This window comes from Bradyrhizobium sp. NBAIM08 (assembly GCF_020193935.1).
GTDB classification, from domain to species: domain Bacteria; phylum Pseudomonadota; class Alphaproteobacteria; order Rhizobiales; family Xanthobacteraceae; genus Bradyrhizobium; species Bradyrhizobium yuanmingense.
This window is the reverse complement of the sequence record NZ_JADYVR010000004.1, coordinates 1-55703: the sequence shown is the minus strand read 5'-3', so window position 1 is coordinate 55703 and position 55703 is coordinate 1. Positions and strand designations below refer to the sequence as shown.

The window sequence follows — 55703 nt, the reverse complement described above, 5'->3', positions numbered from 1 at the left end:
AGCCGTGAGCGAACCAATGCCCGAGCAGGCTGCCCAGGATTCCGCTGCCATCGACGCGGCAGCGCCGCAGGCCATCGAGGCTGCCGCGGGTATCGAGGCCCCCTCGATCGCCCCCGACCACGAAGCGCCGCCCAAGCCCGATCCGGTCAAGGCGGACGCCCCGAAGATTGAGCCGCCGCGGATCGAAGTGCCGAAGTTTGAAGCCAAGACTGACGCCAAAGCTGAGGCCAAGCCTGAGCCGAAGCACGGCAAGCTCATCGTCATGCCGCCCGCCGACCGCGCCTGGGAGCGCGAGGAGTTCGCCCCGCATGGGAAGGCCGACGAGCCGCGCGAGTCCGGCAGCAAGCGCCGGCTGTCGGCGATGGCCGCGGTGGTGGCGATTGCCGCCAGCGTCGGCGCGATCAGCGGCGCGCTTGCGACCGCCGGCATGATGCGTTTCGCCGCACCCGCCCCGGCTCCGGTCCAGGTCGCCGATACCAGCGCGCTGGATGCGTCCGTGGCGCGGATCGACGCCGACCTCGTCGCCCTGAAGGCCAATGTCGAGCAGAGCTCGAAGACCGGCCTCACCCAGTTCAACCGGGCCAACGACCGCCTGGACAAGCTCGAAAAGGCGCAGGCCGAGCCGTTGGCCAGGATCGCAAAGCTGTCCGAGGCCGTCGACAAGCTCCGCGCCACGCCGCCCGCCGCGCCTGCGCAGGCCGCTGCAGCGGTGCCCAAGGAGACCACCGGCTCGATCGCGCCGACGCAGGTCGCGACCGCGGCGGCCGCACCGGTCCCGGCGCCCGCAGCTCCCAAGACCGAAGTTGGGCGTCTGCCGACGATCGAAGGCTGGCGGCTGCGCAGCGCCGGCAATGGCGGCGCGCTGATCGAGGGCCGCGACGGCCTCTACGAGGTCTATCCCGGCGACCCCATCCCCGGCGTCGGCCGTGTCGATGCGATCCGCCGCCAGGATGGCCGCTGGGTGGTCGTCACCTCGAGGGGGCTGATCACCGGACGCTGAGCGTCCGATATCCGACTTTCGAAGAGGCGCTTCACTGCGATGTGAGGCGCCTTTTTGCTTGAATAGGTGTCCCTGCGCGGTGTTACCTCAGGCATGGGCCGCGCCTTGCGAATTCTCGTTGCTGCCGCCGCATTGCTGGGCGGTGTGGTTTCGCTGTTCGCAGCGGAGAATGCCGCGCTGACGCGCGGCACCGCGATTACCGATCCCGATCTCCTGCGCAAGCTCGACCAGAACAACACGCTGACGATCTCGCGTCTTTTGTCGCCGGAGCGGAATTCGGACGTCCCGCTCACGACCGAGCCGATGTTCGCCTCGCGGCCGCAGCTGAAAGACATTCTGCCCGCGATCGATGCGGAATTCGACCGCTATATCGCATGGTTCAGGGCGACCTATCCGGGCGAGACCATCGGCGTCGGCGAGGGTTTTGACGCGCAATTGTTCGATCGGGCCAATCTGAAATCGCGCGAGGCGCGGTTCGTTCTGGCCGGCATCGTCAATCGCATGGACCGTGCCTATGTCTCGGAAGAATCCTGTGGCGAGATCCGGCTGATCTATCGTCTGGCGCGCTTCGACAGCGGGCCGGATGGCGGCAAGACCGTAACGCGCCTGCCGATGACATTCAACCTCGTGATGAAGGCGCGCGATGGGCGCCAGACGGATGCGAACGGCAAGCCGATCAGCTGCGCCGAGATCGCGCGGCGCTGGCTCGACAATGGCGACTGGCAGGGCTTGATCGGCGGTCGCGCTCCGCCTGACGACGCCATGCTCGACAGCATCGAGACCAACATCCAGGTCTCGGTCGCGCCGAAATCGGCGCTGCACGATTTCCGCTCCGACTATCTTCTCAAGGTGTTCAAGTACAATGCCGCCACCAGGACATTCGTGGAATCGACGCTGGAGAACCAGATCGACCGCGATCGCATTCTTGCTGACGATGCGCTGCGGCGCGACTTCAAGGCCTGGCTGCTCGCGCCCGAGAACTTGCGTGAATTCGATCGCGGCACGGTGTTGATCCCCGAGAAATTCCTGGCCAGGGCCGCAATTGTGCCGACCCCCGCCGGCCTCGACGCCTCGGCGTTGCAGCCGGAGTTCGGCATGATGCAGGGGGAGGGCAAAGGCGATCCCGTCTTCACCGACAATGACGTGGTCGGCGCGCTGAAGCGGGCGGCGGCACGCGGCCTCGACATGCAGAACGTCCGTTCGGTCGCAGGCTTCCAGCGCCGGCTCAACGACGTCACCTGCACCGGCTGTCACCAGACCCGTGGCATCGGCGGCTTCCATTTCCCGGGCGTCGATTGGCTTGCGGACAGACCGTCGAATGCCGCCATCGTGGCGGCCTCGCCGCACTTCTTCGGCGACCAGCTCCGCCGCCGCGACATCCTGACCGCGTTCGCGGCCGGAAAAACCCCTGATTTCTCACGCGGATTTGCCAGCCGGCCGCAGACCCGCGGCAGCAGCGAGCTGGACGGCAGCGAATATCAGGACGGCTGGGGCGCGCATTGTTCCCTGCAAGATCCGGGATCGGGAACGCCGGACAGGAGTTTTACGTCATGGAGCTGTGCTAGCGGTCTGACCTGCCAGGCCGCCGCGGCCTCGCGCCGCATCGGCATGTGCTTCATCAAGACGCGTTAGCGCGTGATCCAGGAAAAGTGTGGAGCGGTTTTCCGAAGGATCACGCGCAAGATAAAGTCTCAAGCGATTTGGATGACCCATGACGGATACCGGCAACGCCAACAAGGCGCGCAATCGCGAGATCGCGCGGAACGAGGAAGTCAAGCAGGTCACCGGCAGCGCCCGCGTCAGCATCTGGGCCGTCGCGGTGGCCGTCATCATCGGCGGAATTCTGTTCACGCTGGGCTGGCTGTCGCTGAGGTGAGCTTGCTTACCTCTCCCCGCTTGCGGGGAGAGGTCGAATTCGATCGCAGATCGAATTCGGGTGAGGGGGTACAGGTCCCTCGACGAACTCACATGTGGAGAGAAGCCCCTCACCCAACCCTCTCCCCGTAAGAACGGGGAGAGGGAGAAGAGAGAGTCCTCACGTCGCGTAGTTCGTCATCCGTTTTCCCGGCAGCAGCTCGTAGGCCTGCTTCCAGCCCGGCAGCGCGGCCATGCGGCCGAGCCAGGCGTGGATGGCGGGATGGCTCGATGCGAAATCGAAGCCATGCTCGTCGCTGGGATAATGCAGATAGGCCATCATCGAGATGTCCGCGACCGTCGGCCTTGCGCCGATCGCGAATGCATTGTGCTGGAGATGGCCGTCGAGGATACCGAGAAAGTCTTCGAGCCGCCGGCGAAAATGCTTCAGCACCTGCGGATCGTTCTTCTCGGTGAAGGCGCGCATGAAGCGGTAGGTCGCCATGTAGCCGGTGAGCTTGTGGTTGTCCCAGAACAGCCAGCGCAGCAGCTCGAACTTCTCGTCCTCCGTCTCGGCGCCGAAACGGCCGTATTGCTCGGCCAGTTTCAGCAGCAGCGGCGCGGTCTGCGTCATCTTCACGCCGTCGATCTCGAGCACGGGAATCTCGCCCATCTCGTTGACGGCCTTGCGCCATTCCGCCGTGCGCGTGACGCCGCCGGCAAAATCGGTCCAGACCGGCTCAAACGTCTCGCCGCAGAGCGTCAGCATCAGCGCCAGCTTGTAGCTGTTGCCGGATTCGGGGAAGTAGTGCAGGCGGTAGCTGGGCATGGGACCTCGCGGCACTGTGTGTTGCCGATTGTTATAGCGAGATAGTCCGGCATCGTCATTGCGAGCGCAGCGAAGCAATCCAGAATCTTTCCGCGGAGACAGTCTGGATTGCTTCGTCGCAAGGGCTCCTCGCAATGACGGTGTTCGGAGCAACCGACTCGGCCTTACCCCACAGCCCCCGACCCCCGCAGCGCCTTGATCGCCGCCTCGTCAAATCCCGCCCCGCGCAAAATCTCGTCACTGTGCTCGCCGACGGCTGGCGGCTTGCGCGGCTGCACCTTCTTGGCGCCGTCGATCCAGATCGGGCTGTTGATGGTCAGCATGGTGTCGTTCTCGAACGGCACCAGCACCTCGTTGTCGAGCATCTGCTTGTCGTTGGGGATGTCGTCCAGGATGGCGACGACGCCGAACACGAGGCCGTTACCGTCGAGGATTCTCCGCCATTCGGCGAGATCCCTGGTGGCGAAGGTCTCGTCCAGGATCCTGATCAGCTCGACCGAGCGGGCGTGACGGTCGGCCTTGGTGGCGAAGCGGGGATCGTTGATCAGATCCTCGCGGCCCAGGCACTTGGCCAGCGTCGGAAACTGCTTCTCTTCGTTCAGCAGCGACAGGATCAGCCAGCGGCCGTCCTTGCACTGGTAATGATTGGCCACCGCGTTAAGCGCGCGCTCGCGCGGGCGCCGCTCGCCGAACTTGGCGCCGCAGAGCTTGGCCTGCGCCAGCACGCTCGCCGCCCACACCCCGTTCGCCATCAGGTTGGACGCGACATGCGAGCCCTTGCCGGTCTTCTCGCGCTGATACAGCGCGGTGACGATCGCGCCGTAGAATGCCATGGCGCAAGGGTGGTCGCCCATGCCCGCGACCGAGCGCGCCGGCGTGGTGTCGGTGTCGGCGCGGACGAGATCCATCAGGCCGGACCGCGCCCAATAGGCGTTGCTGTCGAAGCCGGGCTTGTTGGCTTCCTCGCCCTTCTCGCCATAGCCGGTGAAGGAGGCGTAGATCAGCCGGTCGTTGAGATGGGCGAGGTGGTCATAGGTGATGCCAAGCTTGGTGCGCACCGGCGGCGGCATGTTGGTGATGAAGACGTCGGCCTCCTCCACCAGTCTGTAGAGCACGGCCTGCGCTTCCGGCTTCGACAGGTCGAGCGCGATGCTCTTCTTGTTGCGCGCCTCCAAGAGCCAGGCGAAATTGTGCTCGCCTGAGGGATAGCCCGGCAGGTTCGGCAGGTTGCGATAGGGGTCGCCAGTGCCGGGCGGCTCGATCTTGATGACGTCGGCGCCGAAATCCGACAGCACGGTCGCGGCCGCGGGCGCTGCGATGAAGCTCGCGCAGTCCAGCACCTTCAGGCCTGCAAAAATGCCCTTCTCCATCGCGGCGTCGCTCCCTCGCTTCAGTCGTTTCCCGCGCGCTGGAATTGGCGCGGGCGCGTGATGAGAGCATTAGACCGATGTTTTGCCGGGATGCAACGGCACCTGGCGCAGGGCCTCACTCCTCCCCCGCAAGCAATGCGGCATTGCCGCCGGCCGCAGCCGTGTTGATCGTCACGGTCTGCTCGGTGGCAAAGCGCGCGAGGTAGTGCGGGCCGCCGGCCTTGGGGCCGGTTCCGGACAGGCCGCTGCCGCCGAACGGCTGCACGCCGACCACGGCGCCGATCATGTTGCGGTTCACGTAGATGTTGCCGACCTGGACGCGGTCGACGATGGCCTCGATGGTGTCGTCGATGCGCGAATGGATGCCGAGGGTGAGCCCGTAGCCGGTGCGCGCGATGGATTCCAGCACACGCGCCAGGTTCTCCGCGCGATAGCGCACGACATGCAGGATCGGGCCGAACACCTCTTCGGTGAGCTGACCGGCCTCCTTGAGCTCGAAGATATGCGGCGCGACGAAGCAGCCGTCCGGCGCGGTGCCCGCAAAATGCAGCCGCGCCTCGCGCTTCATCCGCGCGATATGCGCATCGAGGCGCTGCTTGGCCTCCTCATCGATCACCGGACCGACATGGGTCGCGACATCCGCGGGATCGCCGATCTTCAGTTCGCGCGCGGCGCCCGCGATCATCTCGACCATGCGGTCGGCGACATCCTCCTGCGCGAACAGGAGCCGCAAGGCCGAGCAGCGCTGGCCTGCGGAGCGGAACGCAGAGGTCACGACGTCGTCGGCGACCTGCTCGGGCAGTGCGGTCGCATCCGCGATCATGGCATTGATGCCGCCGGTCTCCGCGATCAGCGGCACGATCGGCCCGTCCTTGGCGGCCAGCGTCCGGTTGATCTGGCGCGCGACGTCGGTCGAGCCGGTGAAGACTACTCCGGCGACATCAGGATGCGCGGTGAGGACGCCGCCGATGCGGCCGTCGCCGGTGACGAGATGCAGCGCGCTTCTGGGGATGCCGGCCTCGTGCAGCAGGGCTACGGCCTCGCGCGCGATGCGCGGCGTCTGCTCGGCGGGTTTCGCCACCACGCTATTGCCGGCCATCAGCGCCGCGGTCACCTGGCCAAGGAAGATTGCGAGCGGAAAATTCCACGGCGAGATCGCGACGAACACGCCGCGGCCGCGCAGGCTAAGCACATTGCTCTCGCCGGTCGGGCCGGGCATGGCGGCATCGTTTCCGAACAGCTTGCGGCCCTGCGCGGCATAGTAGCGGCAGAAGTCGGCGGCTTCGCGCAGCTCGGACAGAGCGTCGTCGAGCGTCTTGCCGCCCTCGGCTTGCAGCAGCGCGATGAAACGGGCGCCGCGGGTTTCCAGAAGATGCGCGGCCTGCTCCAGCGCCGCCGCGCGTGTGCCTGCAGGTGTCCGGCTCCAGGCAGTAAAGCCGGCGCGCGCAGTCGTCACCGCCGCGTTGGCCTGATCCCGTGTTGCGTCAGCGACAGGCTTGAGGTCGGCCGCCGCGGCCTTCACGTCCGTCAGCAGCTGGTCGAGGGCGGCACGCTCACCGAATTCGACGCCGCGCGAATTGCGCCGCTCCGGCGCGAACAGATCTGCCGGCAACGGAATCTTGGCATGAGGTGCCTGCAATGCCTGGCCGATGGCATTCGCCGGGCGCTGCAGCAGCGCCGTGACAGGCACGCGATAATCGGCCGCCTGCGCCACGAAGGACGAGTTGGCGCCGTTCTCCAACAGGCGCCGCACCAGATAGGCGAGCAGGTCGCGATGGCTGCCGACCGGCGCATAGGTGCGATAGGCGATGTCAGGATGATCCTTTGCGAGTTGCTCGTAGAGCGCTTCGCCCATGCCATGCAGGCGCTGGAACTCGAAGCCGCCGCCATCTGCTGCGAGCTCCAGCACGGTCGCGACCGTCAGCGCGTTGTGGGTGGCGAATTGCGGGAAGATGCGCGGCCGCAAGGCGAGAAGCTTCGTCGCGCAGGCGACGAAGTTCAGATCGGTCATCGCCTTGCGCGTGAACACGGGATAGCCGTCGAGCCCGCGCTCCTGCGCGCGCTTGATCTCGGTGTCCCAATAGGCGCCCTTGACGAGGCGCACCATCAGCTTGCGGTCATGCGCGCGGGCGAGTTCATCGACATAGTCGATCACCGCGCTGGCGCGCTTCTGATAGGCCTGGATCGCGAGGCCAAATCCGTCCCAGCCGGAAAGCGAGGGATCGGCGAGCGTCGCCGCGATCACGTCGAGCGACAGCTCCAGCCGGTCGGCTTCCTCGGCATCGACGGTGAAGTTGAGGTCATGCGTCTTGGCGCGCTGCGCAAGGTCCAGCAATAGCGGCACCAGCTCGGCCATCACGCGGCCGCGGCTGATCGCCTCGAAACGCGGATGCAGCGCCGAAAGCTTGACCGAGATGCCGGGCCGGTCGGGCAGGGGATGGTTGCCCGAAGCCTTGCCGATCGTGTCAATCGCGCTGGCATAGGCGTCGAAATAGCGCTTGGCATCGGCGGCCGTGCGCGCGCCTTCGCCGAGCATGTCGAAGGAATAGCGCGGCTTCTGGCCCGAGCGCGGCCGAGCCCGCTCCAGCGCCTGCTCGATGGTCTCCCCTAACACGAAATGGTTGCCCATCAACCGCATCGCCTGGCGCGTCGCGGTGCGCACCGCCGGTGCGCCGAGCCGCTTCACCAGCCGGCCGATGGTGCCGTCGGGCGTCTCGCCGGGCTGGATCACCCGCGCCGACAGGCCGAGCGCCCAGGCCGAGGCGTTGACCAGGAACGCGGTGGACTTGGTCTCGTGATGGATGAAATCGCCCTCGCCGAGCTTGTCCTCGATGAACTGGTCGGCCGTGCGCGCATCGGGCACGCGCAGCAGCGCCTCGGCCAGCACCATCAGCGCCAGCCCCTCCTTGGTCGAGAGCGCGAACTCCCGCAGCATGTCCTCGACCCCGCCGAGCCGGTCGTCGCGCTTGCGGATCGCCTCGATCAGCCGCGTCGCGAGGCGGTCGATCCGGGCCTCCCGTGCCGGGATGAGATGCGAGGCCGGCAGAACCTTTGCGGCGATCTCGGAATCATCGGGGGCGTAAGGCGCGGAGAAGGGGGGCGGGATGTTCGGCATGGCGTGTCCTGTGGCTGAAATCCAGGATAAGGCCCGCGTGACCGTAGTTCGATAGACAATTTAGCCAGTTTGCCTTAGAAAATGAAGAGGATTAGCCATTTGGCCGGATAAGATATGGAACTCGATCGAACAGACCGGAAAATCCTCTCGATCCTGCAGGAGGATGGGCGCATCGCCAATGTCGAGCTCGCCGAGCGCATCGGGCTGTCGCCGACCTCGATCGGCGAGCGGTTGAAGCGCCTGCAGCGCGAGGGCTTTGTCGAAGGCTATGGCGCGCGGCTCAACCCGCACCGGCTCGGCCTTGGGCTCCTGGTGTTCGTCGAGGTGCTGCTCGACAAGACCACGCCCGACAATTTCGAGCGGTTCGCCCGAGCCGTGAGGCTCGCCCCTGAAGTGCTGGAGTGTCACATGGTTGCCGGCGGCTTCGACTATCTTGTGAAGGCGCGGCTTGCAGACATGACCGCCTATCGACGCTTTCTCGGCGAGACCCTGCTGTCGATGCCGGGCGTGCGCGAGACGCGAACTTATGCGGTGATGGAGGAGATCAAGCGCGACGCACCGCTGCCGGTGGGTTAGCGAAGTGCAGTCGCGATTGTCATTGCTGTGGTTCGATGAGCGGTCTTCGCAAGGAAAAAATAGCTATCCTTGTGCAATCGCAACGCCTGTCGTCGAATGCACCGGCCGTCTTCTTAAATTTTCTTGGCCCGCTCCCGGACAAATCCGGGAGGCAGCAAAGGCTGGCGCGGGCTTATACTTTGAGGTTTTCCGCGGAGGTCTTGCCCCGGTTTGCGATCTCTTCGTATTCCACCGTCTGTCCCTCGTTGAGGGTCGACAGACCGGCCTTCTGCACTGCCGAGATATGCACGAACACATCCTTGCCACCCGACGCAGGCTGGATAAATCCATAACCCTTCGTCGGGTTGAACCACTTGACCGTACCTTTAGCCATCACGACTTCTCCGCGGGTCTTCCTCCGAGATCTCGAACCGCCAGTCCCCGCCAACCGGCCGGTTCGGTCCTAACAGGATACGCGGAATGTGGCAGGCTTGGTAGCTCAAACCACATCGCCATTTCGCCGAATTCCGCTCAACTTCGCGGCGTTTTTGCCGGTTTTGCCCGTTTCGCGGTCAAATGGCAGGAGCGCGTGATGCCATCCCTCAGTAGGTCGCGGTCAGATAATCGACGATCTTGCCGACATCGGCATCGTCGATCGGTGCGCCATAGACCTTGATCATCTTGGTCACCTCGGCCTGCCAGAACGCCCTCTTGTCCTTCATCGGCGGCTGCGTGGCGACGTAGTCGGACGAATGGCAGGCGCTGCAATTGCCCTGCACGACCTCGAGATTGGGACCGGGCTTGAAGGCGGCGACTTCGTCCGGGGTCTTGTAATCGACGGGCGCTGCAAGTGACGAGCCCATCAATGCGGTGACGGCGAGCGTGATGGCGAGGAGAACGATGCGCTGCATGATCAGTCTCCTTCAGGCCACGCTGACGCGAACGGTTTCGACGACGTTGCGCAAGTAACCCGCCGGGTTCCAGCGCGGCATGTCCGGCTGGGTCTCGCCGCCATTGCCGGTGGCGCGGACCTTGAGCTCGTGGCTGCCGGCCGCGAGCTTCACCGGCAGCTTCCATTCGCGGAAGGCGTACCTGCCGAGGTCCTTGCCGAGCTTGGCGCCGACCCAGGTCTTGCCGCCGTCGGTGGAGACCTCGACCTGCTTGATGCCCTTGCCGCCATCGAACGCGATGCCGCGCAGGGTCACGGCTCCCGCCTTCAGCTTGGCGCCATCGGGGACGCTGGTGATGAAGGAGCGGATGGTGAAGCGGTTGATCGGGATCGTCGCCTTTGGCGCGGTGCCCGGCTCGACCGCATTGTTCGGCGTGTCGGGGATGCGGTAGGCCGACTTCATCCAGAAGCCGTCATAAACGTCGTCGATGACGGTGATCTCGTTGAGGTGCTTGACCCAGTAGGTGCCGAAATAGCCGGGCACGATCAGGCGCAGCGGAAAGCCGTTGAGGAACGGCAGGTCCTCGCCGTTCATGCCATAGGCCAGCATCACCTCGCCGTCGGTGGCGTGATCGATGTCGAGTGCCTTGATGAAATCCGGCGTCTTGTCGTTGACCGGTCCGTCCATGCCGTTGAAGGTGACCTGCCTGGCGCCGCTGTGCACGCCGGCCATCTCCAGCACGTTCTTCAGCGGCACGCCGCGCCAGCGCGCGCAACCCATCGCGCCGTTGGCGAGCTGACCGCCGGCGACGCGCGGCTCGAAGAAGCCGCGGCTGTTGCCGGAGCACTGGTTGACGGCGACGATCTCCGTCGCCTTCATCTTGCGGATGTCCTTCAGCGACAATTTCAGCGGCTTGTCGACCTTGCCCTTGACCTCCAGCGTGAACTTGTCGGGGTTGAGATCGTAGGGCAGGTCGGAGAGGTGGTAGCGCACGAAGAACGCGTTGTTCGGCGTGATCGGGCCGTCGTTGAACACCGCAAACGGGGTCTCGAGCTGCGGCGGCCGGCTGGTCAGGCCGATCATCGGCCGCTTCTGCGGATATTTCACCAGCGGCCGTTCGCCATTGGCGAAGGGCAGGGTCACCGTGTCGAGGGCCAGCGCCTTGGTGGAATTCAGTGTGGCCGCCATGGCGGCAAGGCCTGCTCCCTTGAGCAGGTCGCGTCGATCGAACATTCTTTCTCCTCCCGGAGCTTCTCGTTGGATCGGCGGTCATCAGCACGATCCTGCGCTCATCTGTCGCAACCATTTGCGTGAAGTCAATTCGCGCTTTCGCAGCAAGCCCATGCCGCTGCGTTGCAGCAGGCCGGTGTTGTGCTCGTAACGAGATTGACGAGCAGTAGGCCGCGACGACGGTGCGCTCCCTCGCCCCGTTCTTACGGGGAGAGGTAAAGAATCACGCCGCCACCCGCTCGCTGCGATCGACCAGCGCCGCCAGCTCCCTCGCATTCGCCACTACGCGTACCGCGAGCGGCTGGTCGCGGCCGCGGATGGCGACCTCCTGCTGCGGCAGCGCATCGTCGGAAATATCAGCTGTACGGCGGACTTCGTCCGAGACGATCGCCTCGCAGGCCAGCGTCTTGGTCATGTCCTGCAGGCGGGCGGCGACGTTGACGGCATCGCCGAGCGCGGTGAAGACGATGTGATCGCGATAGCCGATGTCGCCGATGATGACCTCGCCGCCGTGGATGCCGATGCCGAAGCGGATCGGCTGGCGCAGATCGTGGCTCAGGAGATCGTTGAGCTCGTCGATATGCGCAGCGATTCCCGCGGCGGCCTTCAGCGCCTGCCGACAGGCGGTTTGCGGGTCGGCCGCGAGTCCGAACAGCGCCAGCATGCCGTCGCCGACGAACTGGTTCGGCTGGCCGCCGTTCTCGATCACCGCTTGCGACACCGCGCCGAGGAAGCGGTTGACGATGAAGACCGTGTCGAACGGCAGGCGCTTCTCGGCCAGCTGCGTCGAGCCGCGCATGTCCACGAACAGGCTGACGAGATAGCGCTCCTGGCCGATACTGGTCGATGTCGAGGCTCCGTCCGTTGTATGCGTGTGAGCTGCGAAGAGTTGGAAGAACGAGAGATCGGAGGTCGGACGCAGCTGACAGGCCAATCTGATCGAGGGATCGGCGGTGCCGACGCGGGTGAGAACGAAAGCCTCGCGCTGCGATGGAGTGGGCAGGGCATCATGATCGCCGATGATACGGATGCGGCAGGTCGAGCAGCGGGCGCGGCCGCCGCAGACGCTGGCGTGCGGCACGTTGTGGCGCAGGCTCGCCTCCAGCACGGACAGGCCCTTGGGGACCCGCACCGTCTTGCCGTTGCCGTAGGACAGCGCGATCATGCCGCCGCGCCGTTCGCGCAGGGCGCGCACGCCGCGCGCCGCCAGCACCAGTCCCAACAGACCGAAATAGCCCATGGTGAGACCGCCCGCGATGCGCTCGAGCGTGTCGCCTTCCGCAACCGTGCCGACCTTGCTGCGGGTGAGATGCTGCTTACGCCATTCGACATCGTCACTGTCGGCGGCGACGCTGCGGCCGCCCTGGTAGACGCCGAGCAGCGATAGCGTCGGGATCAGCACGGCGGCCGCGAGCAGATAGGGCGCCGCGCGTGTGAAGAACGGCTTCAGCCGAAGCCAGAAATAGACGCCGATGCAGCCGTGCACCCAGGCGATGAGAAGCAGGATCGTCATCTGCCAGATTAGGCCCGGCGCCGCGACGAAGAACAAATAGAGCTCCTGCGGATACAGCTTCTCGTGTCCGTACAGCGTCTGCGCGAGCCGTACGCCGATGACGTGGCCCATGACGAGGACGGGGATGCTCAAGCCGAGCACGAGCTGGAGCGGCTCGATCGTTCGCCAGCGGAACTGGCGGCGCTGATACAGCGCGTAGACGCCGAGGCCCATATGGGTGAGGGCGGCCGTGTAGAACACGATCGCGACCGGGAGGAACTGCCAGAACAGCGTGTGGTAGTAGACCCCGGTCTCCATGGCATCGACCGAGATGTTGCCGAGCGCGTGGTTGAGGAAATGACTGACCACAAAGGCGAACAGGATGATGCCGCAAACGAGTCGCACCTGCCGCACCCCGGCGGCGCGGACGACTGACATCTGTGTGGGAGCGGTGGCCATGATTCGGTTGTGTCAGGTCCTGGAGGAGACCAGCCAGCGTAGCCTTTAATTCCCGATATGGACAGCCAGCAGGATCGCCGGGACGACAGCCCCACATTGACTCCCCCTTCCAAGTCGGGGAAAAGCGCCGCCGTGACGATCGCTCCCGACATCTCTGCAAAGCCTGACGGCGCCGAACGGCGTCTGATCCTCATGGCCGCAGCGATCATCGCCGCGATGACGCTGCTCCGCATCGTCTATGCCTCGGCCATCGAGCTGCGCACCGACGAAGCCTATTACTGGACCTGGTCGAAGGAGGCTGCGCTCAGCTTCCTCGATCATCCGCCCGGCATCGCCTGGCTGATCCGCTTCGGAACCGCGATCTTCGGCGATACCAATCTCGGCGTCCGCTTCGGCGGCATCGTCGCCATGCTGGTGACGCAGCTATTGCTCGCCGACATCGTCCGCCGCCTCACCCATGATGCGCGCGCGATCGTGTTCGCGGTGCTGATGCCGGAGGCCGCGCTTTATTACGGCCTGTTGATGGCAAAGGTCGCGCCCGACGTCGCCATGATCCCGTTCGCGGTCGCGATGATGTGGTCGCTGGTGCGGCTGGCGCAAAGCGGCGATGGCCGCTGGTGGTTGGCGGCCGGTCTGTTCGCGGGCCTCGCGATGCTGTCGAAATTCACCGTGGTCATGTTCGCGCCGGCGGTCGCCGCCTTTCTGCTGGTGCCGGATTGGCGCTGGCGCTGGCTGCGCAGTCCTTACCCCTATCTCGCCGTGCTGGTCGCGCTAGCGGTGTTCTCGCCGGTGCTGATCTGGAACGCGCAGCACGACTGGGCCTCGTTCCGTTTCCAGGGCGTGCGCGCCACCGCCAATTACGGCGTCTCGCTGCGTACGATCGGCGATTACATCGGCCTACAATTCGGCCTGGTCGGTTTCGTCTTGCTGCCGGTGGTGCTGACGGGCCTGGTGCTGACGGCGTGGCGCGGCTATCGCACGCGCGAGCCGGTCGCGATCCTTTTGTCGACGGCGGTGCTGGTGCCGTTCGCCTATTTCTTCTTCAAGTCGCTGACGCTGCGCGTCGGCGACACCTGGCCGATGTTCATGTGGCCAGCCGGTTTTGCCGCCACCGCGGCCAACCTCGTCACGATGAGGAAAGAGGGATGGTCCGCCAGGATGCTGAGGTCCTCGCTGTTCTGGGCCAGGACAGCGATCGTCTTAGGCATTCCCTTCGTCATCATCGTGTTCCTCTACTACGTTGCCGCGCCCTGGAATCTGCTCGGCAAGATCGACCCGATCGGCGCCGAGGCCGGCTACGAGCAGGTCGCCGCGCAGGCGCAAGCCGCCCTCGACGCAACAGGCGCGACCTGGATCGCAACCACGGACTACCGCACCTACGCCATGATGCGCTGGCTGTTCCGGGGCCGCGTGCCCGTGATCGAGCTCAACGAGCGCGGCCGCTTCCAGGACTTCCGCGATCCCGGCATGGACAGGATCAAGGGTCATGCCGGCATCTATGTCGGGCGCGAGCCGGACAACCGCGCATCGCTGTGGGAGCACATTCCGGCGCAGCGCGAGCAACTCGCCACGGTCGAACGCCGCTGGCGCGGCGTCGTGGCGGACACCTATGTGATCGAAAAGCTCACCGGCTGGACCCCGCAGCTCTCGCCGCCAAAGGACTCGCCGCTGTTCCAGTGGAAGGTGCTGGCGGACGCCGGCGGGCGCTCGCGTTCTCTCTCCAAGCCTCTCCAGGAGCCTGGAGCGGGAGGGTAAGCGCGAGCCTACTGCACGAGATCGGCGACGGTGGTTGCGGCCTTGAGGCCGGTGCCGGTGAGAACGGCCACCGTGGTCTCGTTCGCATTGATGGCGCCGGTTGCGGCGAGCTTATCGAGCGCCGCAGCCGCGCTGGCGCTGGTCGGCTCGGCAAACAGGCCCTGGCGCGCGAGGCGGCGCAGGGCGGCGACGATCTCGTCCTCGGTGAGCGCGATGGTGGCGCCGCCGCTCTCGCGCAGGGCGGCGATGATCTCACGCAGGCGGAGGGGAGTCTTGATCGCGGTGCCCTCGGCAACGGTCTTGCTCACCCCGCGCGCGACGGGCGTATCGACACCGGCCTTGAAGCTTGCATCGATCGGCGAGCAATTGAGCGGCTGCGCCGCGAACAGGCGCGGCAGCTTCGAGATCTGCCCGGCCTTCATCAGTTCGCGGAAGCCGAAGGCGCAACCCAGCAGACTGCTGCCGGCGCCGACGGGAACGATGATGTTGTCGGGCGCGCGGAATCCCAGATCTTCCCAGATCTCGTAGGCCAGCGACTTGGTGCCTTCGAGGAAGAACGGCTGCCAATTGTGGCTGGCGTAGAAGGTCTGGCTCGACTGGCGGATGGCCTCGGCTTCGGATTCCTCGCGCGGGCCCTCGACGAGCTGCACGCTCGCGCCGTAGGCGCGCACCTGCGCGATCTTGGCCGGCGACGTCGAGGCCGGCGCCAGAATCTTGACGCGCATGCCGCCGGCCGCCCCCAGCCCCGCCATCGACGAGCCGCCGTTGCCGGAGGAATCCTCCAGAATGGCGTCGACACCGATCTGTCGCAGGAACGACAGCATCACCGCCGAGCCGCGGTCCTTGAAGCTGCCGGTCGGGTTGAACCATTCGAGCTTGAACAGCGGGCGCAGCGCGCCCCAGTCCTGCTGGGCCAGCGGCGTGCAGCCCTCGCCGAGCGTGATCGGGTTCTCGATCTCGACCGGCAGCGCCGCCCGATAGCGCCACAGCGAGCGCGTTCGGCCATCGATGTCCTCGCGTGAGATGCCCGCCCCCGGCGTCACCAGCAGCGGCGTGCGCTCGTCCGAGCACCAGCGCGGCTGGTCCAAGGGATAGAGCTTTCCGTTGCGGGGATCGATGTAGCTGGCGGCAGGCATAGCAGTCTCCAAGGCAGGGCAGCGCGGTGCGCCGAACTTGAAGCCCACCGCACGAAACGAAGCAACACCTTGAAAACACGAAAAATGGAACTATTTCAATTCCTTAAACTGGCCTCGCAGGCCGAGTGGCAAGCGCGATGGGCGCGCTGGCATCGGATGCGACGGCCTGACGGCCCTCTCGATGACGGGAATTTGGCCCCGAACGGCCCCTGCGCCCTGCCACGATTAACTTGTCTGTCGTCGCCGGCCGCTACAATATGTTGGATTGAGCTTGCGCCGCCGGTTCGGCGTCGCAAGTGAGCCAGGCCCGTCCGAGCGGCGGGCCGTTGGCTTTTTGGGAGCCTGGACATGAGCCGTGCCAACCGTACCGACCACATCCGCCTGACCTCCCATCCGGAGCCGGGCCGGAAGGTCGCCTTTCCCATCCATTGGGGCGCCGCTGATGCGCGCGCGCGCGGGCCGATCATCGGTACGGTGTCGCGCGCCGGGGATCGCAACGTGATCGGCAGCCATGGCGGGTCCTACGCGATGTACCGCGCGCTCGCGGTCTCCGCCGGGGCGCTGGACCCGATCAGGCGTCCTGACCTCACCAATACCTTTCCGGCCGCCACCATCGGTCCGTTCGAGCAATGGACCGATCCCACAAAAATCGTCGCGCTCGATCCCTGGGGGCATCTGGTCGCCGAGAATTTTCGCCAGGAGATCGCCGAGGGCGCGGACATCCGCCCGAGCATCGCGGTGACGCGCGCGCGGCTCGACCTGCCGGAGATTCGCGATGCGCTCGCCGCAAAGCGGCTGCGCGCCGATGGCGAGGTCGTGCACGCCAATGGCAGCGTATCGGTGGTGAAGATCGCGATCGATCCGGTGTGGTACCTGCCGGGCCTTGCGGCGCGCTTCGGCACCGGGGAGACCGAGCTGCGGCGCACGCTGTTCGAGCAGACCGCCGGCATGTTCCCGGAGCTGGTGACGCGCCCGGACATGAAGGTGTTCCTGCCGCCGATCGGCGGCACCACGGTCTACCTGTTCGGCGACGTGACGAAACTGCCGGACCATCGCACCAGGATCACCTGCCGCGTGCATGACGAGTGCAACGGGTCCGATGTGTTCGGCTCCGACATCTGCACCTGCCGGCCCTATCTGATCCACGGCATCGAGGAATCCGCGCGCGGCGCGCAGGAGGGCGGGCTCGGGCTCGTCGTCTACAACCGCAAAGAAGGCCGCGCGCTCGGTGAGGTCACCAAATTCCTGGTCTACAATGCGCGCAAGCGGCAGGAGGACGGGGATGCGGCCGCCGCTTATTTCGAGCGCACCGAGTGCGTGGCTGGCGTCCAGGACGCGCGCTTCCAGCAATTGATGCCGGATACGATCCACTGGCTCGGCCTCAAGCGCATTGACCGCTTCCTGTCGATGAGCGACATGAAATACGACGCGTTGACCTCGCAAGGCATCGACATCGTCGAGCGTGTGCCGATCCCGCTGGAGCTGATTCCCGCCGACGCCCATGTCGAGATCGCCGCCAAGAAGGCCGCGGGCTACTACTCGACCGACATCGCACCGGAAAAGGACATGAACGGCGTGGTCGGGCGTTCGCTGGAAAAATACTGATCGCGATGGCGGACGCTTTGGAATCGCAGGCACGCGCGCTGCTCACCGCAAAGGCGGTGCGCGCGCGCGCCGGGCAGATGCTCGAGCTCGGCCTTGCCGGCGGGCTCACCCATTTCACGGTCGATCTCGACCGCATCGATGGCGTTGCCGATGCCGTGCTCGCGGTGACCCGTAAAGCCTATCCGACGCTTGACATTCCCTTCCATGCGCGCTGGCGGCACTTCGTGCTCGGCGGCGTCGACCGCTGGGCCCGGCTTGCCGATGCTGCGTCCTGGCCGGATCGCGCGGCGCAAGCGCGCGCCGAGTTCGACCTCGCCATCGTCAGCGTGCTGCTCGATGCCGGCGCCGGCGCAGCTTGGCGCTATCGCGACAGCGTGACGGGAGCAGACGTAGGGCGATCGGAAGGGCTCGCGATCGCGAGCCTCGACATGTTCGCGAGCGGGCTGTTTTCGCGCGATGCGCGTGCGCCGTTCAGGGCCGATGCGGAGGTGCTTGAAAGACTGCCTCTTGGCTCACTCACCTCCGCCTTTCAGGTGACCGAGGCCAATCCGCTGCTCGGCCTGGAGGGACGCACCGACCTGCTGCGGCGTCTGGGCAGGCAGGTCTCGGAGCGTGCGGACGTGTTCGGCTTGCACGATACGCCGCGGCCGGGCGGGCTGTTCGATCATATCGCAGCGCATGCGATCGGCGGCGCCGTCGCTGCGCCCGCGATCCTGTCCGCGGTGCTGAACCGGCTCGGGCCGATCTGGCCGTCGCGACTTGAGCTTGCGGGCGTGCCGCTCGGCGATTGCTGGCGACATCCGGCGATCAAGGCGGACGACGGCACGGCAGGCCTCGTGCCGCTGCACAAGCTGTCGCAATGGCTGAGCTATTCGCTGATCGAGCCGCTGCAGCGCGCCGGCTTTGAGGTGACCGACATCGATGGCCTGACCGGGCTCGCCGAATACCGCAACGGCGGTCTGTTCGTCGATCATGACGTGCTGCGCCTGCGCGATGCCGCCGATGCCGCGCGTGCGCATGAAGTGGATTCGCTGCTCGTCGTGGAGTGGCGCGCGCTGACAATTGCATTGCTCGACAGGTTGGCGGAGCGCATTCGCGCCAAGCTCGGCCGCACCCCTCGGACCTTGCCGCTTGCGAGCATCCTCGAAGGCGGCACGTGGGCGGCGGGCCGCGCCATCGCATTTGCACGCCGTCCCGATGGATCGCCGCCGCTCAAGGTGATCAGCGACGGCACGGTGTTTTAAACCCTCTCCCCTTGTGGGAGAGGGTGGCTTCGCGAAGCGAAGCCGGGTGAGGGGTTGTCGCCGCGGGCACATCTCTCAGTTGGAGTTCGCGGAGAGATACCCCTCATCCGGCGCTTCGCGCCACCTTCTCCCACAAGGGGAGAAGGGAAAAGCAAGAGCATCTCATCATGGAAGGCGTCACGATCGTCGATCATCCGCTGGTGCAGCACAAGCTGACGCTGGTGCGGGACAAGTCCATCTCGACCAAGTCGTTCCGCGAGCTGATCAAGGAGATCGGCATGTTGCTGTGCTATGAGGTGACGCGCGACCTGCCGCTCACCGACACCGTGATCGAGACGCCGCTGGCGACGATGCACTCGGCCAAGATCGCCGGCAAGAAGCTGGTATTCGTGCCGATGCTGCGCGCCGGCACCACCTTCGTCGACGGCATGATGGATCTGGTGCCGACCGCGCGCGTCGCCCATATCGGGCTCTACCGCGAGCCGCACAGCTTTGCCGCGGTGGAGTATTTCTTCAAATCGCCGTCTGACCTCAGCGAGCGCCTCGCCATCGTGGTGACGCCGGTGGTCGCCACCGCCAACACCGCCGTCGCCGCCATCGACCGGCTGAAGGAGCGCGGCGCCAGGGACATCCGCCTCGCCTGCCTGATCGCCGCCCCGGAGGGGCTCGAACGGCTGCGCGGATTCCACCCGGACGTGCCGATCTGGACGGCGGCGGTGGACGAAGGGCTCGACGACAACGGGTTCATCCTGCCGGGCCTCGGCGATGCCGGCGACCGCGCCTACGGAACGCGGTAAGTGCTGGGCGCGTTTTAGGAACAGCTTCCACCGCGCGAGGTTCTCCTGCACCAACAGGGAGAGCACGATGACCTATCAGAATGATGACCCCAGGACTGACCGTGCGCGCCGCAACAGCCCGGTGGGCTGGGCGGTCGGCGCGATCTTCGTGATCGCCGTGGTCGCGGCCGTCTTCTTCTACAATGGTCGCGAGTTCGGTCCCCAGACCACGACCTCGAACCCGAACACGGCGCCGAACGTCACTACCGGATCGAATCCACCTGCTGCGCCGGGGAAGTGATGCGCTAGGAGCGGGCCGTCACACCTTCCCGCTGCCGCAAATGCCCTTCAGTGCCTGCCACTCCTTGTCGGTCAGCAGCGCCGGGCCGCTGGCGGGCCGGTCCTCCTTCGTCATGCGCGCGAGGCGGTCCTCGGTCAGCGGATGGCTGGCGAGGATATTCGTCAGGCCGGAGCCGCCCTCTTTGCCGGTGATGCGGAACATCAGCTGGGCCGCGGGCTTCGGCGACCGGCCGAGCGCATGCATGATCTCGATCGCGAAAGTGTCGGCGCCGGTCTCGGCTTCGCGCGAATAGGACGCTTCGACCAGGCTGCGCGAGGCGAAGATCACGGCCGAGGAGCCGGTGATGTCGCCGAACAAGAGGCCGATCAGGAACGAGGTGCCGCCGTTGTAGATCAGGCCGCGCATGTTGTCGTAATGCTTGAGATGGCCGAGCTCGTGGGCGAGGATGCCGGCGAGCTCGTCGGGACTTTCGGCCTTGTCGAGCAGGCCCTTCAGCACGAACACCTTGCCGCCGGGCAGCGCGAAGGCATTCGGTATCGAGCTCGGCAGCACGCCGGCCGTCATTGTGTCGTCGAGGCCGGCCGCATCGCGCAGGCGGTTGACGAGCTTAGTGAACGCGGCCTTGCCCGCGGGGTCTTCGCACACGCCGCGGCCGAAGATGGTCTTCATCTGCACTTCGGCGGCATCGCCGATGCGCCGTTCCACGGATTTCGGCACCAGCGGCGCGAGTCGGTCGGCGGCGAGCGGCACGCCGAACAGGACGACGCAGACGATGGAGACGGCGGCGGCAACCGACCAGCCCACGATTTTCGCGACGCCGCTGCGCGTCGTCCGGTGCTCGTCGAGGCGCGTGCAGCGCGCGGCTACGTCCGCGGCGAGCACGGCATCGCGGATCTCCAGCCGCGCCAGAGGCGGTGCGGACGTCGCAGCCAGGCGCAGGATTCCGGGGGGACTGTCGGCGCGGCGAACGTCGGCATAGGCCCAGCGAACAGGCGTTGCGCCGTCCTCGGCGATCTCGAGCGCATCACTGAGCGTCAGCGTCACCTGCCGTCTGCGGCTCGACACGCCGTCGAAGAAGATGGTCGGCCTCTCCGACTGCGCCGGGGTCTCGGCAAACACGTCACTCACAGCTCAGAATCCCGCGACATCGAGTCCGTCGGCAAAGCCTTCGCCGAGCGCGCCGGCAAGCTGACCGCTGCCGCGCACGTCCGCCGCGGCCCAGATGTTGTGCACCTCGACGGTCTCCAGCACCTTGGCCCAAAGATCGCGTTGAAGATAGACCCGCATGACGATGTTGATGGCAAGAGCGAGCGCGAAATAGCCGATCACCATCATCGCCACCATCGGGATGCTCTTCGTCGCATTGTCGCCGGCGAAGATCTCCTCGGCGGAAACGCCGGTGAGCGAGACGACCAGGAAGGCGCTGCCGCCCATATAGGCTGCGAACGCGACCGTGAGCAGCATCCACCAGCCGATCACTTTCCAATACAGGCCGTAGAAGGCATCATGAGGCAATTCCGAGGACAGGCTGACGCCACCGATGCGGATGCCGTCGAGCCACCAGCGCCATTCGCGCGCCTTGAACTCGGCGTAGAAGAACGGTGCGAGCGGGAAGATGAGGAGCGCGATCGGGCTGAGCAGCCAGAGCCACCAGCCGCGCTTGAAGAAGGTCCAGCCGTCGGCGTCGAAATCGCCGCGGAGATCGCCGTAATGGGTGTGCCGCATCTTATAGCGTTCGAGCGCCGCCGCGCGCCAGGGCAGCGCGAGACCGAGCGTCAGGAGCACCAGCAAGCCCCATAGCATGGCGCGAAACGCGTAAGCCCAGCCGGAGCCGTCCATCCAGAAGCGGACGCCGCGCCAGACCGTGCGGGTCAGGCGGTAGCGCCGCGCGCGAAAAATCGCGAACTGGCCGAAGGCGTAGAAGGCGATGAATAGCGGCGTCGAGGCAAAGGCCTGCCAGCGCTCGAACTCGATGCCAATGAGAAAATAGGCGAGATAGATCGGCACCAGGATCGCGAGCGCGAACAGGAAGCCGACCAGGAGCTCCTTGGCCCGTCCGGTGTATTCGGCCGCATCGCCATCGATCGCGGTGTGCGTCCACAGATGACGGCGGATGTCGGTGACGAGCCAAAACCGGTAGAAGCCGAAGGTCACGAGCTCGAGCATGGCACCCTTGGTGACCATTTTGCGGAACTCGGAGCGGCTGCCGGAGAAATCGACCCGCGTCGCCGGCAGCGGCGGGGGCAAGGGTTCGGACCCGATCGGGGTCCATTGCATGTCGTTCACGGCGGCAACCTCGGGATGCGGATCTGTTCCGGCCAAACTATAGATCAGAGGTTAGTCGATCCCCAAGATGAGCGGGTTCGATTTAGCTCGATTCCAGCGGGTTTCTCGCACGATTCTCTGTCGTTCGGCGTGCGGGAGGTCACGTTCTCGTGGCGTCGTGACGATCGTGCAACGCGCTCGTGAAGGCTGGATGTGGCAAAACTCTCCCTTGCCCCGGCGCAGACAACCGGCTGTAATTGCAAATCAAATACCGCAGCGCAGAATTCAACGACGCGCGGTTCATATTCAGGGAGAACGGTCATGCATGGGACCATCGAAAGCGCGGCCAAGCTCGACGACTTGCGCGAGCGCGCGATGTCGCTGACGCTGGAGCAGTTCGATCCCGGCGACCCCGAATTGTTCAGGACCGATACGTTCTGGCCCTATTTCGATCGGCTGCGCCGCGAGGATCCCGTGCATTACTGCAAGGACTCGATGTTCGGGCCGTACTGGTCGGTGACGCGCTACAACGACATCATGGAGATCGAGACCAACCATGCGGTGTTCTCCTCGGCCTCCGCGCTCGGCGGCATCACCATCCGCGACATCGATCCGGATCTACGCCGTGAGAGCTTCATTTCGATGGACCCGCCGCGCCATGCCGCCCAGCGCAAGACCGTGGCGCCGATGTTCACGCCGACGCATCTGGACAATCTCGCCATCAACATCCGCAAGCGCTCGGCCGAGTGCCTGGACAACCTTCCCCGCGGCGAGGTGTTCGACTGGGTCGATCGCGTCTCGATCGAGCTCACCACGCAGATGCTGGCGGTGCTGTTCGACTTCCCCTGGGAGGATCGCCGCAAGCTGACGCGCTGGTCCGACGTCGCCACCACGATTCCCGGCCCGGACGGTCTCGTCGCCACCGAGGACGAGCGGATGGCCGAACTCGCCGAATGCGCGGCCTATTTCTCGAGGCTGTGGAAGGAGCGCATCGAACAGCCGCCGAAGAGCGACCTATTGTCGATGATGGCGCATGGCACTGCTACGCGCGACATGGATGCGAAGAACTTCCTCGGCAATCTTATCCTCCTGATCGTCGGCGGCAACGACACCACGCGCAACACCATGTCGGGCTCGCTTCTCGCGCTGAGCCAGCATCCGGAGCAATATCGCAAGCTGCGCGAGAACCCTGACCTGCTCGACAGTTTCGTGCCGGAGGTGATCCGCTGGCAGACGCCGCTCGCACATATGCGCCGCACGGCGCTGTCCGATTTCGAGTTCCGCGGCAAGCAGATCAAGAAGGGTGACAAGGTCGTGATGTGGTACGTCTCGGGTAACCGCGACGAGGACGTGATCGACAGGCCCTACGAGTTCATCATCGACCGCGCCCGCCCGCGTACGCACCTCTCCTTCGGCTTCGGCATCCATCGCTGCGTCGGCCTGCGGCTCGCCGAGCTCCAGCTCAAGATTATTTGGGAGGAAATTCTCAAGCGGTTCGACCATATTGATGTGCTCGGCGAACCCACCCGGGTCTATTCGAGTTTTGTAAAGGGTATCGAAACGCTGCCGGTGAAGATTGCTGCGTGAGTCGAACGCAACGGAGCCACGATCATGAACATCCAAGCGCCGGTTAAAGTGGACAAGGCCGAACGCATGCGGAAGGCGCGCGAGGAGGCCTATGCGACGCCGTTGTCGCAATTCCACCCCGGCGCGCCCCGGCTGTTCCAGGACAACACGCTGTGGCCCTGGTTCGAGCGGCTGCGCAACGAAGAGCCGGTGCATTACTGCACCAACGCGCCGATCGAGCCGTACTGGTCGGTGGTGAAGTACAACGACATCATGCATGTCGACACCAATCACGGCATCTTCTCCTCGGACTCCAAGCTCGGCGGCATCTCGATCCGCGACGTGCCGGAAGGCTACGACTATCCGAGCTTCATCGCGATGGATCAGCCCCGGCATTCGGCGCAGCGCAAGACGGTGTCGCCGATGTTCACCCCTCAGCATCTGGACGAGCTGGCAAAGCTGATCCGCCAGCGCTCGCAGACCGTGCTGGACAATCTGCCGCGCAACGAGACGTTCAACTTCGTCGAGCGCGTCTCCATCGAGCTGACCACGCAGATGCTGGCGACCCTGTTCGACTTCCCCTGGGAGGAGCGGCGCAAGTTGACGCGCTGGTCCGACGTTTCCACCGCGCTGCCCAAGAGCGGCATCGTCGCCAGCGCCGAAGAGCGCCGCCGCGAGATGGACGAGTGCTACGCCTACATGTCCAAGCTCTGGAACGAGCGTGTCAACTCCGCGCCGCGCAACGACCTGTTGTCGCTGATGGCCCACAACGAGGCCACGCGCCACATGGACCCCGACAACCTCATGGGCAACATCATCCTGCTCATCGTCGGCGGCAACGACACCACGCGCAACACCATGACCGGCTCGGTGCTGGCGCTGAACGAGAACCCGGAGCAATACGACAAGCTGCGCGCCAATCCGGAGCTGATCGATTCCATGGTGCCGGAGGTGATCCGCTGGCAGACGCCGCTGGCGCATATGCGTCGCACCGCGCTTGCCGATACCGAGATCGGCGGCAAGCACATCAGGAAGGGCGACCGGGTCGTGATGTGGTACGTCTCCGGCAATCGCGACGAGGAGATGTTCGACAAGCCGAACGAGTTCATCATCGACCGCCCCCGCCCGCGCACGCACCTCTCCTTCGGCTTCGGCATCCACCGCTGCGTCGGCATGCGCCTCGCCGAGCTGCAGCTCAAGATCGTCTGGGAGGAGATGCTGAAGCGCTTCGACCGCATCGAGGTGGTCGGCGAGCCCAAGCGGATCTATTCGAGCTTCATCAAGGGATATGAGACGCTGCCGGTGCGGATTCCGGGCTGAGCTCTCTCCTACCGTCATTGCGAGGAGCGAAGCGACGAAGCAATCCAGACTGTCACCGCGGAGGGATTTCTGGATTGCTTCGCTGCGCTCGCATGACGGGGTCCTGGACACACCTGCTCGTCACGCCCGCACCGGCAGGCACGGCACTCCCCAGCTATAAAATTCCGGCATGACAGCTCGCGCCAGATGCGAAGGCACGACCGCGCGCGGCTGTTCTACGACACGCCATCTAACTCAGCCGGATGTCCCACACGCTTTCCTTGCGGCAGGCGGCGACTTCCTCGCGCAGCAGCGCGGTGATGGCGAGCGAGGCCGTCGAGGCCGGGCGGTCGATTGGAGAGGCAAAGATGAGCTCGCGCGTCATCGGCTTGGATACGGGGGCGGTTTCCAGCCGCCCGTCCGCGACCTCGCCGTGGACCGAGGACGGCGGCAGCAGCGCGAAGCCGAGGCCCTCCTCGACCAGGCTCGTCAGCACGCGAAACGAATCCGCCTCCAGTTGGACGTCGAGCTTGATCTTGCGCTGGGCCGCGGCGTGCTCGATCAGCGCGCGGAGGCCGTGGGAATGAGAGGGCAGCACCAGGCGTTGCCGCAGCAGCCAGCCGATGTCGACGCTCTTCTTGCGCGCCAAGCCGCAGCCGCGCGGACCTACCGCGACGATGTTGTCGCGCCCCAGGCTCTGCACGTTGAGATGCAGGTCGGCCGAGCGGCCGTAGAGGATGGCGAGATCCATCTCGCCGCGATGCAGCCATTCGACCAGATGCCCGCTGTAGCTCTCGACGATGCGCAGCGAGATGCCGGGAAATTTTTCGACACAGCGCCGTGCAAAGCGCGCCGACAGCACGCAGCTCACGGTCGGAACCAGGCCGAGCACGACCTGGCCGGACGGCGGCCCCTTGGCCGACTGGATGTCGTCGCGGATCTGGTCGATCTGCCGCACGATGCCGGAGGTGCGTGCGAGCAGCAGGCGGCCGGCCTCGGTCAGCACCATGCCGCGGCCGTTGCGCGTGAAGAGTTCGGTGCGCAGCTCGTGTTCCAGGAGCTTGATCTGCCTGGAGAGCGCCGGCTGCGCCACGCGCAAGGTGTCGGAGGCCTTGGACAGGCTGCCGAGCTCCGCCACGCAACTGAAGGTCCTGAGTTGCCGGAAATCCATGCTTGCCAATCCTGGAAGGCTACTTCATACGCTATAACAAATGAGCATAGGGGGCGGGCATTGTTTTCACAACGCCCGTGGGTTGGCCGGCGTTATCTTTAACTGCCGCTGAGAATTGGAAACGCCATGAGTCAAGAACACCACGCCGAAGATTACGCCGACATCCGCGAGGCCGTAGCCAAGCTCTGCGCGCAGTTCCCCGGCGAATATTGGCGCAAGCTCGACCGCGAGATGGCCTACCCCAAGGCGTTCGTCGATGCGCTGACCGAGGCCGGCTATCTCTCGGTGCTGATCCCCGAGGAATATGGCGGCGCGGGCCTGAAGCTGTCGGCGGCCGCGGCGATCCTGGAAGAGATCCAGCGCGCGGGCTGCAACGGCGGCGGCTGCCATGCCCAGATGTACACGATGGGCACGGTGCTCAGGCACGGCAATGCCGAGCAGAAGGCAAAATACCTGCCGAAAATCGCGAGCGGCGAGTTGCGCCTGCAGGCGTTCGGCGTCACCGAGCCGACCAGCGGCACCGACACCTCCTCGCTGAAGACGTTCGCGCGCAAGGACGGCAACGACAGCTACATCGTCAACGGCCAGAAGATCTGGACCAGCCGCGCCGAGCATTCCGATCTGATGGTGCTGCTGGCGCGCACCACCCCGAAGGACCAGGTCAAGAAGCGCACCGACGGCCTGTCGGTGTTCATCGTCGACATGCGCGAGGCCAAGAACAACGGCCTCGAGATCCGCCCGATCCGCACCATGATGAACCACGCCACCACCGAAGTGTTCTTCACCGACATGAGGGTGCCGGCGGAGAACCTGATCGGCGAGGAAGGCAAGGGCTTTCGCTACATCCTCTCCGGCATGAATGCCGAGCGCATCCTGATCGCGGCCGAATGCGTCGGCGACGCCAAGTGGTTCATCGCGAAGGCGACGAACTACGCCAAGGAGCGCGCCGTGTTCGGCCGGCCGATCGGCCAGAATCAAGGCATCCAGTTTCCGATCGCAAAAGCCTACGCCTCGATGCGCGCGGCCGAGCTGATGGTGAAGGAAGCCACGCGCAAATACGAGGCCGGGCTCGATTGCGGCGCGGAGGCCAACATGGCCAAGATGCTGGCGGCGGATGCGTCCTGGGAAGCGGCGAACGCCTGCATCCAGACCCATGGCGGGTTCGGCTTTGCCGAGGAATACGACGTCGAGCGCAAGTTCCGCGAGACGCGGCTCTACCAGGTGGCGCCGATCTCGACCAACCTCGTGCTGTCCTTCGTCGCCGAGCACGTGCTCGGCATGCCGCGCTCGTACTGAGGCCGCAGCCATGGGAGCACTTGACGGGATCAGGGTGATTGCGGTCGAGCAGGCGGTGGCGGCGCCGTTCTGCTCCTCGCGCCTGGCGGATGCCGGCGCGGAGGTAATCAAGATCGAGCGGCCCGAAGGCGATTTCGCCCGCGGCTATGACGCTGCGGCCAAGGGCCAGAGCAGCTATTTCGTCTGGCTCAATCGCGGCAAGCAATCGGCGGTGGTCGATCTCACCACGAAGGAAGGCCGCGCCGAGCTGGAGAAGCTGATCGCGAGTGCCGACGTGCTGATCCAGAACCTGAAACCCGGCTCGATGGACAAGCTCGGCTTCTCGCGCGAGCGGCTCTTGAAGGACTATCCCAAGCTGATCTCGTGCACCATCACCGGCTATGGTGACGAAGGTCCCTATGCTCATCGCAAGGCCTATGATCTGCTGATCCAGGCCGAGAGCGGCCTCGCCTCGATCACCGGCAATCCCGACGGCGCCTCGCGCGTCGGCATGTCGATCGTGGACGTCGCGACCGGCGCCACCGCGCATGCCGCAATCCTGGAGGCACTGATCGCGCGCGGGCGCACCGGCAAGGGCGCCGACATCCGCATCTCCATGTTCGACGTGATGGCGGACTGGTGCACCGTGCCGCTGCTCAACGCCGAAGCCGGCAATCCGCCCAAGCGCATGGGCCTGCGCCATCCCTCGATCGCGCCTTACGGCGTGTTCACCTCCAAGGACGGCAAGGACATCCTGATCTCGATCCAGAGCGAACGCGAGTGGAAGACGCTGTGCGCGAAGGTGCTGGATCAGCCGGACCTGCCGGCCGATCCCCGCGTCGCCAACATGGTCGAGCGCGTGCGCAACCGCGACTTCACCGACGCGACGGTGGCCGACATCTTCGGCAGGATGACGCGCGACGAGCTGTTGAAGCGGCTGTCGGACGCGGACATCGCATTCGCCGAGGTCAACACCATGGCCGACCTCGCCAACCATCCGCATCTGCGTCGTATCGAGGTCGACACGCCGAACGGCCGCGTCAGCTATCCCGCGCCGGCGCCGATCATCGTCGGCGAGACGCGCAGCTACGGCGCCGTGCCCGCGATCGGCGAGCGTCCCCAGTCCAAATAAAGAGAGCGAGGCGTCATGACCGAGAAGCTCGATATCGATCATCTCAGGCAATGGATCGGCCGCAGCCAGGAGGCCACCGACATCGTCACCGCGCAGCTTGTGAAGGGCCTGCGCGCGACATTGTTCCAGGAGGTCGGCGAGCCCAAGACGGGCGATGCTGCGCCGTTCACGGTGCATTGGTGCCTGGCGCAGCCGGTGTTCCCGATGTCGATGCTCGGGCCCGACGGCCACCCGACCCGCGGCGGCTTCCTGCCGCCGGTGCCGCTGCCGCGCCGGATGTGGGCCGGCGGCGAGATCGAGTTCTTGCAGCCCTTGCGCGTCGGCGATGAATCGACGCGGACTTCGCGCATTGCCGACGTGCAGGTGAAATCAGGATCGACCGGCACGCTGTGCTTCGTCTCGGTCGAGCATAGCATCTCCTCGCCGAGGGGCACGGCGATCCGCGAGCGGCAGGACATCGTCTATCGCGAGATGACCGGCGGCGCGCCGGCTGGCGGCAAGGCGTCGCCTCCGCCGCCGCAGGCGCAGCATCGCGAAACGCATGTGTCCGATCCCGTGCTGCTGTTCCGCTACTCCGCGCTGACCTTCAACGGCCACCGCATCCATTACGACCGCGACTACGTCACTGAGGTCGAGGGCTATCCGGGCCTGATCTTCCACGGTCCACTACAGGCAGCGCTGATCGTCGAGATGGCGGCCAAGCTTCGTGGCGGCAAGGCGCCGAAGAAGTTTTCGTATCGCGGCGTGCAGCCGCTATTCGAAGGCACGGAGTTCTCGGTCAACGCCAACGAGACTGAGGCGGGCATGGAGCTGTGGACCGCGAACGCGGAGGGGCAGCCGACGATGAAGGGCACGGCGGTGTGGTGAGCCACCACTGTTTCTTCCCGTCATTGCGAGCGTAGCGAAGCAATCCAGAATCCCTCCGCGGAGATAATCTGGATTGCTTCGTCGCTTCGCTCCTCGCAATGACGGGGTGAGGCTGCTACCCTCAATCAACAACACGGGGACGGAAACCATGGCCAGGAACGGCAAGACCGGCAGCAAGCCCGTCACCGTGAAGCAGGCGACGCTCAACCTTCTGCGCGCCTTCGGCATCGACAGGGTGTTCGGCAACCCTGGTTCGACCGAACTGCCGTTCCTGAGCGACTGGCCCGACGATATCGACTACGTGCTGGCGCTGCAGGAGGCTTCCGCCGTCGGCATGGCCGATGGTTATGCGCAGGCGACGCGCAATGCCGGCTTCGTCAACCTGCATTCGGCGGCCGGCGTCGGCAACGCGCTCGGCAACATCTACACCGCGCATCGCAACCAGACCCCGCTAGTGATCACCGCAGGCCAACAGGCGCGCTCGATCCTGCCCTTGCAGGCGTTTCTCTATGCCGAGCGCGCCTCCGAGTTTCCGCGACCTTATGTGAAATACAGCGTCGAGCCGGCAAGGCCGGAGGACGTGCCCGCCGCGATCGCTCGGGCCTATTACACCGCGATGCAGCCGCCGTGCGGGCCGACCTTCGTGTCGATCCCGATTGACGACTGGGCCCATGCCTGCGCGCCGGTCGAGGCGCGGAAAGTGAGCCGCGAGATCGGCCCTGAGCTGGAGCCGATGAAGGCGCTGGTTGCGGCGCTCGCCTCAAGCAAACACCCTGCGCTCGTCGTTGGCCCCGGAATCGATCGCGCCGGTGCGGTGGAGCTGATGGTGCGCGTTGCCGAGAAGGCCAAGGCGAGCGTCTGGGTTAGCCCGTTCTCGGCACGCTGCTCGTTCCCCGAGCGGCATCCGCAATTCGCGGGCTTTCTGCATGCCTCGCCGGCGCAACTGTCCGACGCGCTGCGCGAGCACGATGTCGTCATCGTCATCGGCGCGCCGGTGTTCACCTTCCATGTCGAGGGCCATGCCGCGATCTTCGACCGCGGCGCGACCATCTTCCAGATCACGGATGACGCGGATGCCGCCGCGGTGACGCCATCAGGCACCAGCATCATCGCGACGATGGAGCCGGCGCTGAGCCTGCTGCTCGACCTGCTGCCGGAGAGCAAGCGCGCGGCGCCAAAAGGCCGCACGCTGCCGCCGGCGCCGCAGCCCGCCGATCCGCTGCCGGTCGAATTCCTGCTGCATTCGCTGTCGCGGGCGATGCCGGATGACGCATCACTTGTCGAGGAAGTGCCCTCGCACCGGCCGGCAATGCAAAAATTCCTGCCGATGCGCGGCCAGGACAGTTTCTACACCATGGCGAGCGGCGGCCTCGGCTATTCTCTGCCCGCCGCCGTCGGTATGGCGCTCGGCAAGCCGAAGCAGCGCACGGTGTGCCTGATCGGCGACGGCTCGGCGATGTATTCGATCCAGGCGCTCTGGACCGCCGTGCAGCGCAAGCTGCCGCTCACCGTCGTGGTCATCAACAATTCCGGCTACGGCGCGATGCGCTCGTTCAGCCAGGTCATGCAGGTGCGCAACGTGCCGGGGCTGGAGCTGCCGGGGATCGATTTCGTCCGGCTTGCCGAGGGCATGGGCTGCCGTGCGGTGCGGGTGACGAAGGCTGCGGAGCTGGGCGAAGCGCTGAAGCGCGGCATGGCGTATGCGGGCACGAGCCTCGTTGAGGTCGTCGTGGATTCCGCAGTGCCTGTGCTGTACGGGCAGAAGCATTGACCGTGTCGTAGCCCGGATGGAGCGCAGCGTAATCCGGGAATCCTGCCACAGGCGAGTCGGCCCTGGATTGCGCTGCGCTCCATCCAGGCTACGACATCACGACGCCAAAAATCCCCCGTCCGCCGCCAGCACATGCCCGACGACATAGGACGAGGCGTCCGATGACAGCCACACCACGGCCTCGGCGACCTCCTCCGGGCTGCCCATCCGCCGCAGCGGCAGGCCTGCGCTGACCGTCGCCACATCGCCGACGCCGGCGCGCAGCATCATGTCTGTGACGACGCGGCCGGGCGCGATGGCATTGATGCGAATGCCGCGCGGCGCGTTCTCCATCGCCGCCGAGCGCGTCAGCGAGATCGCGGCGGCCTTTGAGGCCGAGTAGAGCGAAAAGCCTGGATTGGGATTGCGCACCCCGCTGACGGAGGTGTTGACGACGATGCTGCCGCGCCCCTGCGCCAGCATCGCCGGCAATTGATGGCGCAGGCAGAGGAACAGCGCGCGGACATTGGTGTCGAACACGCTGTCGTAGATCTCCGTGCCCTGCTCCCCCAGGAGCGCGCGGCGCTCCTGGAAGCCGGCATTGTTGAAGGCAACGTCGAGCCGGCCGCAGCGCCCGACGGCTGTGCCGACGAGGCGCGCGACCTCGTCTTTCTTCGTGATGTCGGTCTGAAGCGCGATCGCCTCCGTGCCGAGCTCGCGGCACGCGGCGGCGGTGGCCTCGATCTCGGCCTCGCGCCGGCCGGCGACGACGATCGCTTCCGCCCCTTCGGCCGCCATCCTCAGCGCCGTTGCGCGCCCGATGCCGCTGCCGCCGCCCGTGATCAGGCAGACCTTGCCGCTCATCCGCTGACCGGTCGGCAAGGCTTCGCTCATGGTCCACTCCAAACACTTGCGCGCGCCGTTGCGCCCATATAGTTGTATGATACAACTATATGGGCGAGTCAAGCCATGGCCGAGCTTTCGCTGATCGACGACATCCGCGCCGCCTCGCGCCTGATGGTGCGCGAACTCGGCTTCATGGACGCCACGCTGGCGGCCTCGGGCTATCCGCCCTCGGCGGTCCACACCATCCTGGAGATCGGCATTCGTGGCCCCATGACGTCGGGCGAGCTCGGCGATTTCCTGCGGCTGGAGAAATCCAGCGTCAGCCGTCTGGTGCGCAAGCTGATCGATTGCGGCGAGCTCAAGGAGACGCCGGACGAGGCGGATGCGCGCAGCAAGCTGCTGTCGCTGACGGCAAAGGGCCGGCGCACGCTGGAGGCCCTCCACGCGTTCGGCCGGCAGCAGGTCCGCGGCGCGCTGGCGGCGCTGACGCCGGCCGAGCAGCGCACGGTGTGCGAGGGCATGATGCTCTATGCGCAGGCGCTGCGCGCGAGCCGGGTGGGGGAGACGGTGGCGGTGGTGTGATGCGCGAGGTTGCTGAAGCTGCTTCTACACGCTCGGTGTCATCGCCCGCGAAGGCGGGCGATCCAGTACTCTGAGACGGTTGTGGTTGAGCCGACAGGGCCGGCATACTGGATGCCCCGCCTCCGCGGGGCATGACAGTGTCTAGCGTGGGAGCACCTAACGGTCACTTCCCGAACTCCTCCCGCATCTTCGCCTGGATCTTGGCCATGCCGCCGATCCAGCGGTCGTAATTCTCGGTCTTCTTGCGCATGTAGCCGAGCACTTGCGGGTGCGGCAGGATCAGGAACGTCTCCTGCTCGAGGCCGGCGAGCACATCTTTCGCCACTTGCTCGGGCGTCAGGTCGCCGTCGCCGGATTGCGGGCCCTTGGGAATCGAGCGCAGCATGTTGGTGTCGACACCCTGCGGACACAGGATCGAGACCTTGATGTTGTGGGCCTTGTGCGAGATCGCGAGATTCTCGGCAAAACCGACCGCAGCGTGCTTCGTCGTCGAATAGGCCGGGCTGCCGACCTGCGACAACAGGCCGGCGGCCGAGATGGTGTTGAGGAAATAGCCGCCGCCGCGCGCCTTCATGCGGGGGACGAGATGCCGCGCCGCATAGACATGCGCCATGACGTGGATCGCCCAGCTGCGCTGCCACGGCTCGTCGGAAGCGCCGCCGGCATTCTCCGACATCGGGTCGAAGCCGCCGCCGATGCCGGCGTTGGAACAGAACATCGCGATCGGGCCGAACTGCCGCTCGGTCTCCTCGATGACGTGGACGATGTCCTTTTCCTGCGCGACGTCGCATTTGAACGCGGCGCCATCGACCATGGCCGCGACCGCTCGCGCATTGGCGGCGTCCATGTCCGCGACCACGACCTTGGCCGCACCCGCACTGTGAAAGGCCTCGCACAGCGCCTTGCCGATGCCGTTTGCGCCGCCCGTGACGACCACGACCTTGCCGGTCACCTGCATGCGACGTCTCCTCTCGTCTTCTTATACCGCTTCGCGGAAACTTCTCAGCTCAACACGAGGTCGAGCACCGCGGTATAATGACATGCCGCGCCGGCCAAGACAAAGCCGTGCCAGATCGCATTCTGAAAGCGCAGCCGCCGCCAGGCGTGGAAGATCACGCCGAAGCTGTAGAGCAGGCCGCCGGCAAGAATGAAGCCCAGCACCAGCGTGGGCAACGCCCTGACCACGGCATCGTAGAGCATCATGCCGCTCCAGCCCATCGCGAGATAGATGCCGACCGAGACGCGGTCGAACCGGCCGGGATAGAGCAGCTTCAGCACGATGCCGAGGATTGCGACGCACCAGACGCCGGCCAGCAGCACCAACGCGAACACGCTGTCCTTCAGCTCCAGGATGAACGGCGTGTAGGTCGCGGCGATCAAGAGATAGATCGCGGAATGGTCGAAGCGGCGCAGCAGCCATTTGGCCGGCGAGACCGGCCAGAGATTATAGGTCGCCGACAGCACCAGCATCGAGAGCAGGCCGGCGACATAGACGGAGACGCCGACGATGTCGGTGGGGTCGGCATAGACCGCGGTCAGCACCACCAGCACCGTCGCGGCAATGATGCCCGCGAGCACGCCGATCCCGTGGACGATGCCGTCGGCGATCAGCTCGGCGCGATCGTAGTCCCAGCCGATCGCGTCGGCTGCGGCGTGGACGGAAGAGGATGCAAGCTGCTTCAACTGGAAGACGGTCATGGCAATCCGCAAAGGCTCGAGGCAATGCCCTCTAGATGGGTGTTTCAGGACCGGCGGGTCGTTCAAACGGCTGATTTGCCGAGAAAGGCGGTGGAAGTATGAAAGCTTGAATTTCTTCAGGCAATTGCCACTTTTGTGACTAATCCGTTTTGCGTATCCCTCGCCCGAGATCCCCTCACGTTCATATGGCATTCAGTTTCCAGGATATGGTCGAGGAAGCGCGGCTGTCGGCGCGGGCGCTGATCGACTATGGCGAGCACTTCTTCAACCCGACGGTGCGGCTTGGTGTCACCGGTCTGTCGCGCGCCGGTAAGACCGTATTCATCACCGCGCTGATCCATGGACTGACGCGTGGCGGCAGGTTTCCGGTGTTCGAGGCCTACGCCTCGGGCCGGATCGCGCGGGCGCACCTGGCGCCGCAGCCGGACGATGCCGTGCCGCGCTTTGCATATGAGAGCCATCTGCGCGCGCTGATCGAGGAACGGCGCTGGCCGAGCTCGACCATGGACATCAGCGAGCTCAGGCTCGTGATCGACTACCAGCGCCCGAACGGCGCCGACCGCACGCTGACGCTCGACATCGTCGACTATCCCGGCGAATGGCTGCTGGACCTGCCGCTGCTCCACAAGAGCTACGAGCAATGGTCGGCGGAGAGCCTGGCGCTGTCGCGCGAGGCGCCGCGTGCGCATCTCGCGGCCGAGTGGCACAGTCATCTCGCGACGCTCAAGCCCGAAGCGCGCGAGGACGAGCAGGCGACGCTGACGGCCGCAAAGCTCTTCACCGATTATCTGCGCGCCTGCCGCGACGAGCGGTTTGCGATGAGCCTGTTGCCGCCCGGTCGCTTCCTGATGCCCGGCAATCTCGCCGATACGCCGGCGCTGACCTTTGCGCCGCTGGACGTGCCTGCGGGCGGGCAGGCGGGTGAGGGATCGCTGTGGGCGATGATGGTGCGGCGCTTCGAAGCTTACAAGGACGTCGTGGTGCGGCCGTTCTTCCGCGATCATTTCGCGCGGCTCGACCGTCAGATTGTGCTGGCTGATGCGCTCGCCGCGTTCAACTCCGGCCCCGAGGCGCTGCGCGATCTCGAAGCCGCGCTCGCCGGCATTCTCGACTGCTTCAACACCGGCCGCAGCACGATCCTCTCCAGCCTGTTCCGGCCGCGCATCGACCGCATCCTGTTCGCCGCGACCAAGGCGGATCATCTGCATCATTCCAGTCACGACCGGCTCGAGGCGGTGCTGCGCCGCGCCGTCTCGCGCGCGGTCGCGCGCGCGGAAAACACCGGCGCGGCGATCGACGTCGTCGCGCTCGCCGCCGTGCGCGCCACGCGCGAAGCGCAGGTGGCGCATGGCCGTGACAAGCTGCCGTCGATCCTGGGAACACCCGCCGCAGGCGAAAGCGCCGGCGGCGAGTTCTTCGACGGCAACACCGAGGTTGCGACCTTTCCGGGCGATCTTCCGCTCGATCCCGAACCGCTGTTCAATGGGACGGATGCGTTCCGCGGGCTCGCGTCGGAGGCGGCCGGGAACAGCGATTTCCGCTTCCTGCGCTTCCGCCCGCCGAAGCTCGAGCGCGAGGGTGCCGACGAGCCGACGCTGCCACACATCCGCCTCGACCGTGCCTTGCAGTTCCTGATCGGAGACAAGCTGTCATGACCGAGCGATCCAAGCCACGGCGGCCGGCGACGTTCCGGCTCGACGATCCCGGCGTCGTCGTCGCCGAGGCCGACGAGACCGGCCGTCTCGGTCGCGCCACCATCCAGATCACGCCGGAGCCCGACCCGGCGATGCTGCCGGTGCCGGTGCAAGCCGCAGTCCCGGCGCGGCGCGGCTTTCCCTGGGGCACTCTGTTCTGGTCGGGGCTCGCCGGATTGACGCTGCTCGGCACCGGGCTCGGCGTGGTCCATCTGATCGAGGATCTGTTCGCGCGCAACGAGACGCTCGGTTTCGTCGGGCTTGCCTTCGCCGCCGTCACCGCGCTGGCGCTCGCGGTGGTGATCGGACGCGAGGCGTTCGGCCTCGCGCGTCTTGCGACCATCGAGAAGCTGCACCAGCGCGCAGCTTCCGTGCTGGCCAGCGACGATCGCAAGGAGAGCCGGGTCATCGTCCAGGACCTGCTCAAGATCGCGCACCAGAACCCGCAGCTGGCGCGCGCCCGCGCGACGCTGGAGAGCCATGCCGGCGAGATCATCGACGGCGCCGACATGATCCGCCTCGCCGAGCGCGAGCTGATGTCGCCGCTGGACGCCGAGGCGCGGCGGCTGGTGTCGTCAGCGGCGCAAAAGGTCTCAATCGTGACGGCGGTGAGCCCGCGCGCCGCCATCGACGTGCTGTTCGTGTTCGTGGCGGCACTGCGCCTGATCCGCCAGCTCGCTTATCTCTATGGCGGCCGCCCCGGCGCGCTCGGCATGATCCGCCTGCTTCGCCACGTCATCGCCCATCTCGCCATCACCGGCGGCATGGCCGCGAGCGACAGCCTGGTGCAGCAGATGCTCGGCCACGGCATTGCGGCGAAGCTGTCGCAGCGCTTGGGTGAAGGCGTGCTGAACGGGCTGCTGACGGCGCGGCTGGGATTGGCCGCGATCGACGTGACGCGGCCGCTGCCGTTCGCGGCTCTGCCGCCGCCGAAGCTGTCGGATCTGGCGACGGATCTGCTGCGGAAGAAGGACGCCGACGAGTAGATCGCTCCCTTGGACCGCCTCACTCCTTCAGATTATTCGCCCGCTTCACCCAGGCGCGCACGTCCTTGAGGACGGCGGGAAGCACGGTCTTGACCTCCGCCACGGTCATGCCCGCCTTGATGCGGGGATCGTACAGCAGGTTGAGGATGTACTGGTCGTAGACGTCGAAATAGCCCATCGAGACGTTGTCGTTGAACATGGTCCAGGGCACGCTCGTGGTGTCGTTGATCGGCCCGAGCGATTGCAGCAGCTCCTCATAGGCGCAATCGAGGAAGGTGAAATCGCCGTTGTCGACGGTGAGGATGACGTCGGAATGCTCGATCTCGAAATTGTCGTTCTTGCGGAAGCCGGACAGGCATTGCGGATCGAGCGAGGAGCGGATCTCGCGCGCCTTCTCGGCGCCGTAGAAGCTCGAGATGGTGCGGAAGAGATCGCGGTCGCGCACCAGCTTCACGCGCACATTCGCCGCCTCGTTGGTGTCGATCATGGCGATGTCGAGATGCTGCACGCGCTTGCCGATGTCAGCCACGACCTTGGCGAGCTGCGTCTTGCGATCCTCGCGGTCGCTCTCGGCGTAGACGCGTACCGGCCCGTCGAACTTGCGGATGCGGTCGACGCGGCCGGCAAGATGGTATTCGGCGCCGAATGCCGTCTTCAGGAAGCCTTCAATGATCTCGCCGTCGGTGAAGCTCTTCTTCTCGGCGCGCTGGCGCGAGGACACCGCGGGCAGCTCGGCGGCGGCAGCCATGGGTGCGATGTCAGGCGCGCAGGCGAGCGTCGCGAGGGCCAGCAGGGCGAAGCGAAAGCCGGGCGAGGGCGGGACGAATGCGCTCATCGTGCTGTGACGCTGCCGCATTCGCCCCGCGTGCACAAGAGCGCAAATTCACGCGCCGCGCGGGTTCCTGGTCAGTTGTTCAGCACCACCACCGGGGTGCCGATCGAGACGCGGCTATAGAGGTCGGTGACGTCGTCGTTGGTCATGCGGAAGCAGCCCGAGGAAACGGCCTGACCGATCGTCTCAGGCTCGTTGGAGCCGTGGATGCGGTACAGCGTCGAGCCCAGATACATGGCGCGGGCGCCGAGCGGGTTGTCGATGCCGCCCTTCATGTGGCGCGGCAGGTCCGGCCGGCGCGCCAGCATCTGCGCCGGCGGCGTCCAGTCCGGCCATTCCCTCTTGGCGGTGATCCTGTGCACCCCGGCCCAGCGGAAGCCGTCGCGGCCGACGCCGATGCCGTAGCGCAGTGCCTGCCCGTTCCCGAGCACCAAATAGAGCCGCCGCTCGGCGGTGTTCACCACGACGGTGCCGGGGGCGTAGGTGCCGTTATACATGACAGTGGTCCGGGGGATCGGGCTCGCACCGCTGCCGAGAAAGCCCGTGGAACTGGTGCCCGTGAAATCGAACATCCCTTGCGCGGATGCGTCAGCTGCGCCAGCCAGCAGCAGCGCCATTGCGGCCATCGGTGCGGCAAAAAACCGGATCATCATCTCCCCCAGAAAAAATCGATTCAACCGGACCCAGAGGCCATATTTGCGCACGTTTCGCAAGCCACGGGCCTGTGAGGGCCGCATCGTTAACGACTGACGTTACCAAATCGCAACTGCGCCAATTTGCTGGAAAACGTTAGCCAAATCCGTGCGTCGTCACGCGGGGCAGGGCCGCAATGCCCGCTATTGCTTTGACGCGCCGCGCGAACAATGATTGACCGAACGGATCACTGGCCGGTTGCGGGAGCAGACAGAATGAACGGTGCGGAAAGCCTGGTGCGGACGATGGTCAAGGGCGGGGTGGACGTCTGCTTCACCAACCCCGGCACCTCCGAGATGCATTTCGTCGCGGCGCTCGACCGAGTCCCCGGCATGCGCTGCGTGCTCGGCCTGTTCGAAGGCGTGGTGACGGGCGCGGCCGACGGCTATTTCCGCATGAAGGGCACGCCGGCCTCGACCCTGCTGCATCTCGGCCCCGGCCTCGCCAACGGCCTTGCCAATCTGCACAATGCCAAGAAGGCCAATTCCGGCATCGTCAACATCGTCGGCCAGCACGCCGTCTACCACATCGGCTACAACGCGCCGCTGACCTCCGACATCGAGGGCCTGGCCCGGCCGATGTCGTCCTGGGTCCGCACCTCGCCGGATGCCAAATCGGTCGCCGCGGACGGCGCCGCCGCCATTGCCGCCGCGAAAAGTGCGCCGCCGCAGATCGCGACCCTGATCCTGCCCGCCGACACCGCCTGGAACGAGGCCGACGGCATCGCCGAGGTTCCGGCCGAGCAGCAGCGCGCCGGCTATTCGCCGCAGGCGGTCGAGCAGGCCGCAAAGATCCTGCATGGCGACGGCGAAGGCACGCTGCTCCTGATGACCGGCAGCGCGCTGAGCGCGCAGGGTCTGGCGCTGGCCGAGCGCATCGCCGGCAAGACCGGCTGCACGGTGATGGGCCCGACCTTCCGTCCGAAGATGGCGCGCGGCCGTGGCCGTTTCTCGATCGACCGCATCCACTACGTCATCGATCAAGCCCTGCCGATGCTGGCGAAATTCCGTCACATCGTGCTGGTCGAGTCCGACGACCCCGTGGCGTTCTTCGCCTATCCGAACAAGCCGAGCATGCTCAAGCCGCAGGGCTGCGAGGTGCATCGCATGACCTCCTGGGGCGAGAATTCGGTCGCCGCGCTCGAGGCACTCGCCGGCGCCGTGAAGGCCAGCGCCAGGGACGTCAAGCCGCAGGCTCTGGCTGAGCTGGTCAAGCCGACCGGCGCGCTCACCTTCGCCTCGATCGCGCAGGCCATTGCCTGTGCGATCCCCGAGAACGCGATCATGGTCGACGAATCCCTCACCACCGGCCGCGGCTTCTTCCCGCCGACGGCGGCGGCTGCCCCGCACGACTGGCTGCAGAACATGGGCGGCTCGATCGGCTTCTCGACGCCGCTGTCGATCGGTGCCGCGATCGCCTGCCCGGACCGCAAGGTGATCACCATGGTCGGCGACGGCAGCGCGATGTACACGATCCAGTCGCTGTGGACCCAGGCACGCGAGAACCTCGACATCGTCACCATCGTGTTCGCCAACCGCATCTACCAGATCCTGCGCGGCGAGTTCGACAATGTCGGCGCCGGCGAGCCCGGCCAGCGCGCCAACGACATGCTCCGCCTCGACCGCCCGACCCTGGACTTCGTGGCGCTGGCCAAGGGCATGGGCGTGCCCGGCCGCGCCGTCACCAACGCCGACGAGTTCAACAAGGCACTGGCAGAGGCCGTCGCCGAGCCCGGCCCGCGCCTGATCGAAGTTCAGATGTAGGGCTGCAGCAGACAGAGCGCCGTGAGCCCGGAGGCACGATGCAGACCGAGCTGAATAAGGTGATCGCGGCTGTCAGGGACTTCTACGCCCACGAGGGCTTCCTGTTCGAGAAGGACGTCGGCGAGCGGGCGGTCACGCACCGTTTCGCCGTGCATTTGGAGAAGCAGTTCTCGGGCTGGTCGGTCGACTGCAACTACGACCGGCTCGGCGAGCGCACGCTGCATCTGCCGCACGGCACCATCATCTCGACCGACGACCATCTCGGCAAGTCGATCTACCCCGATGTCGTCGTGCATCAGCGCGAGATCCCGAACAATCTGCTCGCCGTGGAGATCCGCAAGGCGAGCAACCACACGCCGCTCGATCACGACCAGCACAAGCTGCGGGCGCTGACCGACGTCCATGTCTGGTTTCCCTATTGGATCGGCCTGCTGCTGGTGCTGGACAGGCAACATGTGACGATGTCGGAGGTCTATGTCAGCGGTGCCGTCGACGAGCCGCTGTCACGCTGGTTCGCCTCGCGACTGGAGGAGACCGGCCGCGCAGCTCGCGCATAGCCGAGCGCGCCATTGCGCACCTGCGCACGCTGCGATGTCGTGAGGCAGACCATGCCGGGAGTGTGACCCCCACCACAGTTCCGGCGTGCGATCGGGCCTATCGTGGGCGGACTTGCACGCGTCGATGCCGGAGGCCTACGCTGGCTCATTCGGATCAGGTACTTTGGAGGTTCTAATGCAGAAATCATATTTGCTGGCTGCGACGGCAGCGCTGATGCTCATGATGCAATCGCCGCTCGCGCTGGCGCAGGGCGCGCCGGCCGCGGGCGGAACCGCTGCGCCTGCCGCGACAAGCACTGCGCCGGCTGCGACGACCACAGCGCCAAGCGCGACCACCGACACGTCCAGCCAGCCCACTGACGGCAAGAAGAGCGCGTCGAAGAAGCCGGCGAAGAAGAAGATGACCCGCCAGCAGGAGATCGATCATTCGGTCGACACCGGCACCGTGCCGGCGCGCTACCGCAGCTCGGTGCCCAAGCGGTACCACCAATACATTCCGTTCGCTAAGCAGTAACGGATCGCACGCTATCGCCTATGACTTGTGGCGCGGCCGGCGCGCACGCCTCGTCCTTCGAGACGGCGCTTACGCGCCTCCTCGCAGGATGAGGCTCTGCGGCACCAGCGCTCGTTGAAGCTGCTGCCGCGCACTCCGACCTCATCCTGAGGAGCCCGCCAAAGCGGGCGTCTCGAAGGATGGCCGCAAGGGAAGAGCTCCCATGTGCGATGGCCCTGCCACATCGCCGGTGGCGGTCTGCGCGAGCGGTGCTAGAGTAGGCCGAAGCCCGGGGGGAATGATGAGCGATGAGGTGAAGGATGCCGGCCTTGTGGCCATGATCAGCAGCATCCTGGGAGGCAACAAGCGCGCAGACCCTGTTGCACCGCCTCCGCTCGCCGAGGTCCCGCCGATCGTGCCGGCGGATCCCGTGGAGCCGGCCGCGACGTCCAGGTCCGAGTCCAAGCCCGAGTTCAGGTCCGATGCGGCCGAAGCCGAGAGCGCGCCCGATGCCGCAGCGGCGGCCGCCGAGCCGGCCGAGCCGCCCGCGCAAATCGCAACCACGCGGGACGGCAAGCGGCTGCTGCCGGCGGAGGCGATCGCCGATCTCGTGCTCGGCGAGCTGCGCAAGCTGGACAACTTCCCGAGTTCCGGCGTCTCGGTCACGGTCTATGGTTACCGGCACTGGAACGCGATGCTCACTTTCGCGCCGTTCTCCACCAGTTTCCAGAACGCAACCCGGTTCCGCCAGGCCGTGCCGGACCTCGTCTTCAAGCTCCGCCGTTTCGTCGAACTTGAGATATAATCTCGGTCGTCGGCGCCATGGCGTCGCAAGCGAAACAGTCGACAGGATCTTCAATTGAGCGTCGCCTTCACCAAGGAAGAGAGCGCCGAAACCGCGTCCGAGACGCTGTTGCCGGACCGCCAGATCTCGCCGCATCCGAACCTCGTGACGGAAGCAGGCTTCAACGCATTGCAGGCGCAGCTCGCCGAAGCGCGGGCGGCCTATGAAGCCGCGCAAGCCATCGAGGACGTCAACGAGAAGCGACGGCAGTCCGCCGTGCCCCTGCGCGATCTCCGCTATCTCACGGAACGCTTGCGTACGGCGCAGGTGATGCCCGATCCTGTCGCGACCGAAATCGTTGCGTTCGGCAGCACCGTGAGCTTCAGCCGCGCTGACGGCCGCGTCCAGACCTACCGCATCGTCGGCGAGGACGAAGCCGATCCCAAGGCCGGCTCGATCTCGTTCGTCGCGCCCGTCGCGAGGTCGCTGATGGGCAAGGCGGTCGGCGACGTCGTCGGCTCAGGGGCGCAGGAGATCGAGATTCTGTCGATTGCGTAGGGCATGATCCGGAAAAGTGCGTAGCGGTTTTCCGGAAAGATCATGCCCAAAACCACAGCGTGCGCCAACCCAGGTGCGGTTGCGTGGCAAAGAGCGCCATCGACAGCCTCAATCCCATTCGCCTAAAGCAGATCCGGAACAGCGCGAGGCCGTCGTCTCCGCCAAACGAAGTTGATGATTGGATGAGACGGTTTTTGTCTGGAGCCTTGCCGTTCTATGCGCTGGCGGGCCTCGCCATGTGCATGTACCTCGTTCTCTACAGGACGAGCCTGTTCGACCTGAACGCCATCGTCCATGGCGCGGCCGGGTCGGCATGGTTTCCAGCCTTCATGTTCGCCTGCGTGCTGGTGGAAGCGGTCTTCCCGTATTTCGGCTATTTTCCCGGCACCGCCCTCATCCTGATGTCCGTGGCGCTCAGTCCGAAGGCCGTGGATGGCTCCGTCTTCCTCGCGGCGTGGCTCGCCATCATCCTGGGCGCCGTTCTCAGCTATGGACAAGCGCGTTTCTTCAGGCCGTTTCTGCAGCGGGTGGCCTCGAAGGCGGCCTTGCGCCGATGCGAGTCCCTGTTCGACGCCTATGGCCGCTATGCGCGCATTGCCTTGTTCGTTCATCCCAACGCCTGTTCGATGTATTTCACGGCCCTCGGACTGCTCGGCCGCAGCCTGACGCGCGAGCTCGCTTATCTCTGCGTGGGTGCCGCGGCCGCAGTCGGCATTCTGTTCGTCATCGTATCCCGGCTGGTGTCGTCCATCGGCCCCACCGACAACGGCGAATTGCAGGTGCTGCTGGCAGCCGCGCTGGTCGCCATGGGGACACTGATCGGTCTCTACACGGCCTGGCGGCCGAAGGCCGCCTGAAGCCTGCTTCGTCATTGCGAGTCTGCAATGACAACGAATCGTTGTGCGTCACTCCTCCGGCAGCTCGACGCCCGTCAGCTCGGTCAATTTGCCGATGAGCCGGTCCTGAAACCTCGGATCGGTCGCCTCACGGGCCGGCGCTTGCTGCTCGAGGTGATGCCAGTAGCGCCCGCTCACGAGGGCCGCGGGATCCTCGCTGACTGCCAGCCAGGTCTGGGTCCGTTGCCCGGTGTCGATATCGACCGGGGCGCCCGCGCCTCCCATCTTCGTGCGCACCCAACCGGGATCAACGGCGTTGCAGGGGACGTTGGGCCACCGCCGCGCCAGCGCGTAGGCGAGCGCGACGACGTGCAGCTTGCTCTCGGCATAGGCCGTGGCGGCGTTCCAGGCCCGCTTGGTCCAATCGAGGTCGTCGAGCGAGCCCTCTCCGCCGCGGTGCAATCCGCTGCTGAGATAAATCAATCGAGCGGGCCGCGCGATCAGAGCCGTCAGCATGAACGGCGCAAGCGTGTTGATGGCCAGCGTCTCGGCATGGCCTTCCGGCGTCGCGCCGCGGCTCGGCCGCGTGTAGACGCCGGCGTTGTGAATGACCGCATCCATGCGCCCGATCGCGTTGACCTGGTCGGCGATGCTCCGCGTCTCCGCCGCGCTCCTGAGATCGCCGATCACCAATCCCTTCGCACGCGAAGTGAGGCCGCCGAGAGCCGCGGCACGATCGGCTGAACGCGCGTGCAGCACCACGCGGTGCTCCTGATCGAGCAGCGATTGGGCCGCCGCCCGGCCGAGGCCATCGGTGCTGCCGGTGATGAATATGGTCGCCATGGGGCTCTCCTAGGTGTTTCGGGACGCAATCTACGGCGCTCGCGGCACGTGGGTCCCGCGATCCCCCCTGGCGCCAGCACCAGGCGGACCCGAGGTAAATCGGCCTCCAGCGGCATTGTGTGAAACTTGCCGCTTCGGTCGATCGAGGACGAATTGACGCGTAGTCGATCGAAAATCAACTCACGGTATGTCTGGTCGGAAGCACCTGATGGTGAAATAATTCCCGGCGCTTTCTTGATTAAATTTTGACGTCGGCCGCGAACCGGCTGCCGACACGGATTTTCATCATGGCCGCGCTTCCTCAGGGCGTTGTGGCGGAATTGCAGCAGGAGAACGCGCGGCTCCTGGCCGAGTTGCGCGCCGCACAAGATCGCGAGACCGCCACCGCGGACATTCTCAAGATCATTGCCAGCTCGCCATCGGAGGTGAAGCCGGTATTCGATGCAATCGCGAGGCGCGCAAATGCCTTGCTCGGCGGCTTTTCGACGACCGTATTCCGCTTCATCGACGGCAATGCCCACTTGGCGGCGTTCACGCCGACGAATTCTGCCGCCGATGAAGCTTTGAAGAAGATGTTTCCGCGTCCGATCACCGATTTCGAGAGTTTTGCGAGGACACAGGCGGGCAAGGTGGTGCCGACCCCCGATACGGAAGCGTTGACGAACGAGATCAAATTCATCGCGCGCGCCCGCGGCTTTCGCAGCATGTTGTTCGTTCCGCTCGCGACTGGCGGCGTGGTGATCGGCATGATCAGCGTCACGCGGGCAGAGCCGGGGGCCTTCGCTCCGCATCACGTGCAGCTTCTGCAGACCTTCGCCGACCAGGCCGTCATCGCCATAGAGAACGTGCGGCTGTTCGACGAGGTGCAGGCGCGTACCGACGACTTGCGGGAATCGCTGCAGCAGCAGACCGCGACCGCCGATGTGTTGAAAGTCATCAGTCGCTCCGCGTTCGATTTGCAAACGGTTCTCGACACGCTGACGGAATCGGCGGCGTCGCTGTGTGGGGCCGACATGGCGGCAATCCTCCGGCAGGACGCCGATGGCTCCTTCTATCACGCAACTCGGTACAATTTCTCGCCGGAGTGGGCCAAGGTCTCGGCGGGCGTTCGGCTCAATGCTGGACGCGGTAGCCTCGTTGGGCGCGTCCTGCTGTGCGGCAAGGCTGTTCAGATTCCGGATGTCCTGGTCGATCCCGACTATGCCTATCCCGAGCAACAGAGGGCCGGCGGTTACCGCACCCTTCTGGGCGTACCCCTGCTGCGGTCCGGAGAAGTGATCGGCGTGCTATTCCTGGGCCGCAAGACCGCGAACTCGTTCACGGACAAGCAGATCGACCTGGTCTCCACTTTCGCTGATCAGGCCGTGATCGCGATTGAGAATGTGCGGCTGTTCGATGAGGTCCAGGCGAAGACGCGCGATCTCGCCGAATCGCTCCAGCAGCAAACTGCGACCGCCGACGTGCTGAAGGTGATCAGCCGCTCGACCTTCGACCTGCAAACCGTGCTCGACACGCTGGTCGATTCGGCGGCACGGCTGTGCGAGGCGGAGATGGCCTTCATCATGCGCCGCGAGGGCGATGAATATCAGGCCGGAGCAGCGGTCGGGTTTTCCGAGGACTACATTGCCTTTCTGCGGGCTCATCCGATCGCGCCCGGCCGGGGCACGGTCACGGGTCGAGCCGTCCTCGAACGCCGTCCGGTGCAAATCCTCGACGTCGCTGCCGATCCCGAATACGGCCTGGAGGCGTCGATCACGATCGCTGGTCAGCGCACGGCGCTCGGTGTTCCCCTTCTGCGCGAAAATGAGCCGATCGGCGCGATCGTGGTCGCCCGCAAGCGCGTGCAGCCCTTCACCGAAAAGCAGATCGAACTCGTCGCCACCTTTGCCGACCAGGCGGTGATCGCCATTGGCAATGTGCGTCTGTTCGAGCAATTGAATGAATCGCTGGCGCGGCAGACGGCAACGTCGGAGGTGCTGGAGATCATAAGCGCTTCATCGGGCGCGCTCGCTCCGGTCTTCCACAAGATGCTGGAGAATGCGACGCGAATTTGCGGCGCCGGCTTTGGCGCCATGAATCTGTACGAGGAGGGCGGCTTTCGCACGGTCGCATTGCACAACGCGCCGCAAGCTTATGTCGATACCCGGCTCTACCAGAACATTCGCCCACATCCCGCGAGCGGGCTCGGCACCGTCGAGAAGAGTCATCAGACCGTTCATATCGACGACATCAGGACGCAGCCGCCCTATATCGAAGGCAACCCCAATGTTCGCGCGCTCGCTGACCTTGCCGGCGCAAGGACCCTCGTCATCGTTCCCATGCTCAAGGAAGATGAGCTGATTGGCACGATCACGATCTTCCGCCAGGAAGTGAAACCCTTCACAGACAAGCAGATCGAGCTCGTGTCCAACTTCGCACACCAGGGCGTGATCGCGATCGAGAATGCACGCCTGCTGAATGAACTGCGCGAGCGCACCATGGAATTGTCGCAATCGCTCGAGGAATTGCGAAATACGCAGGATCGGCTGGTCCAGACCGAGAAGCTTGCCTCGCTCGGGCAACTCACCGCCGGCATTGCGCACGAGATCAAGAACCCGCTCAATTTCGTCAACAATTTTGCTGCGCTGTCCTCCGAACTGACCGACGAGCTCGGCGACGCGCTGCGCTCAGCCGGCCTCGGCGAGGTGGAAAGGCAGGACATCGACGCGCTGATCCACATGCTGCAAGGTAATCTGGAAAAGATCGTGCAGCACGGAACGCGCGCCGATTCCATTGTCAAGAATATGCTTCTGCACTCCCGCGAGGGGTCCGGCGAGCGCCGCGCGGCGGAGATCAACGCCATCCTCGAAGAAAGTCTCAACCTGGCCTATCACGGAGCCCGCGCTGAAAGAGCCGGCTTCAATATCACACTTGAAAGAAAACTCGATCCGTCTGCGGGAGCCCTCGAGCTGTATCCGCAGGAAATCACGCGGGTGTTCCTCAATCTGGTTTCAAACGGTTTCTACGCGGCCAGCAAACAAAAGGAGGTCGTCGGTGACGGCTTCGAGCCAAGGCTGCGTGCGACGACCACAGACCTCGGCGGCGCCGTCGAAATTCGCATTCGCGACAATGGCACCGGCATCCCGGCCGACGTCAGAGAGAAGATATTCAATCCATTCTTCACGACCAAGCCGGCCGGCGAAGGAACTGGCCTTGGGCTTTCGATCTGCCACGACATCATCGTGAAGCAGCACGGCGGCAGCATCGAGGTCGATACCGAGCCGGGCGAATATACCGAGTTCATTATTACGCTGCCGCGTACGCGGGCGGCACCATTGTAGAGCGGAGGCAGAAATTGAGCGTCTATATCATGGTGGTCGACGACGAGCCCGATGTCGAGGCGCTGTTCCGCCAGCAGTTTCGGCGCGATCTGCGCGCCGGTCGTTTTCTGATGGAGTTTGTATCCTCGGCGCCGCTGGCATTGCAGCGCGCGGCCGAGATTGCGGATGCCACCCTGATTCTGATCCTGTCCGACATCAACATGCCCGGAATGAGCGGACTGGAGATGCTGCCTATCGTGCGCTCGGCCCGCCCCGATGTACCGGTTATCATGATCACGGCCTACGGTGATGCCGAGACCAAGCGCAAGGCGCTGGAGAGGGGCGCCGCCGACCTGTTGACCAAGCCAATCGACTTCGCCGCGCTGCGCCAGGAGATCGATGCGAGGCTTGAGCAGGCCGCATGATTGCAACCGTTGCCGGTGGCAAACCAGAGCGGCTCGCAAAGTGAAGCTGTTGCAGACGCCGCCCCAATTGAGAGCATGAATCCACCGTCAATCTTCGTCAGAAAATCGGAGATTCGAAATGAAGACGCTCCTGGTCCCGCTTCAGAATATTCCGATGATGACAGCCACGCTCGCTGTGGCCGTAGGCCTAGCGCGTCGCTCCGGCGCCTATATCGAAGGCTTTCCACTCCGGTTCGGCATCCCTCAATATGCGGCCGCCGAATTGGCCACCGGCATTCTCCTGGACACGTACCAAGTGAAGAGCGAAGCCGAACTGAACGACATGCGCAACTTTTTCGAAGCATTCATGCTGAAGCATGATGTTCCCCGCGCCACCGCAGGGTCGAACCCGCCTTGCTTCGGCTGGCTGGAGACCGCGCCTGAGGGCGAAGACTTTGTCGGAAGTTATGGGCGCGCTTTCGATCTGATCGTGATGGCGCGGTCTGACATTGATGCGGTGGGCCCTCACCGCCGCGCGATTGAGTCCGCGCTGTTTGAGAGCGGCAGGCCCGTTCTACTGGCGCCGTCGAATGCACCAAGAAGCGTCGCAACGAACATTATGATCCACTGGAACGGGAGTACCGAGCAAGCTCGGGCAAACGCATTTGCCATGCCGTTGCTTCGTCTGGCCGAAAGGGTATCGATCCTAACCGTTGTCGGCGGCCAAGCGGTGCCAGGACCGTCTGCCGGTCAGATCGCTCGGCAACTCCAATACAATGGCATTGCGGCCAGCTTGATCAGCGTTGAGCTGGACGGGCGCGAAACTGGTGAGGCGGTCCTCGATGCCGCCAGGGCACACGGTTGCGATCTATTGATCAAAGGAGCCTTCACCCGCACGCGGCTACGGCAGATGATATTCGGTGGAGCGACCAGCTATATCATGGAGCACGCGGATATCTCTGTCCTTATGGCTCACTAGCGCACAAAAGGCCTGGTTTTGTCGCCATTGGTGAGGCAAAAATCCATTGCTTTACAGAGCGACCGGCGCATGGCTTTGGCTATCAACTTTCGGTCCGACCATTCCTCCGCAGAGCGCATCGAAGCCTTGTGGGATGAAGTTGCCGCGTTTGAGAGCCAGCCTTCGATGAGGGGGCTCGGCTATCGGCCGCATTTCACATTCGCCATTTATGATGCGCCCGAGATTACCGCGAAGACCGCGTGGGAGACCATGCTCCGCGCAGTTGGAGGCGAAGGGCCATTGCAGGTCGCGTTCAGGCGAATTTGTTGGTTCGCAGGTCCGCCGCTCGTGCTCTGGGCGGAGCCGGAGTTCGATGAAACGCTCGTCCGGTGGCACGCTTCCATCAGCGCTGCAATCGATCCAGCCTTGTCTCGGCTGCATTATCGGCCGGAAAACTGGCGACCTCATTGCACGCTCGGCACACAAATCGCCGACGCAAAGCGCGATGACGCGATCGCTTTCGCGCAGTCATTCAGCGGCAGCATCAGCGTGCTGTTCGACGTCGTGGATTGCGTTTCTTTTCCGCCAGTGCGCGTGGTTGCGGAGCAGAGATTGCCGGTTCGGGCTCCATGAAGTGGTGATCATTCGTCGAGCCCGCAGATCATTTGTAATCAATCCGGATCGAGCCGACCTTCTCATCGTGCCGGATGAAGCCTCCCTCGACCCCTGGCATCATCGCAATTTCGACGACGTTGCTCCCGCGCCAGCTGGGTAGTATCTCGCGTGACCGGCGAAGCCGAGGAATGCGAGGTTGCGATCAGGTGAAAAGGTCCGGTCCATCGGTGCGATGCTCGCATATGTGGAATCCGGAACCGTTGCGTTGCATTCCTGCCTGAAGACGAACACGGCCTTGGTGCCGTCGGGCGACCGCGTCGAGCTCAGGACCACGTTGCGGCAGCTGGCAAATCCTTCGAGTGCGAACCAGATGAGACCAACCATGGCCGCGATTCCGATGCCGGCCACAGCAAGCACCGCGATCGCGATTCGTATCCAGAGTTTCGAAGGAGGGCGAGGGAGCGTCATCCAGCTCATCCCTGAATCTCTAAGCCGGCGATGCCGTGCGGGCCCTCAGGCGCAGCATGCTCATCAAGCGTGCGCCCCTCCCGATGATGCCATCATGCCCCTGTTTTGCCCGACGGAGCAAGGAAAATTCGGAAAAGTCGTAAACCTTTGATCCGACTGAGGTCGGCTACTGTGCATGGGGTTGTTTTCGAGTTTTTGACAGAGCGGAAGCAAGACCCGCAGTCCGGCTACGCTCTTCGAGCTACGCCGGACACGCTTCGCTGCCATTGGGGGTGGCTGCGCCACGCGAAGCCTTTTGGCGAAGCGTGGTGGGCGCACAAGGGATCGAACCTTGGACCTCTCCCGTGTGAAGGGAACGCTCTCCCGCTGAGCTATGCGCCCGGGACCATCATGCAGGCGGCCGCAACCTTAGGCCGGCCGGCACATCGGAGCCCGCGATTTAGAAGTGCCGGCCCAAGGTGTCAAGTTTTCAAGCCGTCGCCGGGGCGGAAAACCTTCGTCAGGTCGCGCCTTCCGCAGGGGAAGCCGGATTTTGGCCGGTTACGCGCCCTGCTGGCGGGCGCGGGAGGCGTGGGCCTGGAGCGCGCGGATGCGCTCGGCCAGCGTTCCACCGCCTTCGGGCAGGCGGGGCGCTGGAGCGCCGCCCGTCGCGGCGTCGTTGGCCGGGCGCGGCGCCGGCTTCGGCGGCTGGCCGGCCTCGGCCGCGAGCAGCGCCTCGATCGGCGAGTTCGGGCCTTCGAGCTGCATCGCGAGTTTTGCCACCTCGGCCGCGATGTCGTTGATGCGCTCGCGCAGAAGCGCGTTCTCCATGCGCTCGGTCGCCCAGGAACTCTCGGCCTGCTGCTGGATCGCGTTGATGTCGCGCTGGAGTTTCGCGCGTTCGTCGCGTGCGCTGCGCAGCTGCTCCTCCAGCGCGGCCTTTTCCGCGCGCAGCTGCTCCATCGCAGCCGACGACTTGCCGCCGCTGAGGCCCGCGATCTCGACGCGCAGCTCCTTGATGGTGCGCTCGTTGGCCTCATTGGCCTGGCGCAGCTGGTTGTTCTCGTAGTCGCGCTCGGCGAGCAGCTTGCCCTGCGTGGCAAGGCGTCCTTCGAGATCGGCGACGCGGCTCGACAGCATCTCGGCCTCCTTGACCTGCACGATGAGCTGGCGGTCGAGCTCGGTGACGCGCTGGCTGAGATTCTCGACGCGGCCGCGCGCCTCGCCGAGCTCGCGCGAGGCGGTCTCGGATTCGGTGCGCTCCTGTGCGAGGCGCGCTTGCGTCGCGGCAAATTCCTTCTCGGCATCGCCGACCCGGTGCTTCAATTCCTCGATCTGCGCGCGCACTGCGACCAGCTCGACCTGGCGGCTCTCCGCCATCATCGAGCGGTCGGACAGTTCGGAGTTGATCTTGGCGAGCTCGGCCTGCTTGTCCGTCAACGCGATCTCGGCTTCGCGCAAGGACGCCGTCTTGGCGGCGAATTCCTCCTCGGTGGCGCGGAGCTGCTCCTTCACCGCCTTCTCGCGCGCCTCCAGCGCGAAGATGGTGGCGTTCTTCTCGCCGAGCTCGATCTTCATGCGGTTGATGGCGTCGCTCTTCTTGCCGAGCTCGGCGAGCTGGCTCGTGGTCTTGTTCTTGAGCTGCTCGACGCTCATCTCGAGCCGCCGCGCGGACATGGCGAATTCGGCGCGGAGCTGGTCCTTGTCGGCCTGGATCTCGGCCATCGATAGCGGGGTGGCGGCCTCGAGCCGGCGCGTGGTCAGGCGCACCGCGCGGTTATGCACCAGCGGCACGATCGCAAGCCCGCACAGCATCGAGAGCAGGAAACCGATCGCCAGGTACATGATCGGTTCGACCATGGGCCAGAACTCCCAAGCTTAAGGAAAAATTCACCAACGACAATGCCATGGCGGGCCGGCAGAAAGCCAGCCCCGCTCTGTCGTTAACCTTGATCGGTGGGCAGTGGGGAGGACGTGGGCCTAGAACGGGTTCCAGGTCGCCCGCGGGGTGTATTTGAGATAGCCGATATTGGCGCCGAGGCGCAGGCCGAGCCCGGAGCGGATCGGCACCAGCACGATGTTGTTGGAGGTCAGCGCCGTCATGCCGAAGCCGCCGATGATGTAGGCCGAGCCGTCGATGCCGGCGAAGCGCTGGTAGATCGCGTTGGTGGCCGGCAGGTTGTAGACCAGCGTCATGGTGCGGGCGCCGTCGCCGCCCCAGTCGAAGCCGAGCGAGGGGCCCTGCCAATAGACGCGCAAGTCGCCGGCGTTCTTGGTGTAGAGCGTGCCCTCGCCGTAGCGCAGGCCGGCGACGAAGGCGCCGGAGCCTTCCTCACCCAGGATGTAGCCGTTCGGCAGGCCCCATTGGCTGACCGCCTTCTCGATGATCGAGGCGAGCCCGCGCGAGACGTTGCCGAAGAAGCGATGGCCGGCGGTGACGAGCTCGTCCGGCCCATAGGTATTGGGCGTCGGGGTCCGCTGCGGCGGCGGCAGGTCAGGCGGCGGCGCCTGCTGGGCGGAGGCCGGCACGATCCAGCCGATCATCGCGGCAAGCGCGAGCGCAGCAAGGCGTGATGCGAAAGTCATAAAAGAACCCCTGGTACCGAATCCGGTCGCTTCCTTAACCTCACGCCAACAGGCATGGCCCTAGGTTGCGCCGGATGTCCCCTCGACTCGGATGTTATCCGCAGCAACTATGACGGCACAACGGCAGGAAGATAGCCCTTTGCGCCCCGGAATTGCCTTGATCGCCCGGCGCCTCTGCCTGCTGGCGGGCATTTGGATCCTCGGTGCCGGCGGACCGACAGGGGCCGCCACCACCGAGCGGATCGTCGTCAACCGCTTCAGCGGCGTCGCCATCGAGGGCTTCGACCCCGTCGCTTATTTCGTCGCCGGCGCGGCCGTGCAGGGGACGGCGGAGTTCGAGGCGAACCTCTGGGGGGCCGTCTGGCGCTTCCGGAACGAGGGCAACCGCGCCTCTTTCCAGGCCCATCCCGAAATCTACGGACCGCAATTCGGCGGCTACGATCCGGTCGATATCGCCCGCGGCGTCACCGTCCCCGCCAATCCGCATTTCTTCGCGATCGTGGCGCAGCGGCTCTATTTGTTCAGCCGGGAAGACAATCGCGACGCCTTCGTCGCCGATCCCGAGCGCTTCCTCTATGAGGTGGGCAAGCGCTGGCCGGCCCTGCAGGAGAAGCTCGGGCAGTAACGAGCCCTGGTCAGTCGCAGCCTACCGCCTGCGGGTCGCCCCACGCGATGAATTCCGGGATGATGAAGCCGGTATCGCGGCGCTGGCCAAATCGGAGCTCGCCGCCCTTGCCGTCGGTCACCTTGCCGCCGGCCGCGGTCACGACCGCGCAGCCGGCTCCGACGTCCCATTCCGAGGTCGGCCCGAAACGGGGATAGATGTCGGCGCCGCCTTCCGCGATGCGGCCGAATTTCACGGCCGAGCCGCACGTCATCCTGACGGCATTGGGCCTGTCGGCGATGAACGCCTCGCTTCTGGCATCGCCGTGCGAACGGCTCACGGCGGCGATCCAAGGCTCCCCGCGCGCCGGCAGCTTGCGGGTGCGGATCGGCTCGGCGGCGGCAATCGTCGCGCCGTTGAATCTCACGCGCTCGGCGCCGCGGCCGACGATGCCGCGCCAGAGCAGGCCGAGTGCGGGTGCGGAGACGATGCCGAGCAGCGGCACGCCATCCGTCACCAAGGCGAGGTTGACGGTGAACTCGTCGCGGCCGGCGACGAACTCCTTGGTCCCGTCGAGCGGATCGATCAGGAAGAAGCTGCCCTGGAACGGCGGGGAGGCGAGCTGGGTCCGCTCCTCCGACAGCGTCGGAACGTCGCCCGCGAGCTGCGCGAGTCCGTCCGCGATGATGCGGTCGGCGGCAAGGTCGGCCTCGGTCACCGGCGAGCCATCCTGCTTGCCGTCGATCCGCATGGCCGCGCGGTTGACGGCGAGGATCGCCTCGCCCGCCTTCACCACCAGCGCAGTCAGCGGCTCCATCAGGCCGGCAGCGGCCGCTCCGTCAATGATCCGTTTCACCTGCATGCCTCATCTGTCGGCAATATCGTTCCTCGTCCACTGATTCGCCCCGATCGATTCGCTTGGGGCTTATGGCCGCCTCTAACCGATCGCAAGCTAGCTGCCGCGGGGTTGCGAATGTTAGAACCCGCAGCATCCGTCAAGCATGCGTGATTCGCGGCGTCCAGCGCCGTGCAATTCCAGGAACCCTCCAGGACCCCATTATATGTCTGACGCTTCGTCGCCCGCGACCACTGCCGCTCCCGATATGCTCGAACTCGCCGCGCTGCTGTGCTCGCGGGTCTGCCACGATCTCATCAGCCCCGTCGGCGCCATCGTCAACGGGCTCGAAGTGCTCGACGACGATCCCAAGCCCGAGGACCGCGAGTTCGCGCTCGACCTGATTCGCAAAAGCGCCAAGACGGCCTCCGCCCGGCTGCAGTTCTGCCGCCTTGCCTTCGGCGCGGCCGGCTCCTCCGGCGCGCAGATCGATCTCGGCGATGCCCACACCATGGCGAAGGGCCATATCGAGGACGGCAAGTGCTCGATCACCTGGAATCTGCCGCGGCTGCTGCTGCCGAAGAACCGCGTCAAGCTGCTGCTCAACATGCTGGTCGTCGCCCAACACACGATCCCGCGCGGCGGCATGCTGACGGTCGATCCGGTCGGCGAGGGCGAGGTGATGAGCTTTCGCATCACCGCGACCGGACACAATGCACGCCTGCCGCAGAACATCTCCGAGCTCCTGAGCGGCGAGCGCGGGCCGGCTGCCGATGCGCATGCGATCCAGCCTTATTATACGCGGCTGCTCGCGCAGGCCTGCGGGCTCACCGTGACGCTCAAGCCGGAAGGCGAAGCCATCATCGTTACCGCTTCGTAAACGGCGCGTCGCGCCCGACCTCTTAATCGATTCTTTACGAGGCGCTTCGGCTTGTTCGGAGCGCCTTATCTCTTTGTTGGTGCCGTTCTTTTGCACATACTCAACCAATATTAAACGCTTTGCGGTGAAGCTGGCCCCATTCCGAAATGGCGCATCACGCCTCGTGCGCGCCCTTCCTGTATGAAGGCCTGTTTTCATGGATGATCTGTTGCGGGAGTTTCTGACGGAGACCAGCGAGAGCCTGGACACCGTGGACAATCAGCTGGTGAAGTTCGAGCAGGAGCCGAACAACGCCAAGATCCTGGATAACATCTTCCGCCTGGTCCACACCATCAAGGGCACCTGCGGCTTCCTCGGCCTGCCGCGGCTGGAAGCGCTGGCGCATGCCGGCGAGACCCTGATGGGCAAATTCCGTGACGGCATGCCTGTGACTGCCGAGGCGGTGACGGTGATCCTGTCCTCGATCGACCGCATCAAGGAGATTTTGGCTGGCTTGGAGGCGACCGAGGCCGAGCCGGAAGGCAACGACCGCGATCTCATCGACAAGCTGGAAGCAATGGTCGAGCAGGGCATGGCCGCCATGGCTGCTGGTAGCTCAGTTGCCGATGCGCCGCCGCTCGTCCCCGAAGCCCCGGCGGCTGCGCCCGCCAAGGCGATGACCATGGGCACACTGGTCGATCAGACCCTGGAGCGTCCGCTGCGTCCGGGCGAGGTCTCGCTCGACGAGCTCGAGCGCGCCTTCCGCGAGACCGCGATCGAAGCGCCGGCGCCCGTTGCTCAGGCTGAGGCAAAGGCCGAGCCCGCGGCTGAAGCGCCCGTGGCGAAGGAAGCCGCAAAGCCCAAGGAGAAGGCCGCGCCGAAGAAGTCGATGGCCGACGAGATGGCGGGCGAGGGCGACCGCATCGCCAACCAGTCGATCCGCGTCAACGTGGATACGCTGGAGCACCTGATGACCATGGTCTCCGAGCTGGTCC

General features: G+C 65.4%; 52 protein-coding genes and 1 tRNA gene. 31 read left to right on the top strand and 22 right to left on the bottom strand.

Annotation, left to right across the window (positions count from 1 at the left end; genetic code table 11):
- Positions 1-16: 16 nt before the first annotated feature.
- The 3 genes from I6F37_RS14860 to I6F37_RS14850 all read left to right on the top strand — a co-directional run bounded on the left by I6F37_RS14860 (position 17) and on the right by I6F37_RS14850 (position 2876).
- Positions 17-1000: a hypothetical protein gene (locus tag I6F37_RS14860; protein WP_036009685.1), complete on the top strand. Its 984-nt coding sequence runs from the start codon at positions 17-19 to the stop codon at positions 998-1000.
- 93 nt (positions 1001-1093) lie between these two features.
- Entirely contained in the window at positions 1094-2632 is a 1539-nt protein-coding gene (locus tag I6F37_RS14855; protein ID WP_036028665.1) for a hypothetical protein, read from the top strand.
- A gap of 79 nt (positions 2633-2711) precedes the next feature.
- Positions 2712-2876 (top strand): hypothetical protein, encoded by a 165-nt coding sequence (locus I6F37_RS14850; RefSeq protein ID WP_167361650.1) that lies wholly within the window; start codon positions 2712-2714, stop codon positions 2874-2876.
- 159 nt (positions 2877-3035) lie between these two features.
- On the opposite strand, the gene I6F37_RS14845 is transcribed toward I6F37_RS14850, so the two are convergent.
- From I6F37_RS14845 to putA, 3 genes are all read right to left on the bottom strand, one after another.
- Positions 3036-3683, bottom strand: a complete 648-nt coding sequence (locus tag I6F37_RS14845; RefSeq protein ID WP_036009689.1) for a glutathione S-transferase family protein — start codon at positions 3681-3683, stop codon at positions 3036-3038.
- Between the two features lie 164 nt (positions 3684-3847).
- A complete protein-coding gene (locus I6F37_RS14840) occupies positions 3848-5053 on the bottom strand; it encodes a CaiB/BaiF CoA-transferase family protein (protein WP_036028662.1) in 1206 nt (401 codons plus the stop codon).
- A gap of 115 nt (positions 5054-5168) precedes the next feature.
- The gene (putA, locus tag I6F37_RS14835) at positions 5169-8168 is read right to left on the bottom strand and encodes a bifunctional proline dehydrogenase/L-glutamate gamma-semialdehyde dehydrogenase PutA (protein ID WP_225151784.1); all 3000 of its coding nucleotides are present in this window, start codon (positions 8166-8168) and stop codon (positions 5169-5171) included.
- Positions 8169-8282: 114 nt separating this feature from the next.
- On the opposite strand from putA, the gene I6F37_RS14830 reads away from it, so the two are divergent.
- Positions 8283-8744 carry an Lrp/AsnC ligand binding domain-containing protein gene (locus I6F37_RS14830; RefSeq protein ID WP_036009699.1) on the top strand — a complete coding sequence of 154 codons (462 nt, stop codon included), beginning with the start codon at positions 8283-8285 and terminating at the stop codon, positions 8742-8744.
- 172 nt (positions 8745-8916) lie between these two features.
- On the opposite strand, the gene I6F37_RS14825 is transcribed toward I6F37_RS14830, so the two are convergent.
- From I6F37_RS14825 to I6F37_RS14810, 4 genes are all read right to left on the bottom strand, one after another.
- Complete coding sequence (locus I6F37_RS14825; protein WP_008563500.1) at positions 8917-9117, bottom strand: cold-shock protein; 201 nt, start codon at positions 9115-9117, stop codon at positions 8917-8919.
- Between the two features lie 208 nt (positions 9118-9325).
- Entirely contained in the window at positions 9326-9634 is a 309-nt protein-coding gene (locus I6F37_RS14820) for a cytochrome c (RefSeq protein ID WP_225151782.1), read from the bottom strand.
- Positions 9635-9646: 12 nt separating this feature from the next.
- Positions 9647-10846, bottom strand: a complete 1200-nt coding sequence (locus I6F37_RS14815; protein WP_225151780.1) for a molybdopterin-dependent oxidoreductase — start codon at positions 10844-10846, stop codon at positions 9647-9649.
- A 220-nt stretch (positions 10847-11066) separates the two neighbouring features.
- Positions 11067-12794 carry an adenylate/guanylate cyclase domain-containing protein gene (locus tag I6F37_RS14810; RefSeq protein ID WP_225151778.1) on the bottom strand — a complete coding sequence of 576 codons (1728 nt, stop codon included), beginning with the start codon at positions 12792-12794 and terminating at the stop codon, positions 11067-11069.
- A gap of 192 nt (positions 12795-12986) precedes the next feature.
- Here I6F37_RS14810 and I6F37_RS14805 point away from each other — a divergent pair, with 192 nt between their 5' ends.
- Complete coding sequence (locus I6F37_RS14805) at positions 12987-14549, top strand: glycosyltransferase family 39 protein (RefSeq protein WP_225152219.1); 1563 nt, start codon at positions 12987-12989, stop codon at positions 14547-14549.
- Between the two features lie 8 nt (positions 14550-14557).
- On the opposite strand, the gene I6F37_RS14800 is transcribed toward I6F37_RS14805, so the two are convergent.
- A complete protein-coding gene (locus I6F37_RS14800; RefSeq protein WP_225151776.1) occupies positions 14558-15685 on the bottom strand; it encodes a pyridoxal-phosphate dependent enzyme in 1128 nt (375 codons plus the stop codon).
- 348 nt (positions 15686-16033) lie between these two features.
- On the opposite strand from I6F37_RS14800, the gene I6F37_RS14795 reads away from it, so the two are divergent.
- From I6F37_RS14795 to I6F37_RS14780, 4 genes are all read left to right on the top strand, one after another.
- Complete coding sequence (locus I6F37_RS14795; protein WP_225151774.1) at positions 16034-17290, top strand: GTP cyclohydrolase II; 1257 nt, start codon at positions 16034-16036, stop codon at positions 17288-17290.
- A 5-nt stretch (positions 17291-17295) separates the two neighbouring features.
- Positions 17296-18534, top strand: coding sequence for a URC4/urg3 family protein (locus I6F37_RS14790; RefSeq protein WP_225134813.1), 1239 nt, complete (start codon positions 17296-17298; stop codon positions 18532-18534).
- Positions 18535-18701: 167 nt separating this feature from the next.
- Entirely contained in the window at positions 18702-19331 is a 630-nt protein-coding gene (gene upp, locus I6F37_RS14785; RefSeq protein WP_225151772.1) for a uracil phosphoribosyltransferase, read from the top strand.
- A gap of 67 nt (positions 19332-19398) precedes the next feature.
- Entirely contained in the window at positions 19399-19611 is a 213-nt protein-coding gene (locus I6F37_RS14780; protein WP_225151770.1) for a hypothetical protein, read from the top strand.
- A gap of 18 nt (positions 19612-19629) precedes the next feature.
- On the opposite strand, the gene I6F37_RS14775 is transcribed toward I6F37_RS14780, so the two are convergent.
- Positions 19630-20739: a M48 family metallopeptidase gene (locus I6F37_RS14775; RefSeq protein ID WP_225151769.1), complete on the bottom strand. Its 1110-nt coding sequence runs from the start codon at positions 20737-20739 to the stop codon at positions 19630-19632.
- Positions 20740-20742: 3 nt separating this feature from the next.
- Positions 20743-21888 carry a DUF898 domain-containing protein gene (locus I6F37_RS14770; protein WP_225127147.1) on the bottom strand — a complete coding sequence of 382 codons (1146 nt, stop codon included), beginning with the start codon at positions 21886-21888 and terminating at the stop codon, positions 20743-20745.
- A 309-nt stretch (positions 21889-22197) separates the two neighbouring features.
- Here I6F37_RS14770 and I6F37_RS14765 point away from each other — a divergent pair, with 309 nt between their 5' ends.
- Positions 22198-23463: a cytochrome P450 gene (locus I6F37_RS14765; protein ID WP_225151767.1), complete on the top strand. Its 1266-nt coding sequence runs from the start codon at positions 22198-22200 to the stop codon at positions 23461-23463.
- 24 nt (positions 23464-23487) lie between these two features.
- On the top strand, positions 23488-24762 hold the full coding sequence (locus I6F37_RS14760) for a cytochrome P450 (protein WP_225151765.1): 1275 nt from the start codon (positions 23488-23490) through the stop codon (positions 24760-24762).
- Positions 24763-24991: 229 nt separating this feature from the next.
- On the opposite strand, the gene I6F37_RS14755 is transcribed toward I6F37_RS14760, so the two are convergent.
- Entirely contained in the window at positions 24992-25912 is a 921-nt protein-coding gene (locus I6F37_RS14755; protein WP_109145224.1) for a LysR substrate-binding domain-containing protein, read from the bottom strand.
- A gap of 126 nt (positions 25913-26038) precedes the next feature.
- On the opposite strand from I6F37_RS14755, the gene I6F37_RS14750 reads away from it, so the two are divergent.
- The 4 genes from I6F37_RS14750 to mdlC all read left to right on the top strand — a co-directional run bounded on the left by I6F37_RS14750 (position 26039) and on the right by mdlC (position 30957).
- Positions 26039-27208: an acyl-CoA dehydrogenase family protein gene (locus I6F37_RS14750; RefSeq protein WP_036028627.1), complete on the top strand. Its 1170-nt coding sequence runs from the start codon at positions 26039-26041 to the stop codon at positions 27206-27208.
- 10 nt (positions 27209-27218) lie between these two features.
- Positions 27219-28319: a CaiB/BaiF CoA-transferase family protein gene (locus I6F37_RS14745; RefSeq protein WP_036028624.1), complete on the top strand. Its 1101-nt coding sequence runs from the start codon at positions 27219-27221 to the stop codon at positions 28317-28319.
- Positions 28320-28334: 15 nt separating this feature from the next.
- Positions 28335-29186, top strand: a complete 852-nt coding sequence (locus tag I6F37_RS14740; RefSeq protein WP_074447725.1) for a MaoC family dehydratase N-terminal domain-containing protein — start codon at positions 28335-28337, stop codon at positions 29184-29186.
- A 148-nt stretch (positions 29187-29334) separates the two neighbouring features.
- Positions 29335-30957 carry a benzoylformate decarboxylase gene (mdlC, locus tag I6F37_RS14735; protein ID WP_225151763.1) on the top strand — a complete coding sequence of 541 codons (1623 nt, stop codon included), beginning with the start codon at positions 29335-29337 and terminating at the stop codon, positions 30955-30957.
- A 96-nt stretch (positions 30958-31053) separates the two neighbouring features.
- On the opposite strand, the gene I6F37_RS14730 is transcribed toward mdlC, so the two are convergent.
- A complete protein-coding gene (locus I6F37_RS14730; protein ID WP_225151761.1) occupies positions 31054-31830 on the bottom strand; it encodes an SDR family NAD(P)-dependent oxidoreductase in 777 nt (258 codons plus the stop codon).
- 75 nt (positions 31831-31905) lie between these two features.
- On the opposite strand from I6F37_RS14730, the gene I6F37_RS14725 reads away from it, so the two are divergent.
- Positions 31906-32364: a MarR family winged helix-turn-helix transcriptional regulator gene (locus I6F37_RS14725; RefSeq protein WP_225151759.1), complete on the top strand. Its 459-nt coding sequence runs from the start codon at positions 31906-31908 to the stop codon at positions 32362-32364.
- Between the two features lie 163 nt (positions 32365-32527).
- Here I6F37_RS14725 and I6F37_RS14720 read toward each other — a convergent pair whose 3' ends face one another.
- Positions 32528-33322: an SDR family oxidoreductase gene (locus tag I6F37_RS14720; RefSeq protein WP_225151757.1), complete on the bottom strand. Its 795-nt coding sequence runs from the start codon at positions 33320-33322 to the stop codon at positions 32528-32530.
- 44 nt (positions 33323-33366) lie between these two features.
- Positions 33367-34062: a hemolysin III family protein gene (locus I6F37_RS14715; protein ID WP_225151755.1), complete on the bottom strand. Its 696-nt coding sequence runs from the start codon at positions 34060-34062 to the stop codon at positions 33367-33369.
- Positions 34063-34247: 185 nt separating this feature from the next.
- Between I6F37_RS14715 and I6F37_RS14710 the strand changes: the two genes are divergently transcribed.
- Both I6F37_RS14710 and I6F37_RS14705 read left to right on the top strand, forming a co-directional pair.
- Entirely contained in the window at positions 34248-35717 is a 1470-nt protein-coding gene (locus I6F37_RS14710; RefSeq protein ID WP_036028602.1) for a YcjX family protein, read from the top strand.
- Positions 35714-36742: a YcjF family protein gene (locus tag I6F37_RS14705; RefSeq protein WP_225151753.1), complete on the top strand. Its 1029-nt coding sequence runs from the start codon at positions 35714-35716 to the stop codon at positions 36740-36742. Before I6F37_RS14710 ends, I6F37_RS14705 begins: the two co-directional genes overlap by 4 nt.
- A gap of 19 nt (positions 36743-36761) precedes the next feature.
- Here the strand turns inward: I6F37_RS14705 and I6F37_RS14700 are convergent, their stop codons facing one another.
- Positions 36762-37577, bottom strand: coding sequence for a DUF2927 domain-containing protein (locus I6F37_RS14700; protein WP_225113924.1), 816 nt, complete (start codon positions 37575-37577; stop codon positions 36762-36764).
- Between the two features lie 71 nt (positions 37578-37648).
- Complete coding sequence (locus tag I6F37_RS14695) at positions 37649-38224, bottom strand: L,D-transpeptidase (protein ID WP_225152217.1); 576 nt, start codon at positions 38222-38224, stop codon at positions 37649-37651.
- Between the two features lie 258 nt (positions 38225-38482).
- On the opposite strand from I6F37_RS14695, the gene I6F37_RS14690 reads away from it, so the two are divergent.
- The 6 genes from I6F37_RS14690 to I6F37_RS14665 all read left to right on the top strand — a co-directional run bounded on the left by I6F37_RS14690 (position 38483) and on the right by I6F37_RS14665 (position 43279).
- Positions 38483-40030, top strand: coding sequence for an acetolactate synthase large subunit (locus I6F37_RS14690; protein WP_225148004.1), 1548 nt, complete (start codon positions 38483-38485; stop codon positions 40028-40030).
- Between the two features lie 38 nt (positions 40031-40068).
- Positions 40069-40587, top strand: a complete 519-nt coding sequence (locus tag I6F37_RS14685; RefSeq protein WP_036009755.1) for a hypothetical protein — start codon at positions 40069-40071, stop codon at positions 40585-40587.
- A 175-nt stretch (positions 40588-40762) separates the two neighbouring features.
- Positions 40763-41101 (top strand): hypothetical protein, encoded by a 339-nt coding sequence (locus I6F37_RS14680; RefSeq protein WP_128266570.1) that lies wholly within the window; start codon positions 40763-40765, stop codon positions 41099-41101.
- Between the two features lie 280 nt (positions 41102-41381).
- On the top strand, positions 41382-41885 hold the full coding sequence (locus tag I6F37_RS14675) for a hypothetical protein (protein ID WP_109145964.1): 504 nt from the start codon (positions 41382-41384) through the stop codon (positions 41883-41885).
- 54 nt (positions 41886-41939) lie between these two features.
- Positions 41940-42422: a transcription elongation factor GreA gene (gene greA / locus I6F37_RS14670; protein ID WP_225151751.1), complete on the top strand. Its 483-nt coding sequence runs from the start codon at positions 41940-41942 to the stop codon at positions 42420-42422.
- Between the two features lie 182 nt (positions 42423-42604).
- Positions 42605-43279: a hypothetical protein gene (locus I6F37_RS14665; protein ID WP_225126682.1), complete on the top strand. Its 675-nt coding sequence runs from the start codon at positions 42605-42607 to the stop codon at positions 43277-43279.
- A 48-nt stretch (positions 43280-43327) separates the two neighbouring features.
- On the opposite strand, the gene I6F37_RS14660 is transcribed toward I6F37_RS14665, so the two are convergent.
- Entirely contained in the window at positions 43328-44101 is a 774-nt protein-coding gene (locus I6F37_RS14660; RefSeq protein WP_225151749.1) for an SDR family NAD(P)-dependent oxidoreductase, read from the bottom strand.
- A 287-nt stretch (positions 44102-44388) separates the two neighbouring features.
- Here I6F37_RS14660 and I6F37_RS14655 point away from each other — a divergent pair, with 287 nt between their 5' ends.
- The 4 genes from I6F37_RS14655 to I6F37_RS14640 all read left to right on the top strand — a co-directional run bounded on the left by I6F37_RS14655 (position 44389) and on the right by I6F37_RS14640 (position 49395).
- Positions 44389-47421, top strand: a complete 3033-nt coding sequence (locus I6F37_RS14655; RefSeq protein ID WP_225151747.1) for a GAF domain-containing protein — start codon at positions 44389-44391, stop codon at positions 47419-47421.
- Positions 47422-47435: 14 nt separating this feature from the next.
- Entirely contained in the window at positions 47436-47825 is a 390-nt protein-coding gene (locus I6F37_RS14650) for a response regulator (protein WP_225113931.1), read from the top strand.
- 118 nt (positions 47826-47943) lie between these two features.
- The gene (locus I6F37_RS14645; protein ID WP_225113932.1) at positions 47944-48783 is read left to right on the top strand and encodes a universal stress protein; all 840 of its coding nucleotides are present in this window, start codon (positions 47944-47946) and stop codon (positions 48781-48783) included.
- 69 nt (positions 48784-48852) lie between these two features.
- Positions 48853-49395: a 2'-5' RNA ligase family protein gene (locus I6F37_RS14640; RefSeq protein WP_225151745.1), complete on the top strand. Its 543-nt coding sequence runs from the start codon at positions 48853-48855 to the stop codon at positions 49393-49395.
- 99 nt (positions 49396-49494) lie between these two features.
- Here I6F37_RS14640 and I6F37_RS14635 read toward each other — a convergent pair whose 3' ends face one another.
- The 4 genes from I6F37_RS14635 to I6F37_RS14620 all read right to left on the bottom strand — a co-directional run bounded on the left by I6F37_RS14635 (position 49495) and on the right by I6F37_RS14620 (position 52410).
- A complete protein-coding gene (locus I6F37_RS14635) occupies positions 49495-49854 on the bottom strand; it encodes a hypothetical protein (protein WP_225151743.1) in 360 nt (119 codons plus the stop codon).
- A 297-nt stretch (positions 49855-50151) separates the two neighbouring features.
- A tRNA-Val gene (locus I6F37_RS14630) sits at positions 50152-50226 on the bottom strand.
- 159 nt (positions 50227-50385) lie between these two features.
- A complete protein-coding gene (locus I6F37_RS14625; RefSeq protein ID WP_225134796.1) occupies positions 50386-51684 on the bottom strand; it encodes a hypothetical protein in 1299 nt (432 codons plus the stop codon).
- A 120-nt stretch (positions 51685-51804) separates the two neighbouring features.
- A complete protein-coding gene (locus I6F37_RS14620; protein ID WP_036009799.1) occupies positions 51805-52410 on the bottom strand; it encodes a DUF1134 domain-containing protein in 606 nt (201 codons plus the stop codon).
- A 139-nt stretch (positions 52411-52549) separates the two neighbouring features.
- Here I6F37_RS14620 and I6F37_RS14615 point away from each other — a divergent pair, with 139 nt between their 5' ends.
- Positions 52550-53035, top strand: a complete 486-nt coding sequence (locus I6F37_RS14615; protein ID WP_036009801.1) for a YHS domain-containing (seleno)protein — start codon at positions 52550-52552, stop codon at positions 53033-53035.
- A 10-nt stretch (positions 53036-53045) separates the two neighbouring features.
- Here I6F37_RS14615 and I6F37_RS14610 read toward each other — a convergent pair whose 3' ends face one another.
- Complete coding sequence (locus I6F37_RS14610) at positions 53046-53876, bottom strand: 3'(2'),5'-bisphosphate nucleotidase CysQ (RefSeq protein WP_225134794.1); 831 nt, start codon at positions 53874-53876, stop codon at positions 53046-53048.
- A 199-nt stretch (positions 53877-54075) separates the two neighbouring features.
- Between I6F37_RS14610 and chpT the strand changes: the two genes are divergently transcribed.
- Together chpT and I6F37_RS14600 are read left to right on the top strand one after the other, a co-directional pair.
- Positions 54076-54729 (top strand): histidine phosphotransferase ChpT, encoded by a 654-nt coding sequence (chpT, locus tag I6F37_RS14605; RefSeq protein ID WP_036009803.1) that lies wholly within the window; start codon positions 54076-54078, stop codon positions 54727-54729.
- Between the two features lie 196 nt (positions 54730-54925).
- The coding region (locus I6F37_RS14600) for an Hpt domain-containing protein (protein ID WP_225151741.1) at positions 54926-55703 on the top strand (778 nt) is incomplete at its 3' end.

Excerpts from the sequence above, each read along its gene's own strand:
- I6F37_RS14860 (WP_036009685.1), top strand. The coding sequence starts at position 17 with ATGCCCGAGCAGGCTGCCCAGGATTCCGCTGCCATCGACGCGGCAGCG.
- I6F37_RS14855 (WP_036028665.1), top strand. The coding sequence starts at position 1,094 with ATGGGCCGCGCCTTGCGAATTCTCGTTGCTGCCGCCGCATTGCTGGGC.
- I6F37_RS14850 (WP_167361650.1), top strand. The coding sequence starts at position 2,712 with ATGACGGATACCGGCAACGCCAACAAGGCGCGCAATCGCGAGATCGCG.
- I6F37_RS14845 (WP_036009689.1), bottom strand. The coding sequence starts at position 3,683 with ATGCCCAGCTACCGCCTGCACTACTTCCCCGAATCCGGCAACAGCTAC.
- I6F37_RS14840 (WP_036028662.1), bottom strand. The coding sequence starts at position 5,053 with ATGGAGAAGGGCATTTTTGCAGGCCTGAAGGTGCTGGACTGCGCGAGC.
- putA (WP_225151784.1), bottom strand. The coding sequence starts at position 8,168 with ATGCCGAACATCCCGCCCCCCTTCTCCGCGCCTTACGCCCCCGATGAT.
- I6F37_RS14830 (WP_036009699.1), top strand. The coding sequence starts at position 8,283 with ATGGAACTCGATCGAACAGACCGGAAAATCCTCTCGATCCTGCAGGAG.
- I6F37_RS14825 (WP_008563500.1), bottom strand. The coding sequence starts at position 9,117 with ATGGCTAAAGGTACGGTCAAGTGGTTCAACCCGACGAAGGGTTATGGA.
- I6F37_RS14820 (WP_225151782.1), bottom strand. The coding sequence starts at position 9,634 with ATGCAGCGCATCGTTCTCCTCGCCATCACGCTCGCCGTCACCGCATTG.
- I6F37_RS14815 (WP_225151780.1), bottom strand. The coding sequence starts at position 10,846 with ATGTTCGATCGACGCGACCTGCTCAAGGGAGCAGGCCTTGCCGCCATG.
- I6F37_RS14810 (WP_225151778.1), bottom strand. The coding sequence starts at position 12,794 with ATGGCCACCGCTCCCACACAGATGTCAGTCGTCCGCGCCGCCGGGGTG.
- I6F37_RS14805 (WP_225152219.1), top strand. The coding sequence starts at position 12,987 with ATGGCCGCAGCGATCATCGCCGCGATGACGCTGCTCCGCATCGTCTAT.
- I6F37_RS14800 (WP_225151776.1), bottom strand. The coding sequence starts at position 15,685 with ATGCCTGCCGCCAGCTACATCGATCCCCGCAACGGAAAGCTCTATCCC.
- I6F37_RS14795 (WP_225151774.1), top strand. The coding sequence starts at position 16,034 with ATGAGCCGTGCCAACCGTACCGACCACATCCGCCTGACCTCCCATCCG.
- I6F37_RS14790 (WP_225134813.1), top strand. The coding sequence starts at position 17,296 with ATGGCGGACGCTTTGGAATCGCAGGCACGCGCGCTGCTCACCGCAAAG.
- upp (WP_225151772.1), top strand. The coding sequence starts at position 18,702 with ATGGAAGGCGTCACGATCGTCGATCATCCGCTGGTGCAGCACAAGCTG.
- I6F37_RS14780 (WP_225151770.1), top strand. The coding sequence starts at position 19,399 with ATGACCTATCAGAATGATGACCCCAGGACTGACCGTGCGCGCCGCAAC.
- I6F37_RS14770 (WP_225127147.1), bottom strand. The coding sequence starts at position 21,888 with ATGCAATGGACCCCGATCGGGTCCGAACCCTTGCCCCCGCCGCTGCCG.
- I6F37_RS14765 (WP_225151767.1), top strand. The coding sequence starts at position 22,198 with ATGCATGGGACCATCGAAAGCGCGGCCAAGCTCGACGACTTGCGCGAG.
- I6F37_RS14760 (WP_225151765.1), top strand. The coding sequence starts at position 23,488 with ATGAACATCCAAGCGCCGGTTAAAGTGGACAAGGCCGAACGCATGCGG.
- I6F37_RS14755 (WP_109145224.1), bottom strand. The coding sequence starts at position 25,912 with ATGGATTTCCGGCAACTCAGGACCTTCAGTTGCGTGGCGGAGCTCGGC.
- I6F37_RS14750 (WP_036028627.1), top strand. The coding sequence starts at position 26,039 with ATGAGTCAAGAACACCACGCCGAAGATTACGCCGACATCCGCGAGGCC.
- I6F37_RS14745 (WP_036028624.1), top strand. The coding sequence starts at position 27,219 with ATGGGAGCACTTGACGGGATCAGGGTGATTGCGGTCGAGCAGGCGGTG.
- I6F37_RS14740 (WP_074447725.1), top strand. The coding sequence starts at position 28,335 with ATGACCGAGAAGCTCGATATCGATCATCTCAGGCAATGGATCGGCCGC.
- mdlC (WP_225151763.1), top strand. The coding sequence starts at position 29,335 with ATGGCCAGGAACGGCAAGACCGGCAGCAAGCCCGTCACCGTGAAGCAG.
- I6F37_RS14730 (WP_225151761.1), bottom strand. The coding sequence starts at position 31,830 with ATGAGCGAAGCCTTGCCGACCGGTCAGCGGATGAGCGGCAAGGTCTGC.
- I6F37_RS14725 (WP_225151759.1), top strand. The coding sequence starts at position 31,906 with ATGGCCGAGCTTTCGCTGATCGACGACATCCGCGCCGCCTCGCGCCTG.
- I6F37_RS14720 (WP_225151757.1), bottom strand. The coding sequence starts at position 33,322 with ATGCAGGTGACCGGCAAGGTCGTGGTCGTCACGGGCGGCGCAAACGGC.
- I6F37_RS14715 (WP_225151755.1), bottom strand. The coding sequence starts at position 34,062 with ATGACCGTCTTCCAGTTGAAGCAGCTTGCATCCTCTTCCGTCCACGCC.
- I6F37_RS14710 (WP_036028602.1), top strand. The coding sequence starts at position 34,248 with ATGGCATTCAGTTTCCAGGATATGGTCGAGGAAGCGCGGCTGTCGGCG.
- I6F37_RS14705 (WP_225151753.1), top strand. The coding sequence starts at position 35,714 with ATGACCGAGCGATCCAAGCCACGGCGGCCGGCGACGTTCCGGCTCGAC.
- I6F37_RS14700 (WP_225113924.1), bottom strand. The coding sequence starts at position 37,577 with ATGAGCGCATTCGTCCCGCCCTCGCCCGGCTTTCGCTTCGCCCTGCTG.
- I6F37_RS14695 (WP_225152217.1), bottom strand. The coding sequence starts at position 38,224 with ATGATCCGGTTTTTTGCCGCACCGATGGCCGCAATGGCGCTGCTGCTG.
- I6F37_RS14690 (WP_225148004.1), top strand. The coding sequence starts at position 38,483 with ATGAACGGTGCGGAAAGCCTGGTGCGGACGATGGTCAAGGGCGGGGTG.
- I6F37_RS14685 (WP_036009755.1), top strand. The coding sequence starts at position 40,069 with ATGCAGACCGAGCTGAATAAGGTGATCGCGGCTGTCAGGGACTTCTAC.
- I6F37_RS14680 (WP_128266570.1), top strand. The coding sequence starts at position 40,763 with ATGCAGAAATCATATTTGCTGGCTGCGACGGCAGCGCTGATGCTCATG.
- I6F37_RS14675 (WP_109145964.1), top strand. The coding sequence starts at position 41,382 with ATGAGCGATGAGGTGAAGGATGCCGGCCTTGTGGCCATGATCAGCAGC.
- I6F37_RS14665 (WP_225126682.1), top strand. The coding sequence starts at position 42,605 with ATGAGACGGTTTTTGTCTGGAGCCTTGCCGTTCTATGCGCTGGCGGGC.
- I6F37_RS14660 (WP_225151749.1), bottom strand. The coding sequence starts at position 44,101 with ATGGCGACCATATTCATCACCGGCAGCACCGATGGCCTCGGCCGGGCG.
- I6F37_RS14655 (WP_225151747.1), top strand. The coding sequence starts at position 44,389 with ATGGCCGCGCTTCCTCAGGGCGTTGTGGCGGAATTGCAGCAGGAGAAC.
- I6F37_RS14645 (WP_225113932.1), top strand. The coding sequence starts at position 47,944 with ATGAAGACGCTCCTGGTCCCGCTTCAGAATATTCCGATGATGACAGCC.
- I6F37_RS14640 (WP_225151745.1), top strand. The coding sequence starts at position 48,853 with ATGGCTTTGGCTATCAACTTTCGGTCCGACCATTCCTCCGCAGAGCGC.
- I6F37_RS14635 (WP_225151743.1), bottom strand. The coding sequence starts at position 49,854 with ATGAGCTGGATGACGCTCCCTCGCCCTCCTTCGAAACTCTGGATACGA.
- I6F37_RS14625 (WP_225134796.1), bottom strand. The coding sequence starts at position 51,684 with ATGGTCGAACCGATCATGTACCTGGCGATCGGTTTCCTGCTCTCGATG.
- I6F37_RS14620 (WP_036009799.1), bottom strand. The coding sequence starts at position 52,410 with ATGACTTTCGCATCACGCCTTGCTGCGCTCGCGCTTGCCGCGATGATC.
- I6F37_RS14610 (WP_225134794.1), bottom strand. The coding sequence starts at position 53,876 with ATGCAGGTGAAACGGATCATTGACGGAGCGGCCGCTGCCGGCCTGATG.
- chpT (WP_036009803.1), top strand. The coding sequence starts at position 54,076 with ATGTCTGACGCTTCGTCGCCCGCGACCACTGCCGCTCCCGATATGCTC.